The sequence below is a fragment of the Aliirhizobium sp. YIM B11859 genome, from assembly GCF_057163345.1.
This window is the reverse complement of the sequence record NZ_JBXHAY010000012.1, coordinates 1-56951: the sequence shown is the minus strand read 5'-3', so window position 1 is coordinate 56951 and position 56951 is coordinate 1. Positions and strand designations below refer to the sequence as shown.

Genomic DNA, 56951 nt, shown 5'->3' with positions numbered 1-56951 from the left:
CCGATCTCGTCAGAATAAATATGGCCGTAATTGAACGTCAGGTTACCGGTTGCTCGAACGAGCTGCATTGTGATGAAACCGTGCTGCTCAAGCACTTTAGCCCGAGACTGATCGTTCCCGCCTTTTTTCTTCTCGCCGTTCTCTTCAGGTGTAGCCCGGTTGCGATCGCGCTCAAGCGCTGCGAACTCACGTTGGAATTCCTCGTAGGTTGCCGTGTCCATCTTAGATGGTCGATGCGGTTTTTCGGGCGCTTCATAACCGGGCAGGTTGTTCAAATAAAGCTGCAACGCGCCGCAATACTTCTCGACAAGCTCGTTATAGAGACGGCGATAGTCCTCTGTACCGTTTCGGAGATCGACAATCTTGCCGTTTTGGTCTCGAAAAATACCGAACCAAACGAGATTTTCGATGTTGGTCAGGATGTAGAAATCGCTGAGAAGCTTGCTGTTGAATAGCAACAGCCCCTTGTTGGCCAAGAATGATAGCGGCGGCGTTATGGCTTCCAGAAACGAAATTGCACGGCCTTGCCACATATCGGAGTTGCCGCCACCCGACCCGCTGTCGAGAAGACTCACCATCAATTCTGCTTTCATCGCGGCACTGCCTGAAGAAAGAGGATTGTATGTGTTGGTGCGGCGGGCATCCAGGCCACTGGCAAAATCCTTGCCACCCATGATGTAATTGATCAGAAGGAGATCTTCTTCACGGCCAAGCACGCGGCACACACGAAAGACGCTCGCAAATGTCTTCGGGTCCGACTTGCCATCAACGAGGATCGCACCGGATTCCAGTACGAGGGAATTGAAGATGTTCCCCATGATCTCTTCAGTTTTACCGGACCCGGTAGTTCCCACCACAAGCCTATGGGTTCTGAGATCGTTGGGCGCTGTCCACAGCTCCTCGTCCGTCTCAAGGTCCATTCCGAGATAGTATAGGCCCTCACCTTTTTTCCCGCCGGTCGAGGCATCCTTGTAGACCCTGCCAGTGAGCTTATGCAGATATGCCGGAACGCGGAAAGACGTTTGCCACTTCCGCGAGCCATACTGGAATTTCATGAGGTAGGTCGCTAACGCCGCGATAAACGCGAACTCGCCCGCCAACGGCAGGTAAAGGCCCACGGATGCAGTGAGCGCTGCGATCGACATGAAGTACCACAGCACGCCCGATGGCGTATCGAGCCCGTCACTTATTCGGCGCGGTAACGTTCTGACATCATCACGCCGGTTCTTCGGCGTGATTTCGATGTTTCTCGATACGCCTCTGAAACTTGCGTTCTGAGCCATCAAACGTCCCCTCAGCCTGCCTTACCGCCGTTGCCACCGCGATTGATGCGCTTGGCCACGAAGTTGCCCGCTCCTTGGCCGGCACCAGAGGTCGCTGACTTGAGGCGGCTCTGCGTTGATGCGCCAACCCCCTCGATGCCCTTCTGCATTGATCCGGCCGCACGTGTGCCAGGGCTCATTACGTTCTCAAGCTGAGACGCAATGGCGTTCTGGCCCAAGATGCTGACACGGACACCAATGAACTCCATCACCGCGTCTCCCAGGCCTGTAATAATCGCGCAGCAGTTCGTTACCAAAGCGATCAGGGTGAGGACGTACATCATGATGAGGCCGAAGCCGAGGAACAAGTTTGAAACGTCAAAGTCTGGAGCGATGATCATGTAGATGCCGCTGAACATGACGTTGACGAAGTCCAAGCCTACCCGCATCACAAGGAAGCAGGCCAGGAGCCCGATGATCATCAATACTGGACGGAAAAAGACTCCGATCATCAGGAGCAGACCCTGCTTGTTCGTCCCGATGATATCGCCCGATTTGTGCGGCGAGAACGTCAACAAGATCCACAACGGAGCCGCAACAACAGCTTCCAGCGCCATGATTACCCAACCAATTGCGCCTGAAAGGAAATAAACGAATGGGAGGAACGGCAGGACGATCGCCAGGATGATACCCAAAGCCAAAAGACCATAGCCAAGATACCCGATCACTTCAGCAACATATGATGCCGCGTATGATCCAGCAGCCGCCAGAATGTTACCATACGCAATGGACGCAATCGCGCCGGCCGTGCCGATGACGTCCATGGCGCTAGATGCCGCGATAGTCAAACCACCGGCCAGAATTGCCGTCTGGCCAAGATCTTGAATCTCAATGAGAGGGTCGTTCCATTGGTTTTCATTGGTTTCGTCCCCACCAGTTCGAGCCTTGGAGAACATGTAAGCATATAACCACTGCATCGTGAGAACCGACGAAGCTTCTTGATTGTTAGCAGCTACTTTCTCAAGGGTTGTCTGATTCCCCGGGTTTGGCTCACCAGCTTCCAAGAATGCACCCTCAAACGTCTTGAGGTAATCGAAGTCCGCGTCGACGCGAGCAAAAAGACGCTCTTCGGTATTGCTGTAGCCACTAATCGCACCCCAGATCGATGTAGCCGAGGCTTTAGGGTCCATCTCGACAGAATTGACGAAACTGAGCTGGTTTCGTGCGTTGTTCAACTTGGTCACATAGGCCGCAAGCGCGCGCTGCCACGTCGCTGCAAACATCCACCCATTATCGGTTGTCGCCGAAAGGAAGCTACTTTTGAGGCCCGACAGCCCCTGAGCTTCTGAGCTTGCGAAAATATTGTTGTTCACGCCAGTGATGAAGGCTGTGGTCTGTTGAGCAACCGCCGTGCCGATTTGCTGCTTGATACCGCTGGTGTTGCGCTGGCCATCAAAAATGCTCTGAGCGATCGGAATAGCTACGGCATCGAGCGCCTGGACGGCAGCAATTGCATTTTGCTGCACGGTCTGAGATGTCATTTCGGTAAGCTGTTCGCCGAAAGTCATGTCCGAATTGTAGACTGTCATGTCTACATTCGTTTCCTGTGGCATTGGCGAGCCGACGAGCTTCACGCTGCCGCAAAGCTCACTGCGTGAATTATATGCCCCGCCGTCCGAGAAGAACCAAACGGCCGCACTTCTATATGTTTGGCCCTGATTAAAGACCGGGCGATCCACAAAAGTTCCACCCATGTCGCTCGACGTGACAGGAGCATCCCCGGTGCCAAGCGTCTTCGAAATGTTGTTCATGTGCAGTCGGCAAAGGTGGCCGGCGATGCGGGTTGCGAGAACGCCGGACATCTTCTTCGCGGTCATGAAAGAGTCGCCGGAATCGGCATTCGACGCTGTATAAGTCGCCGATGTCGTCATTTGATTAGCGACTTCCTTCCAGACATAATCGCCTAGTCCAGAGCCCCATAACAGCAACTGCAGAACAAGGATCTGGATTACGGAAAATCCTCCCGAAACTGGCAGGAGGAGCGCAGCGCCACCAGCGGCACGTAATGTCGTCACAGCTAGGTTCGTCTCTCGGCCTCCTGCTTCGCCGTCGCGGGCAGTGTCGAGAAAGAGCTGGTACATGAGGTACGCGGCGACCACCGTGGCGAAGAACAACACTGCGACGTTGAAGGTGCCGATCACCGTTGTGAGAATTGCACTTCCTGTGGTGGTGGCTCCATCTCCTCCCATAAGAGAGGTTACGGTGCTACCAAACAGCCGCTCCAATATGGAAACTGCATAGTCGTCATCACCTGGAACAAAAATGTTCGATGCTGTTGGATCGCCTGCTGCCATAGCGGTCTGTCCTTACGATGGGCGCGTCACATCGAAAGCGATGCACCGGCTCGTTTTTCTTCTGATGCTTCAAGACGGTATTTGCGAGTGAGCGAGATGATTTCCTTGAGGCCCGCTACAAAGCGCTCGGTCAGCTCGGAGTGAGGAGCATGATCAAATCCGCCATTAATGGCGACGACTCCCCCACCGGAGAGGAAATCCGGATCGTTCGACTTCCTCATATGATCCGCCATCGCAGCCTCAAAGCTACGGGCGATCATCTCCTTTGGACTTTTCAAATACGCCGCATGCTGCGTAGGGATTTGCTCATTCTGGTCAACAAGCCAGTTCAGATATTGGCGGATACCAGTATCATCGAGCAAAATTGCTTCTGCGTCCTCGACTTTCAAATGAGGACGATGGCTCAGGTCGATGCCATGCCCTATCTCATGAACGAGCACTCCCGAGACGCTCGGGCTGAACTTGATCGTCCGCATGTCGAGCACTTCGCCCGCAACCTTCGGCCGGAAACCGCGCATGTAGCCAACTGCACCCGTGTTCTGCACGCCGACACGTTTCCCGAGATGGAAAATGGTACGGTCACCGAACAAATCACGAGGAGCTATTCCTAACATCTCTGCCGATTTTTCGATCGCCAAAGAGACACGCATAAACATGCGACTCTTCCAGCTACCCGGCATCGAAGGATCAGCAACAAACTTTGTATTGTAGCTCTCAGGTTCGGAGATTGGAGCGCCAAGCGCCTTTCCGTCCCAAACTTCAAAGTTAGCCTCGATCTCGCGCATGAATGCCCGATACACGTATGCTTCGTCCCATCCATGGTCGCGGTCAGCGTACAGATCATGAACCCCTTGAAGGTACTCAGTCAGTCGCAGTGCTCTAATGTCGGATTCGAGGCGGTGATCAAGATCCGGCACGCCCCGGCCCGTTTCAGCGGCTAAAAGCACGGCATCATGGAAAGGTCTGAATGTTTCGCCCGCGAGCTTGCCGCGTAGAATTGCAGCGGCAATCGTGGTGGTGGCATCATGATAACCTACTTGCTCGGCAAGGCGGTGCCAAACTTCCACCCCTCGACCGTCAAACGGGATGACGCTCGGTGTTACCCCCATGATGTCCTGAGCAGCCGCAACACGAGCAACGATTCGCTCTCGCTTATCGCTATCAAGCATATTGACGAGGTCCTGGGCTACCTTCGCAGTGGTAGGGTACAGGGACTGGACCAAGTCGGCACCTATCGGGTTACTGAAGCCAAGGAGCTCCTCCCCCTGCCTAAGCTTGGTGGCATCGACCTTTGCCACAATCATCTGGTCTCGTTCGAAAAAGGGCTCAAGGGCAGAAACGATTGTCGAGGTGCGCGAGAAATCACGATAGTTTTTGAACTCAATGCCAGGATGCGCCTCGTTGGCGACCCACCCCTCCAATGCTGAGTTGATGATAGCTCGCGCTTCAGCAGGTTTTTCGAACGTCAGCTTGAGGAAATAGGCACCACCCCGGTCCTGAGAGCGCTCGAGCTTTGCACCTAGATCTTTGAGATCAAACCACTGCATCAGGTATCCCCACCGCCATCGTCGGCAAATATTTCATCGCCAAAGTCTTCGGCGCTGCCGTTCTGATCACCTTCATCATGCAGACCCTGCAAATGATCCTCTGTCGACGCGATCGCGAGGCGGGTACGCCCCCCTCCTTCAACGTTGACAATTTCGGTCATCGAGCTGGCAAACTGCTCGCTGTCCAGCTCGCTCTTGAAAGTGATCTCTTCTCCGTCGTCGTGCAGCTCGCCCCCAAATTTGTAGGACGCACTCTGCAATGCCGAATCGAAAGTTAGTTTTGCGCAGGCACGTATTTTCATGACTGTGCTGGTGCTGCCTGTGCCGTAGGACAATAGGAAGCCGGAATTGTCTCGCAACTTTTCGGCATAGGCCCACATAACGAGCTTCGGTTCGTTGCCGCTCGTGTCGCTGACGAGGAATATGATGTAATCCTGCGTCTGAAATGTCGGGCACAGCTCAAGTTGATTTACCTGATCCTCCGTCAGCACCTTCGACTGACGAATGGCAGAAATGGCATCACCTGGCTCGATCAGCGGCCTGGCTTTGAGCATTTTCTTGTGAGCTTCCACAAGCGGCCGGGCTTCATCCTTATTGCGAACAAGCTCCAACGATCAATCTCCCGTTCGAGGGGAAAGATCGAGATCGTCTTCGACTTCATGGGTGTTGGTCGGCTTGGCTACAGTCAGGACATCACCAGTCGTCCGCTCTGATATCGCAAGCAGCCGATCAAAGGCTGACGCCATTCTTGGGGCATCATCCGCAACGGCATCTTCAAGGAAAACGTGCTGCGCGTCGGCATCCGCCGTGTCAAATTCGGGTGCGGGATCGCCTGCGAACAGGCTCTTAGACAGCTTGCTCATGCCTGATTACCTTTCGTCCGAATCCAGTGCGAGAATAGCCGCCATGGTCGCTGCCATGCGAGAATTGCTCTCGGATCGGAACGTTCTCATTTTGATGCTCATCGCACGAAGCTTGTTCAGCTCCTGCATCAAGCCGCGTTCGTTCTTGGTGGCAAGTTCGGTATGCCACGCGTTATATCCGCTGCCGCCACCATATGTGTCCATCAGGTTGTCGAGGGACGCATTGAATGACGAGCCATCAGCATCTGCGCCGCCGCCGCCTTCGTTCATCGCACGAATGGCCGCCATGGACACCATGGCGGGAGACCGCACAGCCTCAGCTCGCATAGAATCGATCATGAGGATCGACCCCCTTGCTGTGGTCGCCTCTTGGGGTGTTGGCTTTGCGAGGGGAAGGCCGACCAGGTTGTTGAGAAAGGCATCCTTTGCATCGGCCGATGCCGAGGCATTTAGAATGGTCGCTACTTCAACGTCAGCGGCGGGCTCGCTGCCCGCTCCGCTGCAAAGGCCTGCGGCGGCTTCTGAGCTGGTGCAATAGCTTTGCCGGTGCTTGGCAAGCGTGTCCTGGATCGCCTCCTGCGGAGTTTTCGTTGACCCAGGCGCGGCATACACCCTCTCCGGTGTCATGTACTCCCTGGCAGTGTTCTTATATACAGACATCGCGCTCGATGCCTCATCGATTAAAACCGCCGTTTCGCACGCATTTACCGATTGGCCGTCCGGACCAAAATCAGCGTGAGCCTGAGTGATCTGCTTATTGACGTCTGTTTGCGTCATCGTGCTGGCCAAAGCTTCGTCGGATTTCTGAATCGACTGCGAAACTTTCTGCCCATCAACATTCTGCTGACTGGTATCGACCTTTACCGCGCTCATCATGCGCTGATAGGCCAGCGTCATTTGCTGCAAGATAAGGTTCTTGTTCGTATCGAACGCGGTGTTCAATTCCGTCGTCGTCGTGTCGTGGACAGTGGTCCAAGCGGCATCGGGGGCGATCGGGCAATACCCGCCCGCATGCGCTTCCTCAATCGAAATGAACGGAAACACGGCAAGAGCAAAAGCTGCTGACGCGGAAAGTCGTGTTAGCTGTCGCATAGCTCCCCCTTCTTATCTCGATGCCTGCTGCGCACCAGGCATCATCACCGGAGGTCGAGATTTGCCGTTGGCACCGATGAGCTTTTCTGCCCGCGAAAGAGCATATGTGGCTGTCACCATCTCCGTCCGCTGCTGCTGACGGATCTCGTAAGCGAGCGAAGCCAGGTTCGCCGCCTCGATTCTGACCGCATCGAGCAGGATACCGCGTTCATGGCTTCCCGCCATCGACGCGGCCCACTTCTCACCCCCATCATCACCTATGTAGCCGTTGATGACGCCGTCCAATGCAGCTTTGGCGCCATCAGGGGCGTTTTCTTTCGCGATCTGATCCATCGCCCACAGTGCAACGGATTTACGCGAATCTCTGTTGAGCTTTTCTTGAAGGAAAATACTTCCTGAAGGAGACTGACCTTGTGTTTTCACGATCGTGTCGGGAGGGCCCATCACCGCGTTCATATACTCGGCCGCTGCCGAGGTATCTCCGTTGAACAGAGCCTGCGCACTGAGATTCGTGCCACTCAAAATGTCGTCGTAATAACCTTTTGGATCAGCGATCACACCCGGCTTCGCTTTGACATTCCCTGTGTAGGCCGGCCCGCCCGAAAAGGTTTTTTTAAAGGCTGTATGAAAAGTCTCCATCGTGGACTGGACACCGCAGGAGTCGTACCCGAGAGACTGATAACGGTCGGATTCTTCCATGATTTGCATAGCTTGATCGCTAGAAACGTAAGCTGATGCCGTGGCTTCGTTGGATTTGACCACGGTGGTAGCGATCTGGTCATTACTGGAGGCGGTTTGCGCTACACCGGTCTTCAGCGCGCTAATCAGCATCTCAGTCTGATATTCGTGAAGTGCGATCAACTGAGCGGTGCCCGCCGCCATATAGGCTGTAACCGTAGAGCCTAGAAGTGCGGTTCGGGCATTCACAACAGGAACACCGGTCACCAGACATGACTGAGCCAGCGCAGAGCCTGCCATCAAAGCCGTGGCAAAACTCGTAAACCCGAATAGCTTGGCGATGTTGTTCATAATCTCACTCCGTCGCTGAGGTACCGGACATGCCGTCCAGAATGACGTTCTGCAGGGTAGTGCGCGCTGCGTTTCGCATGACACCCGACCGGATAGCCTCAGCTCTTTGAAGCGCCTTTTCCGTCGTCGATGCCCCTTTTTCAGGGACGGTAGGAAGGGGAGCTACAGTGTCAACGAAATCCATCCCGGTCATTGCCTCTTCCGCGCCATAACCGCGATGAGCCAACCACACGGACGCATCAGTGTTGCCGGCATCATAGCCGTTTAGCTTGGTCTGGCAGTAGGAGCCCAGAGCTTCCTTCTCCTGGTCGGAGCAGTACACCTCTTTACGCAAGGCAATCATCGAACTGAGGGTGTCCTCAGTGTTTCCGTTTCCTTCAGCGAGCCAAGCGCTATCGCGGGTGCCGACGCTTTTGCCATGTTGGACCCGCTGTTCTCGGGCTTTGGCAATATCCGACATACCCACGGAAATCATGCAGGCATTGTAGCCTTGGCCGGTCTCGTAATTGTACCGAGACTTAGCCTCGGCCATTTTCATGTTGATGCGGCTCTGCAAGACGGAACTGATCTTTGCCTCACCTGACTTCTGCGACGTGTTGGCGACCTGCTGAGCGCTGGTGTTCGTTTGTGCTGCGTCAATTTTGACCGAGGATAGCAACTGCTGAAAGAAGGCCTGCCAAGTTATGATCCCGGTCTGGTCGCCGGCCGCAAAAACGGGCAGCGCGAACGCCACACCTCCTGCTACCAATGCTGAGGAAATCAAGTTCCGCATAACGGCCCCTCCATCAATCCTTCAACCAGCTCGCGCCCCCGGTGGCGGTGCCAGAGCTAGGCGAGATCTCGATAGATGCTTCGCCCCCTACGTCAGGGATCGATGTAACGACCGAGCTTGCGCCTTCGGATACCGTGGTGTTGACGTTCGTTCCGACGTTGCTGACCGCATCGTTCAACCCGTCAAAATTGAAGTCTGTGCCAAGTGAACTCGTTTGATATGATCCGTACCCCTCAATGCCAGGAGCAGAAATATCGAAAGAACTTCCAAGAATACCGGCAAGATCACCGGAAAGCCCTTTGTTGAAACCTGATGTTGCATCATTGATCTTGCCAATAACGCCATTGATTTGTTCATTTAGCACATCGCAGGCTTTTTGCTTGGCCATGTTGATAGCTTGCTGGGCGATGCCCTGGATACCGCCCGATAGGAAGCCTGCAAGATCGGGGATCATTACGGACAGGTCGAAGCTTTTCAGCAAGTCGGGGCTAATGCACGAATTCGCACCTGTGAAGAATTCAGATGGATTTACCTTCGCGGCGTCGATCACTGCCAAACGCCGCTGAAGAGCGGCCTTCGACGCCTGTTCAACACCACATGTGGCCGCGAAGCTTTCAGTTGCACCGCCGAATGCCGCAGCAACGAGCAAACTACCACCGAGCACAACACCACGGAATCCCGCCATCACCCTCTCCTATCATCCGCTTTATCCTTTCGAGACCTTATAGCCTCAGAAAGCTTCGCTACTTCAACATCCATAAATACAGCTAGGAACGCGTTCACGCGACGCGTTGTCCGCAGCTTATCATCACCTCGACGCGACAACAATTCAATCAACGGCGCGTGTAGCACCGTGTTCGTCGCATCATTCATGCCGCTCATCCAAGCAATTCCGTCTCAAAACGATCATCTGAACGATGACACAGAGGAGATACCAGCAAATGAGCCGAAATCATAGATCGTTTTTAAAGAACCAAAGCGTTCAGCTACCGATCTAGCAATCGTCTCAAGCGTTGAACGTTCAGTGACATGCGTTGTTGGCCTTATCGCTATTCGAACAACGTTGTCATCAACTTTGATTTGGAACTGATTAGCGGCGGTCATCCAGAAATATTCGCTCGCTGGTAGGTCCCCGGAAGCCTTGAGATCATCAATGGCGGTCAACGCGATCTTGGACAATTCTGCCTGGCGGTTCGCAATCGCATCCCGTTTTTTTCGCTCGGCCGCAGCGGTTACAGCGGCTTCTTCAGCAAGCTGAGCATTCTCGCGCGCAACGACAAGACTCCTGAGATTGCTGGTAACGTCGAGTTTTTTACGGTTTATCAGGGACCAAAACCATTTGCCGGGATGGTTCTTTTCTCGCCCCTCGAGCGTAGCGACAAGCGCGGCAAGTGTCCTAATACCGTGATGCTTCAGGCCATACTTCCAGGCCCGAGCGTAGCAAAAATCAGGCCCGTCGTAGAGGATATCCCGCGTTACAGGTTCGAGGACCTTCATAATTTCGTCGTTCTGTGCCTCGCGATAATCGCATCCAAGCATATCCTCTATCGCCTTCTGGAGTTTGGGAGATAGAGCGATGGTTTCCTTTATCGCTTCACGAGAAAATAGATCGTCTGCCTCCCCTATTCTTACTGTTTCCTTTTTCAAAGGAACAATAGAAATAAGAGTGTTCGAATGGCTCCTGTTTTCTGGCAGGGCTTCCGATTTTTTGGAGAGGGATACGGTTTTCTCTGTGACCTGATGGGTGCCAGTCGCTGGCGCCAGGAAGGGCTGAAGCGTCTCAATGAATGGGGATAGGTCGATCTGATCACCATCGATGGCTATCAGGCCTTTTTCCACCAAGCCGCGACGAGCTGCGGTGCATGACGATGCCGAAAGACTGATAAACTCTTCCGCCTCTCTGGCTGAAAAGCGCACCCGGTAATTTCCGCGTAGGACTGCTGACGGCCGCATGGCCATGATGTCGATGAGAGCTGCCAAATAGGTTCGCTCGCATGCAGCCGCGCGGAGCCGTGAAGCAAAAGCGTTCACTGCGCTGCGTATCCGATGAATAAGGTCTAGGAATGTGAAGTAGGCGTCTTTGTCGTCGGTGCTGACCCTATTTGAAGCTGTATAGCAGGCTTCCAAATAGGTTGATGGGTTCAATCGGCTCGTATTGGCTGCGTTATTCGAGCCGGATGCGCCTACTATACGCCGAAGTCGGTCTTCAAGATTGGTCATCAACCCGTCCAACTGAACCGGTTGCTGAATCTGGATGGTAGATTGTGCTTTTGACATGTCCTCTGGTCTCTCTAAGAGAGGGCCGTTTGACTGCAATTCGGCAGAAAGCACTTGTCTCCCGTTCGCAGAAATGGTATTTAAACCATCAACTGCGTTGACCGAGAGATCGGTGAACCAGAACCGCTCAGGAGCTGCGAAACCCTGTTTAGTTCGGCAAGTTTGCTTTCAGACTTGCAATCTTAGGAAAAGGCCTTGTCGACAGACGGGCCTTTTCGCGTTTCAAGCCCTTGTTCATATTCAATTTGCTTCGGTTGCTATTTCCCCTAGTTGCGCGGACAATGGTCCACGAGAATCGCACACGATTCCGATTCTCGCGTAACCGTACATCCAAACCGGTGTATCCGTCAAATAAGCTGACATTTACGTTAAAGTCATAGCTCAAGACGACGACTTCCCTTCTTCAGAGCGAGATCGACCGCGTATTCATGAGCTTTCGCGTGGTGGAGAGACAGGGCACCTTGGACACCCGCGATCGGACCGCGAACCATGATATTGCTGCCCGTCTCCTTTGCGACGGTATGAAATAAGCGGGCCACGTCCTCGGAATGGAAGCTCGTAATGGCAAGAACGCCCTTCGTCAGCTTGGCCTTGTCAATCTTGTTCGTGCCCCGATCAAGAAGCTCCATATCCCCGCCAGCCTTCATCACTAGGTCCGATTTTTTGTGAAACAAGAGAGCCTGGGGCATGGTTGAAGGCCCAAACACGAGGTGGAGATCGTCGCCGGCAATGCCTTTTGCGTGGGTCGCCAAACCGAGTGATGAGAACCCTGACTTAACCTCGACCCACTTCTTATGTGTGTCCTGGAAGCACTCTCGTTCAGCGGTTAGTGTCTTAGAGATATCGGCACCGGCCTCGATGAATACGTCGGAGCCGACATAGATTTCGCTGACCGCTTTCGATGCCATGGCTTTTCGAAGGTCATTGACAATCGCGGGTAGGTTTTTCTCGGCGTATTCGTAGACGCCTGGGGTATCGAGGCCATCCGAAAAGATCGTGGCGAGATCGTTGACCAGATATTCCTTTGTTCTGGAATCAATCTGCCCGTAGTTTGAGTAGCTATAACCCAGGTCATTGCCGCTTGAGACGCGACGATATACGTCGATAAACGCCTGGATCAGCTCTGGATGTCGCTTATCCAGAGGTACCGAAAGTGCTGCGACGTTGCTCTCCAGTTTGCCGATCAGCTTGGAAACATTTTCGTTCTTGAGAATGACGCCATGGCGAACTTCCCCTGAAGAGGTTGTGTAGATCGCCTTTTCACCCAGACGCTGCTTTCCTTGGCTGATTTTGACAGCCTGGAACATGTTCCCGTCTAGGGCATAGCGCTCACGCTTGACCTGGCCAGCCGGCGCATCGTCAAAGGCATGCCTGATGAAATCACGGAAAGCCTCGTTCCGAGTCGAGAGGTAGGCAGTCGGGTTTTCCAGATACCGCGGTATTTTCAAGCCAGCTAGATTTTCAGCGTGGCGCTCCCCATAGGTGTAGGGGGTCTGATATTCGCTATACTGATCTGGCTGACTGTCCAAGAACTCGCCATGGCTGACGATAGCGCGCGCTTTGAAAGCCATTCTGGGTGTTTCGTGCCCTGGGAAAGCCTCCAGGCGCTCCTCGGGCGTCATGTCGGCCAATACGCCGAAGGCACCGGTCAAGCCGACAGTATCGACGTGCGTTTGGCCAGGCGAAGCTACATCCAGCTTCCATGCGCTGAGGTTGAGTGGATCGGCCGGCCTGAACTGAACACGCGTAATGAGGCCTGGTACGAAACGTATCTCTCTGTCGAGATCTCGCGCCATCTCCAAGGCTATTCTGCTTTCTTTCATGCCAGGGAATAGGGCGGTGTCGAATTGAACCAGATTTCCGGGTTCAAGCATCTCGATATTCGCCTGAACGAAATCAGCGTAAGATATTGCCCTGATGATACGCTTCTCGTTTACCGTGGCTTTTGCCAGATCGATATCCGAACGTCGCCGCCAGATCCCTGATGCAACCTCGGCCGTTATCTCGTCCAGGCCGAGCGATCGATCTTCCGACCGACGGTTCAATGTGCGGTCCCAAGCTTCTGAAGACCAATCCGGCTCACCAGACGGCTTGAACAGATCTCCGATCATTTCGGCAGGCGAAACATATCGGCCCATCTGTTCATCGACTAGGTTCCGTTCGCCCCGTTCAAGGTGGTCCTCGATCGTTGCAAACGAAAGTGGCTCTACGCTCTCCTGGTACCGAAGCTTTACGAGGTTCAGTGGGCGTTTGCCCATACTATCCGCAGCGTCGTTGCCGGCGATTAACGTCGAGACAGGTTCTATCGTTGCGCGCCAGTCATGCTGGTTCAGCTTGAGTGGATTGAGGCCACGAGCGTCCAGAGCGTCAATATGCATTCGAAACAGCGTGTCGATCTCTGACAGAACTGTCTCTTGCGTTTTAATGGGCAAGCACACCAAGCGCCCCATCAACCGTCGTGCATAACTGTCGATCTCAGTGCCGCCACCTTCATTCGGGATCGGTAGGTCAAGCTGGACCGCGATGTGGGGATTTTCGTTGAGGTACTGCCGCACGGCCCCCTCGCCGACCGGGTTCATCAGGTCAGCAGCCTCGTCGATGTTGGTTCGGTTTTCACGGGTGGCATTCGACGTGGCCGTAAGCGACCGATTTTTGCGATTGAAGAGCTGGCACAGCCTGTCGTCGGCGGCAAAACCGGACATCGGAACGACGTACTGACCGTCATGCACCTGCCCATATCGCTGTATTCGGCCGTCGATCTGGCGTTCGGCGGTGATTTCCGATTGAAGCTGCAGCTTGATCATCCGGCGAGGACGAAGGTCCACCCCGACAGCAGGGGACGCGTGCATCGAAACGCCAGATGCGGCAGAGCGGTTCATGACGACTATATCGACATCGCCGTTGTTGAAATCACGAATGATGTCGCGTTTATCCACGATCTTGCGGGAAACGACCGAAAAGCTGCCATCCGGGCGCGGCTCCGCCTCAAGAGAACGCTTCGTGATCTCTCCGACTGACAAATCATGCTTGGATGCAAATGCCTTGATTTTGTCGATAGGATCGAGTGTCAGCAGATCAAGACCGGCCCCTTCCACATCGTCAGTAAATCGTTGCAACCAATTTTCATATTCTTCTAAGCGCAGATGGATCTCATTGCCTGTAGGATCGGTCACCTTCACATCGAGCAACTTCGACGCATTCTCAATGAGAACATCGCCAATATTGGGCAATCTCGATATGACACGAGCTGCAACGCCGTCCTCCGTTTGGGTCTCCCCAATGCGGTTTGCCAGCCTGGACAAAACTTCCTTGCCGGTGTTCTCGACGACAACCACTGGCTTCGTACCGGCGGCGATCGCATCGAGAATGAGATCCTGATCATAAACGGATTTGACCGCGACCATTAGATATTGAGAAAATGTGTGGAACTGCGCGACAGGCGACGTGGTCTGGACGTTTACCTTAGCAGCGGCACCGCCACCGCCTCCCGAATAGCGGGAGCCCATCAGGGCAGCCGCCCGGTCGATCTCCGGTGCCATGTCAACCAGTTCTCGCAGAAACCCTGCCGCCCGATCGACCGATTTTACGATATCTGCATGGCGAGTTGGGTCCAACTCTTCAAGTGACACGAAGGACCGGATCGCACCCGAACTATCGACTTCACGCGAAATCATTGTGCCCATGCGGGCCATTTCACCCGATAGGACCTCTTGTAGCGCGAGAGGATTGCCTTCGATCAGTGCAGTTAAGGAGGCAGCATCCATCCCCGTATCTGGCAAGATCGGTGAGTAAATGCGGATGTTTTTCCCTGATTTGAGTGGAGTGGCCGAGCTGTATGTAATCGTCCCGCCGAGCTGCTTGATGCCCTCAACCAAGCGCTCGATCTGGGCGCCAGTATTCGATGCCTCGCCGGCCGCCTTATGGACTTCGTCTAATATCAGCTCCGGTTGCTTGCCGAGCTGCGCCTGGGCACGCGCCCAGGTCAGGATAGCGTCAACCTTCCAAATTCCATTAACAGTTTGGACCTGGCTGTATGTCGCCAATACCATGTTGTGATCGGTCGAGATCCCGTCTTTTTTGGCTGATTTCGTGTCGCCAACGCCGTAGAGTATTTTCTTTTGCTCGTCGCGAATTGCGGCGTCCTGGCTTTGGTTGAAGATAAAAGGCCTCACGAGACCTTGCTTCTTCATCTCGTCCGCCGAGGCGGCATACACGTCGCAAAGGTCGCGGGCGACAAAATCGGTGAACAGGTTCGGTTGCTCTGACCAGAATATGACGGGTCGATCTTCGGCAAACGCCGCCATCGCCATCATCCCAAGCTCGCGACCTTTGCCCACCCCCATGAGATCAGCAAATAGGAAGCCTCGGCCCTCTAATTTTCGGGCGAAGGCTAGAGCTGCACCATCAACCTGCTCAGGGCTGAAGCGCTTGCCAAGTTCGGCGACAGGTATGTTCAGCTTCGCCGCCACAAACTCATCGACATCGCCATGCTTAGCCTGCACATCGATCAAGGCGCGATATGTCAGGCCCTGCAAGCTCTTCTGGATCTTGGTTTGCGCCTCGCCGCAATTCGAGAACGGCTCATACGATCTGACGAACACGTCATCTTCGGTATCATCAACGAGAGTGACTGCTGTGGATGGGATGCCGGAAGATGTCGGTGCCTGCACTTTTGCCTGGTTGGACGCGGGGACCGGGTCCGCTACATCCTCCGGCATGACAGGAGGGGTTGCCTCAACGCCGGCCGCGCCAACCTGTGTCGAGCGGGGTTGCAAAGATGGCGATCGAGGCGATCTTGGCCGAGATACGATATCGGCGGAAGGCTTAGCCGTATCATCGGAAGCTTGACCGGGAGGGGCGGAGGACGCAGCGGGCGTCGACGGCGCTGCACGAGATGGAATGACGGATGGTTGTGGCGTTGGAGCCGGCTGACTGCCCGAATATCCCGGCTCTAGGCCAGGCAGGCCAGTCAACTCCATCATCCGATTGCGAGTCTCGGCCGCCCACGCTACAATTTCGTCCTGATCGAGAAGCAAGGGAAGGGACTCTACTTCGATCTCTCGCAGCTGATCTGTCGAAAGCGGCACTTCGCGCATTGGTCCCAAGGCGTAAAGCAGAACCGGAAATTCTGCCCCCATCTTTCGATACAGCCGACCATCAACACAAGCGGCACCGGCTATATGATACGTCTGACGGAGATAGTTATCCCAAAAGCGCCTTGCGCCGTCTAACGAACCGTTTGTGATCATATCGCCTGGCAAAACGAGGAAAGCACGACCTTCCGGCTTCAAGTGCTGAAGTCCCTCATAGGCGATTTGATGGTCCAGCCGGCGCAAGGTCATCCGTGAACCGAGCCTGTCATGTACGAGCTGGTTGGTTTCCAAGTTTTCGAAAGGGGGGTTGGCTACGAACATGTCGAAGTCGATAGGAAGGTTCTTCGCCTCCTTGATGAAATCACCTTCGATCACAGAGACGCCGTCCAACAATCGCTGAGCGCGGCGGGCGCGAGCCGGATCAAGCTCAACGCCAGTGATGTCTAGATTCCTGCTCAGGAAGGACGACACCAACGTGCCATTTCCTACTGTCGGCTCAAGCAGGCTTTCTCCGTCTTGTGGCAGCAGTACATCAAATGCCGAACGAGAGATTGGAAACGGCGTCGAAAATTGCTGAAGCTTCAGCCTTGTGCCGTTGCGCTCTTGGTGCGCAGCGAGATTGTCATCGAGGCCGATGTTGAACTCGTGAATATCGCCCGCTCGCCGCCCAACGGGCGTGACTAATATCGCAAGTTGCCCTTCGATCTCTTCGTTGAGGTCTAGTCGCCGAAATCCGGGTGTGTCGGCCAGATGTGGGGCACTCGCTAATATGGCGGCATACAGCCCTTTCATCACCCGGTTATCGAGCTTTTCCCCGTTGGCAATCATCATTGCGATCCCTCGCGCTGATCCCGCGAAGGCCTCGGCCGTGATGCCTCGCATGAACGAGTCGGGGCGAGCCTCCCCTTTCCTTCGCCCGTCTTTTGCGGGCTCCCATTCAGCGTGCCAGGTGCCATTCTGAATAATGGATCGGCCGAGGATGCCGTCATAGACATCCTGCATGTATCTATTGGACGCAATACGGCGCGCAGCTACGTTTTCTGCGGTTATACCGAGATCTGCGAAAGCCTTATCTTGCAGCCGCTTCAAAGCCAGGGGCGAGGAGATATCGTGATAAAACTGCTGCGTCTGGAGGCGGTATTCCGGCACCCCCAACGCCGCCCACTGGCGTCTCCCGAGGTGTAGGCCTGGCGGAAGAAAAACCGCGTGACCACGGCCAAGTGTGCCTTCACGAATAACCTGAAGATTGTTGCGTTGAAGAACCTGAGAAAGTCGTCGAATGCGTGGATCTGAGCGGTCTTCGAAGTACAGAAAACCTACGCTTTTCCCGATACCGGAGAGCCGAGACGACAAAATCGCCGCCCCGAACCCTTCAACTCCGAAATCAGGCATGAAAACCTTGGATTGGTCGCTCATGCTCATAGCACCCCTTAAAATTCAGGGGCTGCGTCAGAATAGATATGATCGTTATCATCATCGGCCGAGTAGTCCTGGCTCGGCGGTGATTGTTCCGCTGACATCTGACTGGCGGGCTCGATGTGGCCTAGCCTGGGTGTGTCATCCGGCGAAGGTGTTTGCGTTGCCAGAAATGTGTCGTACCCAACGGCAGCGAGGTCATACCTAACGAAATGATCGCTCTCTTTCTTATTGAGCTTACCATCGGGGAACATTGACTTCACAACCGGTGAGACAATTTCACCGGTCTCATTTGAGATATACCGGACGCCAAGCATTCCATTGACGAACCCGCGATCAGCAAGATCTTGTTCCGGGGTGCGAACGGTTGCAAATTTGCCGTCCTGATCGAGCTTTCGGCCCAAAACAGCATCAACCATGAACCGCGACGGCTGTAGCGTAGCGCCGGGGATGAAAGTCGCGGGCGTCGATCCGTCTTCGACACTGCTGTAGAGGCTCTGCAATGCTTCGTATTTGTCACCGATCTGGTTCGGCAGCTCAAGATGAAGTTTCTCGAAAGGTATTCCTGCCTTAGCGGCGACTGCTACGGCAGCAACCGCCTCGTTCAGCCTGGTGATTTTTCCAGAAAGGGCGGTCTCAACATCCTTCGTTGTTGTGTAATTGCCGGCACCGTCCTTCGCCATTTTTGGCCGAAAGGCATAGGTGCCCGTCTCGTCACCGAGCTTGATTGTCACGGCGATGTTGGTACGCAGCTCGGAACCGGTATCCAGCAACTGTCCGCTCAACATCTTGTCGAGTGCCGCTCGGTCAACCTGTTCCGAGGTCAGCGCCGACTTGGGGAAATATGCTTGGATGAAGGCAGTTTTGAAATCCTTACCGTCATGTTTGGCGAGTGTTGTCCGAACCTCAAATATCGCCGGCATGGCGATCTCTTTTTCGGGATCAGTGACGACAGCATTCGGCCATCGGCCGTACAGCTCGCCGTTTTCAAGGTCGGGCCTGACGTTTGAGATCGAGATCACGCCGTCGATCGGCACAGCCTTGTTGCCACGAGCCGCGCCAATCTCGCGCATTGTAGTCCGTTTTGCGATTTGCTGTTCGGCCTGCTGCACGCGCAAAGCGAGATCATCGTTGGGGTTCAGGTATAGCTTCGCAAAACGCTCAGCGTCAGCAAGCCGAATAACGACTTCCGAACCGTCTTTTAGGTTCGTGCCCTGGACTGCATACGCTCTCCCCTGCCCGTCTCTCAGATAATCCTCGACCTTAACGTGGACATTGCCAAGATTAGCAGCGCCAGAGCTTTGTCTGGTTCTGAAATCGCGTACAGAGAGCGTCATGACATCGATCCTAGATAATTGTGGTTCGCAAACAAATCGTATATTCGCGCAACACTATGCGCGACCACTAGGATAATCACGTAGAGGCGTATTGTGTCAATGTATGGAGGCGTGCAAAACGTTTACGCTATATGAATGTGAGCGTTCAAGGTGACGGACTATCGTCATTAAAAGGCTCTATATCATATGTGTCATCGTTGGCAGCGGATAGAATATCGCCTATGACTAGGCTTGGTGCTGATTTTATCGTGGACGGTGCCGCGAGGATCGTCGGGACAACGGTTTTATCAGAACTTGGTTCCACACGAGAACGCTCGCTAGATTGTGTCTCAACGTTGCTAGACTTTCTCTCAACGTTTCCACTTTCGTCCACCTTGGCAACTGGTTTTGGGGCGTGCGACGTGCCGGGATCTTTTCCTCCAAGCTCGACTTCGATTGGCGGCTCATAACCGACGACGGTTACTCCGTATTGCTGAGCAATTTTCCAAGCCTGGGCCTTGTATTCGTCGGTCCCGATTAGTTCGATCCGTCCACCCCAATCTCGCTCAGCTTTTACCATCAACGCCACAATCGCTTTTTCCGAAGGCTGGCCCTCCAAGATTGCTTCGTCGCCCCGATCTCGCAGGTATGAGGCGGTGTCTACTTGGACCAGGACGCCCCGTTTCGAGATTGAAACATCGTCGAAACCGGTTTCCTGCCACTTCGCCGCCAGGCCTTCGCACTCTGCGCGCGTGAGGGGAGCGAGTTTGATTGGTTTAGAAGGGCTTTTTGCCCTGCCCCAATCATCGTCTGGATGCTGGAAAAACCGTGCGAGAGTGGAATCCGCCAGTGCCTGTCCCAAGGCTTTCGCTGCGGCACCTACACCGAACTGTCGGACGCTGCCTTTTTTTGGCTCAACGTCGATGCGGTCCTCTTCATGAAAATGGAGGATTACGCGACCATCCTTGCCCTCGTCGATTGAGGCAAGCTTGTCCGCGAAGGGAGCGGGATCGACCTTCGGAAAGTGCTTACGGATGAGATCTAATTTGGTCTTTAGGTCCTGTGGAGAGGCCTGTCGTGCGCCTGGGTGTTCTTTTGAATTGATGTCCATTGACCATACCCTACCAAGGTTTCGTATCCAGTGCCGCTAAACGCTTGGCCACAAGATCGTGAACACTGCGCATCCCGGCAACGCTATCTAGGTATCGCTTGGTACCTGCGAGGGCGTACAAGTCGAACTCGTGATTTCTTTCATCGCTAGCCTCGTCGGAGACGATCGAGACGAGGGTGACGCCAAAGAATGCGTCGGGGTCCGCTTTGACGGTGCAGTTGATGAAGCCTTTACCCGTTGGAGAAAGAAGATCGCAAAGGTCCTCTGCCGCGAGCGCGAAAAGCGGGAGTGTAAACTCTGGTGAAAGCCAGATCGGCGAAACACCTCTGTCAGTATGGAGTGAGATCTCTGAACGGACGAAATCTTGTTCAGCAACGTCACCGCCTATGAACTTCAGAATTTGGCGGGTGATCTCATCCTGTGCTTTTTTGACGCTCGTCTCTGCCGATTTTCGACCAAAAAACTGGCGAAGCATCAGCTCTGCGGCGACCATCATGTCCGGTCTCTTGTCCGTCGCCGTTACCATTCGCGGACGCGCCATTCAAAGCCAAGCACAAAACGGCACCAGAGGTAATTTCCGTACTCTAGGGGGCCGAGCTGCCGGCGACCTGCCAAAATAAGGTATGCAATATACAGCAGAGCAAGAATGAAAACGAGATAGCCCATCCCGCTGCCGGCCGAGACCGCTCCGAGCCATAAAGGGAAGAAAATCAGAAATGAGGGATGGAGCCCGAAGAAGTTAGGTGAAAGTTTTGACCAGCGATAATCGATCATGGCTCATCCTCTCCAACGGCGACCAGGTGCGCCGACATCAATGTGCGTAAAGGTCGGGTAAATTCCGATCCCGCCAGCGCCAAGCATGTTTCCCGCGTTGGCGACAATAGCGGGTGCGAAGCCAGGGACACCAAGATCGCTCGCCCGCGCGTTCAAATGCTCAGATGCGACTGCGGCACCTTCAAGCTTGGCGTTATGTTCAGGTGTTCGATAGCCACTGGTGAGGATGAGCGGCACCGGTGCCCCGGCCATGCCGGAAAGAGACGTCTGCACGCGGGACAAGACATCGAACAGGCCAACCGAGACGGTGACGCCGACGTTCTTATCATTCACATCGCGCCAGAAATACGAAAGGTTGAGGCATTGAGCCGGGACGATAGCGAGGCCGAGGCGATAGTCCCGATAGAGAGCGATGATTTCTTCACCAGAGGGACGCCTCAGCCATAGACGATCGAAACCGACAGGATTATTACGCAAATAGGCGCGTACATCGTTGGGATTGCCATAATCCGACATGACCGCTTCTGTAGCGCGCCGGACTTCTCTCGTCTCTGCCGGGGACGCGCCGAAAGCGTCATCGACCGCCGCATAAGCCGATACCGCCAAGCCAGAGAGGAAAGAACGCCTCGATAGCATCAGTGCAGATCCTCGATCTTGACGCGGTGGTACCCAAAATTGCGGAGCACCCACAGCGCGGTTTCGTCGCTGATGATTCCCTCACGCCACCTCATCTCAACGGTTTTTTTAATCGAGCGCCCTTTGTCCCCAAGCTCGCCGCTGTCGAGCATCTTGCGCATGACCCGGTCGTATTTGCTCGGTCCAGCGTCTTCAAGAGCGCGCCGGATGTCATTGTCGATGACGATCCATTCGCGAAGGCAAACGTATTTGCCGGGATTCTCCTTCCGGGGCACCAAGCGTTGCGCGACGATCATGTTTGTCGTGGCCAGCACTGAATAGAAGGCCTGGCTCTGATATTCTGATGGGAATTTTTCGAAAAGGCGTTTGAATGTAAGGTCCGTGCTGTTCGCATGGGTGGTTGTGTAGATGGGATGACCATTGTTTGCGGCCTCGACCGCCGACGATATCGTCTCCGCGTCACGTAGCTCGCCTATAAGAATCAAGCATGGCTTCCGGCGCAATGAGTTGCGTACTCCGGCCGCGAATGACGGCAAATGCAGACCAACTTCACTTTGGGAAATGATGCAGCATTTCGACGGTACCTGATCGAATGTAAACTCGATCGGAGCCTCATAAGTTAGGATGTTCCCCTTCATAGAGGTATTTCCAGCCAAAACGTCCATGATCGAGGCCGCAATGGTGCTGGTCTTTCCAGAGCCGGTCTCGCCAGCAAATATGACGGAGCCCATCCCGCTGTCGAGATGAGGGATGATCTCCGCTTCTAGGCCGACAGTTTCGAACGTGGGTGGGTTCGAAGGGATGTATCGGAGGGCGGCCTGATAACCCACATCACCGTCGTAATAATTGGCTGTGAGATTTAAGCGGAATCGATGTTTGATCGGATAGCCATCAGCGTCCAACTTATCGGTATCATCGATCGAAAACGCGGAATCGAAGTCGTTGCCCGATTGTAGCCTGGCAACGACCGAATCTTGGTTCGTGATCCAGCGCATGACGTTTTCCATCGTGCTTTTTTTGACTGGATTGGTGATCCCGACCATCTGGCCATGGTGGGAAACCATCACCGGCTTGCCTGTCTGAATGAAGATGTCGCTGACGCTTTTGCGCACTGCTGTCGTCAGCAAGAGACGGAGGTCTTCTTTCTGATCTAGGCGAATGTTTGAGTTATCGACACCCCCGAGCCAGGTGCCGTACCGATCGTCAAGCTTGGACATTCGATCATTGCCCCCGAGGAGCCGTGTTCTTCAGGCGTTCTTTCTCAAGAGAAGCAGCTACAGCTTTTGTGCTCTTGAACTTGGGCTGGACAGTGAGATTGACGGTGATCCGCTCACCTACAGCCTTCCGGCCGTTCAAATAGATCGCTCCGCCCTTGTGGGTGATCTTAACGTTCGTCAGGCTAACCGCACCCTCATCTGCTAGGCGGCGATATGTTTTCATACCGTTGAAGTCGCGGACAAGACGGTCCATGCCGGCTGTGAACTGAGCGCGAGCTTCTTTCACGCCTCGTTCCCATCCATTACGGGCTGCTTCAGCCCACACGGTTTTGTCAGCACCGTCTTTTACCTTGATGCCTGTCGGAGGCGTTGGCCCACCGCCATCCAGCATCATGTAATCCTGCCAGACCGGAATTTTCACGGTTACATATGCTGGTTGCACGATTTGATAGGCGCCTGTGGTCAAATACAGGTAGTTTGCGGATCGCCGCTCGATAATATCGGTGACTGTGGTGATGACGGGGGGAACAACAGCTCCGTCAACTTCCATCAATGAGCGGAAATCGAACTTCTGATCCATCGAGTAGCGATATTTCAGCAGAGAGTTATTGATCCTCTGCGCCTCAGCGGCAAAACCAGCCTTGATACCGACTTGATACGCTGCGTTTCGGATCTGTGTCTGCCGAACGTTAGTGCCCCTCGCCTCCCCGGAATAGAATGACGAGTTTGGGTTCATGATGTCGGCTCGGGTGTAGGTGCCGCCATCATAGGAACCGCTATAGGCCGGCGGAGCTGCTGTAATAGGTCCTGCGGTATTCCCGACGCCACCGCTGGTGGTCGAAGGCGACTGGTCGATGAATCTTCCTTGCTGACGGGAAAAGGTCGCGGCAGGTGCGCCGTCGTTCAAGCCAAATGTCTTCTGATCCTGGGCCGCGTTCGCTTCCGGGCCTTGCTGGTATTGTTGACCGTAAGGGCTTTGCTGTTGCTGGCCACCATATGCACATGGATACACATATGGTGGTGATCCGCAGAGCTGCACATTTCCGTAAGCCTGACCGCCGACAGCTCCGCCTGGGTTATAGTAGCCTACACCGCCGTTGTACCCTCCGCTCGCCAAAGCTTGTGCTTGTGCTGCTGCGAGCGCATTTGCCTGTGCCTGCTGCTGAGCAGTTGTCGCCTGATTGCCCCCGAAGGTCATGACGGTGGTTTCGCTGGCGTCTTGTGCATGCGATGAAACAATGGACAACGCCAAGAACGTTGAGGCCAATATAAGAGAACGGCGATCCCCGAAATTCATTTAACCATCACCCCTTGAAGGCCATTAAAGCTTGGATGTTAAGCCCGTTGAATGTGTCGTCTGACGATTCGGGTTCTGCAACGACTTGCTCAGGTTCCATCTTTGAACGCTTGTTGTCTTCAGGTGGATCATCATTAGCCGCGTTATCACCCGCGCTATACGCATCTGGACGCATATTAGTACGTACATCAACGGTAAGCGCTTCGTCCTTGTCGTTCTCTATTAGACGAGAACGCTTATTATTAAAAGTCTCTGTAGGTGTTGAGCGTCCAAGAAATGGGTCGTCTAACGTTGACGGGTCTACCCGCTCAGACATCTCGATAGGACGAGGCGGAATAAAGGACGACTTATCGCTCTGGATGCCAAGTTCCTGCATCAGGCCGAGCAACATTAGCCTTTTCATCTGGTCTCGTCGCTTGCCCTCGGGCACCTGTTTATAGAGATAATCGACAAGGATGGCGTCTAAGCCTGATGAGGCGAAGACAAAACCATCTTTGCGGATCGACCTGTCGGACGCAGGTTTTTTGCGAACGGCTTGTTTCGGCATCGGCTGACCTTAACCGCGCGCCGCCTTGGCGACATGCAAGCTCTTCAAAACTTTCAGCATACCGTTGGCATTGGCGAACTGCGGCTGGTCTGGAATCAAAACGACGGAAGGGTTGAAGAGGGTGCCGATTTTTTCCTTGAGAAGCATCGATCCGCCGCCGACAAAAATCACGTATGCCAGATCTGAGGCATCCTCCAGATGGCGCAGCAGGGGCTCACGTATCTTCTGGTAAAGCCGGTTGAGGACTTCGTCAGCCTCGGCGCTCACATCGTGCAGCTCACCAAAAATCGGTACCTTCTTGCTGAAGAGCGCCTTTTCCGGGTCAGCGACACGCCGCAGTTCGAACTTCTGCTTGATGAGTTCTCCAAGCTGGTCCGATGCGTCGAGGGTGCCCTCCTTGAGGCTGGTGGAAGCGGATTTTTTGATCATCGGCTGATCGCTCCCCTTTCCTGTCCACGACCCAAAAACGATGTCAGTGGTTTTACCGCCGATGTCGATAACTGCGTATGAGGACGAGTGCTCGAACCGGGCGGCAAAGGTCGCACTCGCTCGAACCGTCGTCTGGTCATATTCGATCATGCAATCGAAGAATGTCGCGACCCCTTCGGAGAAAACCGACTGTTCCGTGATCTCATAGGTGGGTGCTTTGGGTTTCAGGGTTCTTGGGTCAATCGCCATCACACTCTTTGTGATGTTCTCTTTCTTCCGCGCGATCAGCTCTTCATTGTGCATCCCCGACGCCGGCAGATGGAAGTCAGAATATGGAAGTGCAGTTGCGAGCGTAAAGCTAACGTTGCGGCCTGCGGCAATTGTGTGGAGCGCATGATTGACCAACACACGATTGCGGTCGGACGTAGGATAGTCCTGGGTGCGATTTTCGTTGTCGCTTCCAGAGCGACCTCTGCTTACGACCAGCATAGGCGAGGCTGATGAGGTGTCAGCCGGATTGGCATTGGCGATGTCGAACGCGAAGTAGGCGTCTGGTGGCGCTGCCCCCGTTGCATCCATCTCCTCCCATCCTCGGATCGTTCGGGAGGGGAAAGAAAAATTCTGTATCGGGCCAGATGTGCCGTCCGCAAAATATGCGACTTTGATTTCGCTATGGCCGTCGTCGATCGCGACCAAGATTTCGCGTTGCTGATCTTCGACCGGCGACGCTGCCTTTTTCTCTGCCGATGCCATATTGTAACTCCTACGATGATGGGGCGACAAGGACCCGGTCGGGTGCCTGGCTAGTCTTGCTGGTGCTCTCCACGCCGCGCTTTGACATTTCGTGCGCGACGAAGGCGTCGGTTGATTGCTGTCCTTCCGTGGTGGCGCATCCTGCGAGCGCTGCCATGGCCATCAGCGCCCCGATCATCATCTGGCTTCTCATCAATATCTCTCCGAACTTCCTTTGATTTTGGGCTGCAATCTCGATTCCGCTAATGGTTTCAAGTGGATGTAATCCGCTTGCAGCAAATTCAATCGCCATATCCCTTTGAAAAAGATGGATATTTGCTTTGTGACGATGGAGGACAAGTCGAGATATGTCAATCTAATTGACGAAGAAATCAGTTTGATTACCATGCAAACCGATGTTGGACGCTTATTGGGGCGCATTAAAATGCGAAAAAGGATTAAAATACATGCGGTTAGAGCTTGAGATTACATCGCATTACAGTGGCTGTAAGCGGATGCAAACCCCTTACAGCAGGAGCAATATAGTAGGGGGGAAATCAGGTTTGAGAAATTTGAGGTGGCTGTGATGTCGGTCAGTAAGTCGACTGAGGAGCTGTATGGCTCTCACGCCAGGCGTTTTATGAGGTGGCATGAAGAGCGCGGTAGCGATGTCAGTGATCCACAGCGATGGGTGGATGCCCTTCAAGAACTGACGGCCGGCCTTTCGAAAAAGACGTGGCGGCTATATCGAAACGCGGTCAGTTGGCACCTTCGGGAGACCTATGGAGGTGTCTTCGCTGGCACGTTCCTGACTGCCACCGACATCGTTGAAAAGCCACCCACGAAGACGAAGAGGTTGCTTAGGCATATCGAGCCCTCCGTGTTGAAGACGATCGTCACCACTCTCGTCGAGCGGACGGATGAAAGAGCCCACCGTCTGGCAGATCTGATGATTGCAATGGTGGCAACCGGTCTTCGACAGAAGGAATTCGCGGCGGCAGAACTTGTGAACCGAAATGGATGGGTGCTTGTTGTCGAGAACGCAAAATTTCGCTCACCTACTGATGGCGTACCTGGTCGTGGTAACGGGCGCGTTCGAGAGCTGCACATCGACAGCAACGCCTCCCCTGCCCTGCTTGAGACCATCAAGCGGACAATTGCCTGGTGCCATGGCAGGGAGTGGAGAAAGACACTCGGCCCGCACGTAAACCGAATTTTTCGTAGTGTGATAGATGACCTGGTCAAGCGCCGATCCATCGGGTCGAAATGGAAGAGATTGCGTATCTACGACTGCCGCCACCAGTTTTCCGCTAATGCCAAGGAGCACCTTGATTTGATGGCTGGCGAGGTGGCTGCCGCAATGGGACATCGATCGGTGGTGACGGCAGTATCCCATTACGGCAAGCGAGGGTTCGCCAGTTCAGGGGCGGTTATGGTTCGCCCTTCGGCCACCTCTTTGGCTGCGGTAAGTGAGGCATCGAAAACGAAGGTAAGATCTCTGGTGCAGCGTAGTGAGTTGGCTCGGGCTGGCCGAAAACCGAACGATGAAGTTGGACACGATCTGGCTGCGGAGCCCGGTCGCGGACCAGGTGAGATTTCCTCGTCGCCACCAGGATCACCCTCTCGGGACGAGTGAGCATCACGCGGGCTGGATGTCGGTTTTGCTGTAATGGGTACCGTCGAACAGAAGAGGTCTTCGATAGGCTTTCGCGCAGGCGTATGCCATGCAGTCCCCGAAATTCAACGAAGCCGGATGTCGGCCTTTGCCAAAGCTGTCATAGGCGTCGATCGCGATCGATCCCGTTTTGGGAGTCAATGAGACAATTTGGATAGCCTGGGCCTCGATGAAATTTTCGACAATCACCTTCGCTTCACTAACGGGCATGTCAAAAAATCGAGCAACGCTGAGTGTTGTTTCCCATACGGCAATGGGAGATGTTAGGCGGTTTTTTGCTATGTGCATCCGGGCTGCGAGATTGTCGCCGTGATCGTCGTCTGTCAGCATGGCGACGAGCGCCGAAGCGTCAATGAACATCATTTTCCCCCGTATAAGCTATCGCGAAATTGCTTGTCCGCTGGAAGCCCACGCTCGCCCGCTTTGGCTCTCAGCTCTTCACGAAAGTTGCGAGCGATGTCCACGGCAGTAGGCGCATCTTCATGCCTCTCGATCGCCTGGAGTAAAGCTTGTTTTACCGCCTCCGACTTTGTCTGTGCTTTCGATAGTGTCATGAAACGCTTAGCCAAGTCATCGACGCTGTCATCTTTAATGAAGAGCGGCATGTGCGAAAGGTCCTCGTTCAAAGGATATCCATTTTAGGATATACGGATATCCTACGCGGGATATCCGCTCGATCGCAAGGGATATTTACATGCTACGGATGATTTGCTGATAGTCAACGACTACCAGACTTTTGGGAGAACGTAGGCGACTGCAACGACAATAATCGTCAGCCAGAATATGTTCGTTATCCCCGCCGCTATCCGCTGGGAAGTAACATTTGGTGTGTTGCTCGCCGATTCCGTTCGGGGCTGTCCATTTGTCGTTGCAAAATTCTGGTCAGCCTCGATCTCGGCATCTCGCCGTTCCTGAGCGCCTACAATTCCACAGATCATTTGGCGTGTGATCTCGTATCGGCTGATGCCGTCTGTAGCGAGTTGTCCTAGTCGTTCGTCAAGCTCAGCCTCTGCTTTTGCCCTGATTGCCTCATCCGGGGAAAAGAGGTGCTTGTAGAAGGTCTCATCAAGCGACGAGGTGTCGTTCGTCGTCAACGCCTACATCCTTTGTATATCGCAGGAACCCGGCTCCTTCGATCTCGCCGTCGCCGTTCAGTCTGCCCGTCAAGACAAGCTTTTCGGGTAGGTTCGGATATAGAGCAAGCTCGTTCATAAGTCGCCTGAAGGAGCGACCTTTGATCCGAGCTTTGACGGATCGAGAGTTCCCGCCCCCATATGGGATTGTCAGGACGACATCTGGCTGAGCTTGAGTACGGCCTCGATCGTCCTGAGCTGGCACGACTGCGTGCCTCGGCAAATCAGCGACCCGGATGCTGATCTGCACGACCAGTGTTTGTGACGGTAATTCATATCCGATGGAGTTTGGCATATCAGCACTCCGTCCCTGCCCCTAAACCTGCTTCTCTTTCATCCAGATTTCGATGATCTGACCGTAGGTGTATCGGTTCTCTTCGCAGAAATCCCGAAGCTTCTCCGCCACACTGATCGGCAAACGCACTGAAATCTGCGTCGTAGGTTCACGCCTCCTGCGCGCAGAGACCGCTCTTGGTTCTGGCTCGCGGCCGGCAAACCCGTTACGTTCTGCTGCACGGTCAGCTGCTGCAATCTCAGTTTGGCTCGGGGCTTCATTTTCGTCGGGAAGCGGAATTGACTTAAGACCGTCTAAGGAAAACCTTTTCGAAGGCGTCGTCATGCTGCGTTCTCCTTAGTCTGGACAGCGTCTGTAGGTGTCATAGCGGCAAACACCTCCCCTGCTAGTTCCTCTGCGTTCTCGATGGCTTTCTCCAATCCGGAGACTTTGGCTGCATCGAGTTCATGGAGTGCAACTCGGTCCATGAATATCGTGCGGTATGCTTCTCTCGCCCTAAGCTGCGTGCTTAGCACCTGGACGCCGCTTTCCTTTGCAAAAGCCTCAAATTCCTTATGGATTTTGGACTTGAATGCGTCCGATTTGGTTTCAACCATCACGCATACATATGGGACGGTTCGGCCAATGCCTTCCATCTCGTCCTGGATAAGCTTGATAGCTTCTATGGCCCCGTCGATGTCCTCGGGGCTAGGGCGAACTGGTATCAGGACCAGATCCGCGCGCAAGATGACGCGGGAGAGAACCAAGGCGGCACGACCGGGTGTATCAAGGATTACGATCTGATTACGAGACCGTAGGTCTTTGAGGACTTCGAAGAAATCGTCGTTCGATATGTCGGCCACAACCTCGATGTCACATTTCGTGTTGACGGGAAGTTCGCCTTTCTTCCCCTCCTTCCACTTTTTCTGTGTTTTCTGTGGGTCGGTGTCCATGATGGCGACTGACGCCCCGTTGCGACTGTATGTGGTCGCCAGGACGTTTCCCAAAGTCGATTTTCCAGCGCCGCCCTTCGGGCTCATGATCGCGATTGTTGGCATTGGCCTTCTAGTCCTCGTCGTTAAGTTCAAGCCGGAAAGGCGGAGTGTAGGTACCAACAGGTACCTTGCTGCGTCTGCCGCAATTAATACGAATTGGGATAAACCAGTACCATTTAATGGCACCTAACGCAATGCAAAACGCACTAAATGCATGCAACCGCTATCGGTACCGGGCGAATGCATCTGCGGTGTAGCGAAAGCAGTTAACGCGAGGTGGGTGCATGTGATGCAATGCGCGGCGTACCGCCAGCAGTTAAATGCAGTTGGTACCATATGGTACGGACGCTAGAGGTGGTACGATAGTGAAAATACTGCGAATGCAACCTAAATGGTTCAGGAGTCGGTTACAATGACCCTAAGCAGGAATGCTAATCACTGAAAAAACTAGGAAATAGTTAGGTTGCGCTGCAATAAGGCGGCACGTCGGACTTGTCGGGATGATGCAGTAATGTAACAAAGTTATACGAAAGGCAGCGGTGAGTTGGCGGCGACTTGAGAACCGTCAAAAAGAGGGGCATTAAAAATGAGATCAAAATGTGGGGGCATATAATGGTCAAAGTGCGGTCAAATCACGCGCACATCTAGTGTCGAATAGCGTTGAATACGATGTATTGTATGTTTATCGGGCAGGTAAACGAGTAATTCGCAGGTTGACACCCATAGATGAGCGTTTTAGAAATCCGTGATCGTTTTTTGTGTGGGCATAATAGCGTTGACAGGCGTCTAGCCGCGCTCAAGGTACCTATTGAATCGTAAAGAGTGCAAAAATAATTACGTTGTCGTTGGGTAAATATACCCATCAACGCTGATAGTGATGATACGGCAGGAGAATTTGGTGACAGAGGCCCATGACGTTCTACGGTATGTACCGCTTGTCTACATGGTAGCGCCGTCCACCGGGAAGCGTGTTTGTGTCGCCCTGCACAATGGCCTTTCGGCTGCTGACGCCCACGATCTCGCAGCCCGCTCCATGGAAACCAAATTCACGGATTCAGCTCTCGATGTTCTGCACGAGCTACGGCTGGTGAAGCTCATTGAGCACGCGAAGGACTGGCGATTTATGACCGACGATGAACGGATGGAGTTCTGCCTCACAGTGCCGAATGTGTACGAAGAGCAGGCTGATGGCGAACAAATCTAAAAGGAGCCGGGCCGTGCTGTTTAGAGCAACCGCTATCGCTGTCGCGACCGTCATTTCAATGTCTACAGCCCACGCTCAGCAGCCTGCCTCACAGCAGGCCGCTCCGCAGCAAGCCAATCCGCAGCAACAGCCGGCGCAAGCTAGCCAGCAGCCTCAGCAGCAGGGGCAGGCCGACGATAGGAAGGGTGGACCGCGCTGGCAGTATCAGTCGGAGCAGTCTGAAGCTCGAACCTATACGCAGCCAGGCTATGCGCCCTCCATTCCGTTGGAGGTCGAGCAGCTCCGGAATCGTGTTGCAGCGCTCGAAGACAGAGCAGAACGGCTTGAGAAAACATTGAAAACGGCTGTCGAGGTCATCAACGCTCAGACCGAATCCATCCAGAAGCTTAGCGGCAATTAATAGGGAAGGGCCTGTCTACTATGCCCGATCTTATTGACCTCTTTAACAAGCTCGCGGTAGTTCTTCCTTCGGCGACAACGCTTGTTTATACATTCATGGGTTTGGCTGGCCTGACGATCGGTATTCTCGCCCTGGCGGATGCCTATCAGCATGCTATCGGCGAGGTGTCGCCACGTCTTCCGTCGAAAGGAAGCATACCTTTCCGCCTGCTTCTTGCCGGTGCGATGGTGGTTTCGCCACTATTGCTATGGCGAGCAGCAAATACCTTCGTCCTTGGCGGGGAGAGAACGCTTGATATGTTCTCATATGTTGGGGGAGGGGAGAACACTCCTTACTGCGACCTATTCCACCAGAGCTTGGCGTACTTTTTCATGTTTATCGGCTCGATCGCTATCGCGACCGCCGCAATTCAAGCAAACGGGATCGCGACAGGCAGGAATAACAAGACAGCATTCGGTCCAGTGGTATTCTTTATAGGCGGGGTGCTGTGTTTCTTCATCGATGATGTTGGCTCGATCATTGGAAACACTGTCGGGATGGATATAACGTTAGACAATATCTGCGCGAACCTGTCGCCCGCTGCGAGCGGAACACCCTAATTAGGGCGCTCGTTTCTGAAGAAACGGTAGTTCTGATCTGAGCCATTCTTTGAATGGCGATTTTGCTTCGTAGACGCGCATATTCGCAAACTGCCACGAGCGGTATCGAAATCCAGCGGACTGTACCCACAGCAGTGATCCGAGCAGCAAGCCGCCAAAGAATGTAAAAGCGCTCCCGTTCCAGGCTGATAGGAGAGCCGCGGCAGTAGCTAGAGACAAACCAACGTAGAACATCTGGTTGGATTGCATCATAAACTTGTTGGATCTCGCCATAGCGTCAGCGGGATCTATGGAGAGCGGTATCGAGTGATCGCAGGATACGCACACCAGCACGGCGTTGCCCTGGCCCTCAACAGTCCTGAACTCCATTCGACTTTGACATTTTTCACATATGTGACCCTCTGCGTCGATCGAGGACTTGAGCCTAGCTAGAAACGAAGCCTGGTCGGCAACATTTCTTATCTGCTGTTTGAATGGGTGCAGCCGGATCGGTACAAGCCGTGGCTTCAGGTGTCGCAGCGGGCTTTTCGGCTGATCTGGCTCGGTGCTTTTGTTCTTCTTGGCCATGCTTAATCCGTGATTTGGGCGCTAAACAGGACGAGTTGCGCGAGGTCTATATCGCGTTTGCCAGTATAGATTAGGTCCGCGCTGAAGCTGTCCCTGCCGTCTGTATCGGCCCATTTTGACCACCTGGTAAGATCTGGCCGAACATATATTGCGGAGGTGCTTGAGGGGTCATCCTGCCACACTGTAGAAATCTCGTCTTCGTCTACGACATATTCGAAGCCATCGACAGTTAGCGTTTTTGGAAGATCGGCGTTGTCGATATAAGCGAGTAGTAGTGCCCCACGTAAACGTGGTGAGATATCGGCGTTATCGAGGTCGCTCCTCGTAAATGGTACGCTTATCGGCACTTGAACAACTCCATTTAATATTGTCGAGAACATACATAGACGTTAAACGTTGTGCGGCAACGTCTAGGTGAATGCTCGCAGTCGAACTATGATCGTTGATCAACGTTGCGACGCCGCAATGATCCCTTCAATAGCTAAAGCAAAACGGTGGAAATCGCAATGAAGCTGATGATCGTCGAGTCTCCGAACAAGGTGAAGAAAATCAGCTCAATTCTCGGCGGCGGTTGGACGATTGCCGCTAGCGTTGGCCACATAAGAGACCTGCCGCAAGATCGAGCCGGCGTATCGGCACCAAATTACAAGCCGCTTTACGAGGTGACTGAACGGGGTAGGGGGGTTGTAGCCAAACTTCGCGACCTTGCCGCCAAAGCAGATGAGATATTCCTTGCGACTGACCCCGATCGTGAAGGCGAAGCCATAGCATGGCATCTTGCTGAAGTGCTGCACCTCAAAAACGCTCGCCGCGTGACCTTCGACAGCATTACCGGGCCGGCGATCAACGCGGCATTGTCGAATCCGCGAATGATAGACATCGATCTGGTTCGAGCCCAGGAGGCGAGAAGGGTGCTCGATCGTCTCGTAGGCTTTACGGTCTCGCCAGTGCTTGGACACTTGTTGAAGGAGAAAGCTAGTGCCGGGAGGGTCCAAAGCCCTGCTGTTCGACTTGTGGTCGAACGTGAGCGCGAAATCTCTGGCTTCAAGCCCACCCATCACTATCTCGCGCGGCTAAACTTCGACGGATCTCGTTGGGCAGCAGGCTGGTACGTCAAGCGTTACCTGGCGGAAGGCTCCAAATATATCCTCGACCAAGATCTCGCAGAGCAGGCCGCGTCCGTCCGGGACCTGCGGGTTGTCAAAAGCGAGAGAAAGGACGTTGAGAAGGAGCCGCCGCCACCTTTCACCACATCCACATTGCTCCAGGCCGCGAGTGCAAGACTTCGTTTCAAGCCCGCACAAACAGCGAAGGTGTCGCAGTCTCTATTTGAGCAGGGTCTGATCACATATCATCGGACAGATAGCCAAAATCTCAGCCAAGAGGCAATTGCCGAGATTCGCGAGTATGCGAATGCAAAGGAATTGCCTCTGCCATTGGCGTCGCGGAATTTTGGTAGCAAACAGGATGCTCAGGAAGCCCATGAGGCGATCAGGCCGACACATATTGACGTCGAGAAAGCCGGTGAAACAGCCCACGAGCAATCCCTTTATGACCTGATAAGAAAGCGCGCACTCGCTAGTCAGCTGGCAAATGCGGTCTATTCGACCGTAATGGCTGGCCTTGAGGGTAATGCCGGGGGCAAGGTTTTCCATTATATGGCTCGATCCAACACGCTAAAAATAAAGGGTTGGCGATCAGTCACCGATCGTGATGCGGCCGATGAGACCGAGGATGAGGGAGAGTCGGCCGGAAACGTTCCGTATTTAGAGGTCGGGACCAAAATCATTGCCGAAAAGGGCGAGGTACTTGCGAAGGTCACCGAGCCGCCGACGCGATACTCCCAAGCTGGTCTAATCAAGAAGTTGGAGCAGTTGGGCATCGGCAGGCCATCGACCTATGCCAGCATCATCACCACGATCATGGTTAGGAAATACGTCGAGGAAAAAAAGAACCAGGTCCACCCTGTCGAGCTGGCATTTCGAGCGATGGACGCGCTTACCGGGAAATTTGGTTTTTTAGAATACGAGTTCACCCGCGCCGTAGAGGTCAAGCTCGATCATGTAGCTGCCGGCAAGGCGTCGTATATTGATGTGGTGGCTGAAGCAGACCGGCAGATCCAGCGTGAGTTGGTAGATACCGGTGTCGATTTCTCTGCCATGACGGCGCCGACGACGCCGCAGCTACAATTTGCGCAGAAACTAGCAAGCCAGTTGGGTGAAGAGATACCGGACGCTGCACTCAGCGATCGCTCTAAGCTTGGCGAGTGGCTGGATCGTGCCAAGGCAAAAGCGGACAAGGCATTTCAGGAGCGAATGAAATCCGAGCCGGCGAGCGATGCGCAGGTGGCGCTGATCCAGCGAGCTATCGATGAGGGTAAACACGAACAGCCGGAGGGCTGGCCGACGATCGATAAGTTGTCGGCTAGCCAGATAATTGACGGGCTTATGGGAAGCAAGAAATCAAGGCCGAAACGTAAAGTCAGCCGTCGCTGATCACGAGCGCTTCCTATTCATCCTGCCTTGCTCGCCCAGGTTATTCTTGAACGCAAGCGCAGAGCGCTGTTCGGAATATGATTTGGCGACGAGGGGATAGTCGTCAGCAAGTGCCCATTTGGCTTTGTACTCGGTTGTCGTCATATCATGTACCTGGCCAAGATGGCGCTTCAAGCTCTTGAACTTGTTCCCGCACTCCAGGCAAATGATGTAGTCATCTGTGACGGACTTCTTGATCGAAACGGCCGGCTTGAGGTCTCCTTTGCCATCCTCTGATGACGATCCGCCAAGGTCTTCCTTCAGAGCATCACGGATATTCCGATAGGCGTCAGGGATGTCCTTGTGATCGAGCCTCGTAGTGGGATTCGACAGGTACGCGGTCAGGATTTCCACAGTTCGGTCCATGATTTGGTCTTCGATCTGTGTATTTTTTTGCTTGTTTTCAGAGTTTGGCATTTGGCGTCCTGTTGGTCACACACGCTGCTCATCGGGGATGGGTAACGATTAGGTGTATCGCATCCCGATGAGCAATTGAGGTTTTCAACGTCTACTATCGTTGAATCGCATTCTCAACGCAATTGAAGAATTTCTCTCTATATCAGCGTTATACGCGACAACGTAAATTGCGCTGGGGGCTAGTAAGAGGGGCAAGATCCTAAACGCGAATATGCGTGTGTTCGTGCGTACTTCAACTAGACATGAGTATATTTCACAACTTTCGAATAGACGCCTCAAGGGCGTCTGTGCATGTCACTCCAATTGACGATAACACCAAAACGATTAGTATGGCTTTCGATACAGTGAACCGAACGAGAGCGTTATGCCGACTGATGGTGCGAGGGAAATCGTCGTCACAAACGATGATTTTGTTGAGTTTTGGGAGGCTCGGCGAGCGTTGTTGAGCGCGCTCGGTGGCTACGGCAATCTGCGCTACCAATTCAGTAGCGTGAAATACCAGCGAGCGATGCGCAAAGCTCGCAGAGGCGAGTTGCACCGAGCCGAGCTTATGGAATGCCTGGGTCATATAGCCGCTCGAAAGGACATACCCGCAGTCGAACACGGCGACGCCAGAGCTGTTGCACTCACCGTCATAACAAACAACGATCCAGTCGAGGAAGACGATGGCCCGTATTATGCGCAGCTCTAATCCCGATGGGCGTCTGCTTGACGCTCAACGTGAACATGCAGCCAAAACGTTCCTATCACAGCATCCCGATGTTGCTATGAGATTGCCTTCAAGTCGGGGAGACGACCTTTACACGTCGATCGCGAACCACATTAGCCTTACGGCTGATCCGGGCCGGCGACAGTTGCTGACAGTTGGCTTGCGGCAGGAATTTGAGAAAGCACAGACCAATCTGATCGAAGTGAAGAACGCACGCCCGCAGGCTGCAGGGCGCTTCATTCACGATGCTCGACCAGATCCTGAGAAGCTTTTGGCAGAGCTTTACGAAAACACACATCGGGACGCATCGAACCGTCCACTTGGTAACGTGACGGGCCATGCTCAGGAGCGGCTTGCCGCGAGCTATGCTGCGTTGAAGCTGGTAGAAGTTGCTCGCGATCAGGGACTGTTGCCTGAAAATCCGACGCTAGTCGCAACGAAGGCGATGGTTCAGGACAAGCGGACAAGTCAGGAGTTTCCTGCTGCGCATCGGATGCCAGGTGATCTGGCCATCAAGAATGACGACGGGACGCTGACGAGGCTTACGGACGCCTTCCAGGTCGATCTGAACAAAGTGGCGATCGACAGGGAAATCTTCGGGACTACAGACCGAGTAAATCGTCTGGCGAATGTGGCAGACAGTTGGGCGGAAAATGCCGGGATGAAGGACGCGTTGGCAAAGGCAGCCACCGAAGTCGCACGAGGTGCGAGCCCTCAACGCGCGATGAAGGATATCATCGAGCCCGGATATTCTCAGGCAGTCCAAGCAGCCTACTCTAAGGTGGAGATGAATTTCACCGTTGCCGAGCAGCAGATGGTTAGCGGCGCTATTCTCGATAGTCGCACGATGCAGCCGATTCGGGGCATCGTTGATGACCTAAAGCTGTCCTCCACGGACGCTGAGGCGAGGGCGCATGCGAAGGAGCTGATCCGGCTCACCCTGCATACATATTCTAAGGAAAGCACCCTCTCCGAAGATCACCAGCTACGGGTTGATAATCTTGTAGAAGGTATCAAGGAGAATGAGCAGTCGCTTGGTGTCGTTTCCGAAAATGCCGCCGGCAAAAAGGTGCCGATTTCTGAGCAGGGTTATTATCGCCAACGGGGAATGCAGGCTTACGAAGACCTTATGGGGCCAATCGAAAAGCTTGCGAATGAGGCACTCGCAGCTTCGGTCAAGGCCGAACAAACCTATAATAATCCGAATGCCACTGACGGCCAGATCAGGGCCAGCTTCGCCGCTGTCGATGGCTATAAACAGGCCATAGGGCGATCTCTTGAGGCAATGGAAGGGAAGATGACCGATCATCTTTCCGCACAATTCCGCGATGAAGGGATTAGTGTCCCAAATGCTGATGTAGCGGACTTGTCTAAGGGCGTTATGGATAACGTTAAGATGCCACCAAAGCTTCAGGAGTTCTCGAGATATTCGAAGCATATCGACTATCTAGGGCGCGATTACGCGCATGAACGCCGAGACGACGGACCAAGACACATTGAAGAGCAACCCAAAAACGATGAAGTCAACGTTGAGAACGACTATAATCCTAGACCGTGATGGTTGATTAACGTAAAGGGTGAGGTTATTCGTGGTTAATCCTGAATTGAATGAATCGGTCGAGACGAGGGTGAAGATGGGTAAGGGTGGCGTAATCGCACTTGGGCTGGTGGCGGGGGTATCTCTTATCGCCGTGACCGGTATGGCGACATACTTGATCGTTAAAGAAAGCCAGCCGTCCTATCCTCCGCAGATGCCCTATCCGGGTCAGATGGCGGGACAGTTCCAGCAGTATCCTGGCCAGTACCAGCAGCCACCATATCCGCAACCGCCGCAGCAGTTCCAGCAGCCGCCGCAATACCCGCAGCCGCCGCAGTTTGCAGCGCCGCAAGCTCAGCCGTTTCAGCAGGCTCAAGCGCAGCCGGCACCGAGCGCACCGATTCCCGCTAATCCTGACCTCAAGACCAGTTCAAAAGATATTTTGAATATTGTGTCGAAGCTTGAGGGGTTCACGGACAAGTCTGGCATGACTGAGGCGAATGCCAATCTTGCGCCGATCCAGATATTTTTCGATCCTCGTTGCCCGTATTGCCACAAGCTCTACGACAACATTGCAGGCAAAGCGCCTATTCACTGGATTCCGATCTCGGCACTTTCTCCAGCAAATGGGGGCATTGCTCCCGGCGCGACGATCATTCAGGCGGAGAAGGATCGCCCTGGCAGTGGCGGGAAAGAGGCGATGCGCGCAGCGTTCGACAAGAAGTTGTCAGCGATCACGCCGACCGATGCGCACAAGTCGTCTTTGGAGCAGAACCTTGGTTCCTTTGTCTTGATGGCGAAGACCCTGCCGCCGACCGTGCAGGCAGGTGTCCCATTTGCTTTGATCCCTAAAGCTGACGGTACCTTCGAAACGCATGTTGGCTACACCGAGGGTGACGAGGCAACCATCATTAACGCCTACGGGAAGTAAGCTGATGGCGTTCACGATCCCTAGATTCGGGTTTCCTTCCGACGATCGGATGGAAGCCCCAAGCCATCAGGATAATCGGATAGCTGTGCTTCACCGCGCAGTTGCTTTCGTTTTGAGCGCTCTGGTCGTGTCGGTCGTGGTCAACCTATTCGTGGTGCCGAAGGTCTTTAGATCGGCTGAGGTGATCCCGTATGTGGCGGATGGTGGCGTTTTCGGTTGCCAGGTACGCATCGTAGAAGAACCGAAGCCGCAGGGTCCGTCTTCATGAAAACCAAAGATCAGATTATCTTTGAGAACAGCGCCGCAGCTTCTGTTTCCAAAAGCCTTCGGCTGGCGCTCGTGGCGCTGGCGATCACGTTGTTCATGTCACTCATGCTCAACGTTTTCTCCTTATACGCTCTTCGGAATTGGTTTCCGATCAAGCAGTTTGTTTGGACTCAGGATGCGAGGGCGGTTTGTGAGGCTATTTCGCTCGATCAACCGAATGTTTCCGATGCGCGCGTCAGAAACATGGCCGCAGATGCCGCGATTGAGCTGAACTCCTACGACTATTTGAACTGGCGGCGTCAAATTCAAAACGCCATGAATGGCTACCTGACCACCAATGCTCAGCGAGCCTATTCCAATGCGCTTAGCGGTTCCAATACCATCAAGCGTGTTGAACAGGGCTACTATACCGTCTCGGCTCTATTGGGGAACAAGCCCCCACGCATTTCTGAAACCGGGATGATCGACGGCCGATATTATTGGAAAGTCGAAGTTCCTTTGGTGATTTACTACCGGACGCCGGAAGTCTCAAAGCCTGAGAGCCGCGTCCTGGTCATGACGGTCGTTCGTGTCGATCCGTCGTTCATTAATCCCAATGGTATTGCGATCGACGGGATCACATCAACGCAAGAAGTGAGATGACGGGGCCGAAATGGGGATGAAGTTTGCAATGTTTTCTGGTGCGGCAGCGCTGGCGCTATTGGCGACCAGCGCGAGCGCGCAGGAGAAGGGGCAGGGACCGTGGCGGCAGGATTGTGGTGACAAGACAAAGCCTTGCGCGGTCTTTAAAACTGCAGAACCTGTCACGCAGCCGGAATACCCGTTCGGTGGTCCGAAAAGTCTCCCTGACCCGGATCTTGAGAAGCTTCGCGAAGGTGTGGTCAAAGAAAATCTCGGCACCATGTTGGGGCCGGGTGATATTGGCGCGGTCAATAATCAGAAGCTCGATGCCCAAGGGGCAACTGCTTATCCTGGCTATGCAGGTTCGGCCCTTCCATCGGCACGGCGTCGCGACATCGTCTACGTTCAAGGCCCGCAGCAGGGGCCGGAAGAGTTATGGTTGGCCCAAAACATTCCGTCACCCATTTCTTTTCAGGATCAGTACGGCAACCCATGGCCGATCGCATCTATCGCGTTCGACCCACGTATTTACTCAGTGAATGGTCAGGGCTGTGGCGCGAACAACGCGCCAGCGCCTCTTTCTGATGATCGTCCGACCTTCATCACTGTGACCCCCTGTAAATTCTGGACGTGGGGGTCTTTCTCAGTCCAATTGCAGGACATCAACACTCCAGTCGTGTTTGTTGCCGGCAGCGGCAATGACGAGAGCAAAAAGTTTATCGACGTACCGGTTCTCGTTCATGTGCAAGGTCTCTCTCCGACAGGCAAAAAGCCGAAGCCTGTTGCAAGGGCTAAGCGTCCGAGCAAGCCGAGCGAAAGTGGACCAGATTCTGCTTATCAGGCATTCTTGAACGGAACTCCTCCAAGCGGTGCCACGAGAATGAGCACCAGCGATGGAAGCGCCACCGCCTGGCTGTATCAAGGCAGTCTCTATTTGGTCGCACCATACAAGGTGATCACACCGGATTATGAGGCGATTGCGAGCGGCAATAACAAGAACATTTTCCGGTTTGGTGCGGCCACTTCCCGCGTTCTCGCTTCGGCAGCGGATGGCTCCGAACGCGTGATTTCCATCGGCTACTAAGGGGCGATAACATGGCAGCTTCCAAAGTTTATATCGCAGCCGGTGCGGCAGTCGTCATCGCTGGTGCGGGCGCAGTGCTCTTCCTTACCGGGGGGCCGTCAATCGATCAGGGTGGCAACACGCCCACGAACCTTTCGCAGAACGCTCCCCGGTTGAATACCGACATGCTCAGCCCGGTTGGCCAAGAAGAAGCTTCCCGGCGCGCAACGGCAAATGATCAGAAAGCCGAAGAGGCGAAACAGCAGCCTGATCAAAGCTACGTGGCTCCCCCGGTCATCGCTGAGGAGGTCAACATGGGGGCTGATGGGCCGTTGTCCCAAAAACCGCCAGCAGGCCTCGAATTGCCTGAAGTCAGGCCGATCAATCCTGCTGAGATCAAGGTGCCTCAAAAGGTCGTGGTTACCCGTCAAGCCAACCCTCAGCAGGAGGTCCAGGCAGTTGCCGAGCGCGAGCGCATCAAAGCTGAGAACGATCGCCGCAATCAGCTCGCAGCGAAGGTTCAGGAGCAGGTGAACCAGCTTCTCGCGAATAACGCGCAGCCCAACATCAACATCCAAGGCTATAAAGAGCCGCCGAAAAAAGAAGCGAACGGTTCAGGCTCTGGCTCCGCAGGCAAAGGACGCGGGGCTGCGTCTGGCCCTGTTATATTGGCGGCAAAGCCAGGAGACGTATTCTACGCCACTCTGAAAGTGGGCTTCAATTCGGAAGACCCACGAGGCCTGCCCGTCTATGCGACAATCCATGATCAGCGCGCAAATGGCTCCTATGGGCCGCTCCATGGCGGGGTGTTGGCAGGTAATGTGACGTACAGCAATGATCAAGCTGCGGTCACCTTCAAGCAAATGACTCTTCGGGATGGTCGAACAGCAGCCGTGCAGGCCATGGCGGCTACACTGGATGAAGTTCGGCCTGGCGTTGCTGCGAACGTCGATCGCCACACGCTCTCAAGATGGAGCGGCCTCGTTGTCGGTTCGCTGATACAGGGTCTTGGACAAGCCGGTCAGGATCTTGTTCGCAACGACACCCAAACGACAATCTCGGATGGTTTCGCGACAACATCCGGGCGTGAGGGGATCGATTGGCAGAAGGTCGGCCTCGCAACCTTGCAGCCACTCGGCAGTAATTTGTCCCAGGTGATGGCGCGGAACTTCCAGCGAAAGCCAACCATGTCGAGCCCTGCCGGCACCGACGTTGGGATCGTGTTCTTGCAGCAGGTTACCGTTGAAGCTTCGAAATAAACCGACAGGTGACGATTGGCCGTAAACTCCACTGAAGGTGACCTCTCGAATGTCATCACCAACCTGGACTCAATGTTCCAGAATTACGGCACTGTGGCCCTGATCGCCGCGGCGATCGGGGGAGTTGTATTGTCGGGCTACGCCGGGATGAAGCTACACGCGACGTTGATGGAAGACCATTCGGCGATGATGCAGTCCAGAGGTAGCGTCGGCGGATGTCTGTTAGGCATTGTGATCGGTGGCCTTATTACGATTTCGTCTGTGATCGTCACTTGGTTTGGTCTTCTATACGGGTGATTAGGATGGCTGATCTGTCGAGGCGCAAGAAAATCTATCTCGGTTCTCGGGATCGAGAAGAGAAGGCGGATGACACTCATCTCGTGCGCAAGCTGGTCCGAGCCGTGTTCGAAAAGGGTGTAGAGCGGCAGTCGGTAGGCAAGGCCCTGCCAGACAGCTTCATCGATCTGTTTGGGGCCGACGCCACGATTTCGACAGCCGTTCGCGCAGGTGATGCCGACGCGTTTCGTTATGCAAGCGAGGGTGGAGCGATCTCGAATAGGGAACGACTTCTCCTTGACGTGCTGTCCGGTCGAACCGAAGCAAAAATTACATCGACAGAAGGCATCAAGGAAAGCCTTCTGTCCAACATCTTCTGCATCTCCGCTGTCGACAACCCCGTCGACCTCGCGAACAAACAGAAAGCGGAGGGAGGCGACAATGTCTAAATTCTCTGACGATTACTGCCATCTGTCCGGATTTGATCCTGATATCGACCAGCCAGTGTTTTACGCTCATGACGGTAGCGAATGCACAATTCTTGAAGTGCAGGGGATGCGAGACATCCTTTCGACCGATGAGGCCACAACAGCGCTCCGAGATTTCTTTGGCAACGAAATTGGTCCCCTGCTGAAAAAAAATGGGCACTTCATTTCAGTCTCACATGAGACTTCGGGAAACACCCTCCAGCAGGTTGAAAGATTGTTTCGCCCTATCAGGGATGCCGCCAAAATCAAGGAATTGTCTGTCGAAGTGCTCGTGAACGAGGCCTTTGAGCTGACCCTCAAAAGAGCGCGATATTCGAAAACACTCGTGGCATGTTGGACTAAACCTGATGCTGTATTGAAGGGTGACCTGAAAGAGGCCCGGAGCGATAACAAAAAGGCGCGGTCTGATCTCCCTCCAGCGGTTAAAGCGATGCAGCCTTTTTCGAGGCTCGAACCCATCTCGGCCGAGCATGGAGCGTTTGTCGGTCGTGTTGCATCGGCCTTGGATGCTTCCGGTGTTCAGGTAATTGAATTGGGGCCGGATGAGGATGGCCATCGGCCCGACCTAGCGGAAGTCCGCAAAGGTCTCCTCTTTCATGAAACACCTGATAACTGGAAGCCATTCGGCCCTGGTGATCGCAAGTATCCAGGCGTGAAGTCTGCCTACGACAGTGACCTTTCTGAATTTTTTGCGCCACCATTGTCGATGCAGATCATGTCTGCCGGCATGATCGCGAAAAACAACATGCGGTCGCTGCAACTCGGCGGGCGTGCATACGCCCTTGCTGCCATGCAGCTATTCCCTCGGACGATGTATCCATTCAACGACCTGATGGCGTCGATCAAAAATGGCGCAGATCCGGCAATGCCTATGCGCGTGTCGTTCCACATCGAGGGGGGGCCTTTTAATGTAGGCTTGAAGCAGGTTCTGGCTTCATTCGCGTCGTTGACGGGACCGAAGTCCAAAAACCTGTTTTTAAATCTTAAAGAGATGTCGCGTGTCGCTCAGCAGGATCGCGAAACATTCGTTAAATGCTGGATTGTCGCCTGCACCTGGCGGGAGCCGAATGAGAGCGAGGAAACGCTTGAGCGCCGCCGCTCCTACCTTATCCGCTCCATGATGGGGTGGGGCGATGCCCAGGTGAGTGACACGACCAAAAACCCGATGATGTCATTGGCTGAGACTGTCCCTGGGATGGTAAAGCGGGTGGATTCGATCAAGCCGACATTCGTTCCGATGGGCGACATGTCGATGATCATGCCTTTCCACTCGTCGGCGCCAGTTTTTGAGCGTGGGGAGACCATCTTCACCACGACAGAAGGTAAGATTGCCCCTCATAATGCGTTCTCCTCGGATCAGAACTATTGGCTGACGTTGATCTTTGCGACGCCGGGTGCTGGTAAGTCGGTTCTGATGAACCGCCTTAATTACGAGTTTACGGCCCATTCGAAGGGTCGAACAATGCCGTTTGTGTGCGTCATCGATATCGGCGTTTCATCGTCGGGCTTCATCCGCTTGATCCAAGAGGCTCTGCCCGAAGACCGTCGCCACGAAGCATACTACCGCCGCCTCTTCAACGATCGCGACAACGCTGTCAATTTCCTCGATATTGGCCTTGGCCGGCGCTCTCCGCTGTCCCGAGAGAAGAAGTTTATCGAGCGTTTTCTTGTCACATTGATTGGCGACGAGACCCGCCAGCAGCACTATGAGCAGATTGTTCAGAAGGTTGTGACCCGCATCTTTCAGCTCAAGAGCGATCTTGAGATATCATCGTCTCCAAACACATGGGAGGCCGGACAAGATCCGCGTATCGACGAGGCTTGCGAGAAGCATGGCATCCCTCTTTCTTCCCGCGAGAAGTGGTGGAGCATTGTCGATAAGCTCGTAGAAAAAAAGGACTTTGTTTCGGCAATACGTGCTCAACGGCATGCTATGCCGCTCCTTCAGGACGTGGCTCGCGTCCTCAGCGAGCAGAATATCATTTCTGAATTTGACGAATCTGCCGTGAAGTTCATGAAGCAAGCGATCAACTCAGCTATTGAGCGATACCCGATTTTCAGTTTTCCGACGAAGCTTGATTTCGGCGAAGCGCGGGTGATTTCTGTCGATTTGAATGACGTGAAGCAGGACGGCCAGGATGCAGCGTCCTACCGCAACAACTCGCTCATGTACATGATTGCCCGCCACCTGTTCGTTCAAAAAATTGGCGGTGACGCTGAGGAAATATCCAGCATGGATTTCCCTCGGCCGATGCGGGCGCTCTATCAGACATATTGGGAACGCCGATACGAGGATATTGCCGAAACACCGAAGCGCCTGTGCTTCGACGAATACCATATGACAGGTGGCGCGGGCGGTATTGCGGAGCAGGTCCTGGCCGACGTTCGCGTCGGCCGTAAGTGGGGCATGGAGATCATCCTTGCTTCTCAGTTGCTGCGTGACTTCGAAATCATGCAAAACATGGCCAGCACGATCTTCATCCTTAAAGCAGAAACGAATGAACTGCGTGAGCAGATCCAGAATACGTTCGGCTTTTCTGACGCCGTGAAAGAGCAGCTTTACAAGCACGTCCACGGCACAGGGAAGAAAAATGCGGACGGCGTTAACTTCCTCGCCAACTATAAGCTGAAACAGGCTGAGCGATGGATTGTTCTCAATAACTTCCTCGGGCCGACGCTTTTATGGGCGCTAACGACGAGAGCGCAGGACAGAAACGTCCGAGAGGAATGTTACAAACGGTTCACGGTCAATGAGGCGTTGAGCATGCTCGCTCTACGTTATCCAGAAGGAACAGTTGGGCAGGATTGGGACGTTATGGCCAACGCAAATAACGTTGATGAGACTTCCATTGCCCGTCGTCTTGTCGATAGACTTATCGTTGAATCCGTTAATGATAGGCGTAAACGTGAGTCAGCTGAAATTGCATAACGTATAGGTCGGAAAAATCACGTTGAAAATATGATTAAATGGCTCTATGGATCGTAACGGTATCAGTGAGCGCATTTGTTAACGTCACATTCAACGTGAATCGATCGATGAGAGGGATTATGATGATCATCCGAAAGGGTTACGAGGCGGGCGAACGCGCCCATGCACTACTTTTTAAGGGCGCGATGACGTTCTTGGCGCTGCCGGCAATGATGTCGTCAGTGGTAACCTCTGTCGCGAATGCCCAGGACGTTGATCCGTCCGCACCGCTGGACGTTTTGAAGACCGCACGCGACACGGCGCAGAACTCGAACATGAACGTCGAGGACGTTACGACAACCGGTACCAACGTTCTCAATATCATTCTCATCATCTTCGGTGTTCTCGGTGTCGCCCTTGCTGGCATCTCTACCTACAAGCTTTATTCGAACATCCAGCAGGGCGAGCAGGCTCGCGGCAGCAACATGTCCTATATTGTCGGTCTGATTGTTGGATCGATGCTGACCATCCTCGCCATCATCGTCGGTCTCGTCACTACATACGCAACGGGATCGGGCGGCTAATTCAAGATCCTCCCAAGCTTGAATTTATAGACCCGGCGCAGGCGACTGCGGCGGGTTCTTTGTTTTTGGGGAGCCAGGTGCTACATATTGGAAGAATTCGAACTTGGAGACCTCGTCTCGCGATGCCTTCTGAAGAAAAAACACCGCACCCGAAACTCGCCGCTTACATCGAGAATGTGGTTTCCCGCGCTTTCTCAAAAGGCGTTTTGGATAACAATTATGGATCAGCAGCTCGTTTTGCCGAGCTTCTTGGTCCCGAGGTAAGCCGTCAGTTGGTCTGGTCTTGGATCTGGCAGTATGACGGTGTTCCGAGGAATCGAATCAATCAGCTCAAGTCGTTGAATGCCAGTGTCGGCATCGAGATGTCTGACGATGAACTCGAACAGTTGATGCAGCCTCGTAAGGAAGACCTGAAGCCGGCGCAGCTCCTTTTCGAAGAAGTCGAGCGCTCCGTCATCGAGAGCAAGCAGCAGAGCCACGTCGTTCGCAAACGGATCGCGGATTACATGGGGGTCACAACGCGCACTCTTTTCCGTTATAAAGCGGAGGGTGATATTCCGAAAACCAAGCAACCTAAGCTGAAAGAAGCTCTCACGTCGCTCAATATCAATGTGAGAGCTGAGGTGATGACGGCTGTCTTTGGGGAAGGCGCATAGTCTAAAGATCCAGCCAAGCTGCCAAGCCTTGGCTCACAATTTTAGACGCGAATGGTGCGCCGGCAGTGGGGCATGTATCCCCATCGCAACCTGCCCCTTTAGGCGGGCGACAGAAGACGATTTGGACGTGTTTCCCAACGCGTTTTAGGATCTCCGTCGCAATGCCCCGTCGTTGGTAGGCTCGCATGCCATCGGGACCATCCATGATCATGCCCGTGACGAGATACCGGTCGTCTAAGCCGTCACTGCGGTCGCCTTCGATAAGCTTAAAGGAAATACTGCCAATCCTCTCTCGATCGGCACCGGTCGTCCAGGCGACCATCTCGGCTGAAAACGTCCACTCAAGATAGACGATCCTACCATCGGCGAGAATCAGCGGCCCATTCATCTGAGCGGCCTCAGTATTCGCCGCCAGTTGGCGCGTGGTTCCCCTCTATCGCTCCATCGGACAATTCCTTTTTGGTGATCTCGTCCTGCTTCTGTTGAGCTTTCTGGGCGAAATCCTTTGCAAGCGATCTGACGGTGGCTTCGATCTGAGGACGGGCAGCGGCGGTCTTCTGTCTGGCGCTGCGTTCGGTTTGGATCATGACAAACTTACGTCGCATGTCGTCTGTGATGTACTTGCTTGCTTCAACACGAACCCCTTCAACGGCCGACACCAGGTAGGGTCGTGTTAGCGGCATGCCGCTCTTCAGTTCTGTTTGTACGTGGTCGAACATTCCCGCCACTTCCGGTGTTGGTGTGTTCATTCCGGTTACGCGAAGGAAGCTCCAAAGCGGATAGTCATAGAAGCGCATCCAGCGAAAAAGGGATGGCGGGAGCGTGCCGCCCGCACGCGTCTCGTTGAGCAAGATCGAGACGAGGCCAAATTGATAGCCATTTGACCTGAGCAGCCTCTGGATCTCGACCGTGACGCTACGTTCCTGCTTTTTTTGGATCTGGTTGTATTTTGCAAGTTCGAGCTGAGATAGGTCGCTATGCTTCTTGATCTTGCCTTTGTGGTCTTTGATATTCACCAGGCGTTCAGGCGACACGTCTCCAAACTCCGTCAGAATCCGGTGAAGCTCCTTGCGGGCACGTTGGGTTGTCTTGAAGGCCTCGCCACGGCTAACCTGCCGGCCAGCGAGATCAACCTCCTCATTGAGCCATTCAGGCAATGTGAGGACTTTCAGGTCTTTCTTTTTAGGGTAAGCAGCCTTGGCGGATTCCAGCCGAAGTCGTTTATCGTCCTCGTCCATGTAGCCAAGAACGAGGAGAGACCCCAGGCTCTTCTTGCCCTTGTTGATCTCGCGCCATATGTCTTTCAGGTATTCCTCAATCTCGGCATTGGTGGCCTCGAAATCATCTGTTTCCATGGTGTCGAGAGCGTAGAGGCGGGCGACAGACGCATAAACTATTGAAACAACATGCCATGGGAGGGCGTCGATCGCGCCATGAATGGCATCCTTATTGCGGAACGGAAAGTTCTTCCGCGCAAACGGGTTTAGGGGTCCGAAGTCTCGGACCAATCTTGCCGTTACGAGGTCTTCGTTGATCTTCCAGCCCGTAAGAGCGCCGGGATCCGTGAGTGTATCGCCTTGATGGATGCCCTCGATCGCATCGACTTCCAGCAGCAGCTCCAATGCCGTCATCGGCATTCGAGCCGGTCCTCTCGATACTGAGTAGTCTTCTGCCACTTTGAAATCGAGGAAGAACTGGTTGGCCGGGAACGACGCGGCCTGTAGCTTCATCACGTCGGTATAGCCAAGAGGCTTCTTATGCTGAACCTTGGCTCGGATGTGCTTCTCGCTGACCTTGTGGTGGGCGATCAGGCCGAGCATGAATATCATGACGGCAAAAACAACGTTGAACGTCACACTGCTCTGAAAGATTGAGCCAAAGGCGAATTTGCTGCCGAAGGGCATTCGCCAAAAATACTGACCCCAGCCTGTGAATAACCACCCGCCACCGGTTTCAACAATTCGTACCCAGGCATAGGCCTTGCCAATCATAGGAGATGCCACCCACCAAAGAAGGCTGAGCATCCCAACGATCACACCGACTAGAATGGTGATAATCAGGAATTCGCTGTGTTGAGGAGCGTTTCCGTTGTTCTGAGACATGGTCTATTCCTGTTCGCAAGTCGATTACGAACTTATAGGAACGTTGTCGCAATCTCAATCGATAGTGAACATCGATGTTTTTAGCATAAAGGAAAACAATGTACGCATACCGATGGAATTGAAGCGGCGAATATAGCCAGACTCCAGAAGGATGGTCAGTTGATTTGTGACTGAGTTCGCCGAAACGAATTCGAGGTCGCGGCGTATATCGTCTCTAGTGCTGGTCGAAATGAATGAAGCATATGTTCCAGGCTGCAAAAATGACAAATCGGAACGATGAAAATCATCTTCAACGCCTGAACTATGGATAAACAGCTCGCAGTTGGCTATCATGTGTAACAGAACGCGGGTCTCTGAGCGCCCTAAACGCTTATCAGCAGCGATCTCAGCTAGAGCTGATCGGTTTACATTGAAATCGTGGTGGGGCACTTGGTCATTCATATGCGTTTTTTGACTGAAAAATCCGGAGTTTCTGATGGTTGAGGATCATATAGCGCGCAGAAAATTACGTCTACACAAGCTCAGGTTCCTCAGCTTTGGAGCAATTGTTCTATCGGCTCTTAATATAGGGTTTACTTTTGGGCCAAGTCCCGCCGCCGCTCAGGAAGAAGGTGGATGGGTGGCGCTTAAAGAGACCAAAACTGAAGTCCAGCCAGGCGATAGCGACCTCGTTCGCATTTGGAAGGACGTAATGGACGCTGAGGCAGAGAAAATCCGTTCAGCCGGCGGGAAGCTCTTCGTCAAAGGTCAAGAAACAACGCTGCCCGCTGGCGGATACCGCCCTTCGAACTTCCTCTCTACCGAGTTTCAGACAGATCAGGCGACCTACATCGTCTCAATCATGCTCCAGCGGCCCCCAGGTTGTGACAACGGAGAAAATGGTGCTGACGTAACGGCCATCCATTCTGTGTGCCCTGCGCGACTGACTGTGTTGCCAAAAAATGGGTCGGAAGCTTCGACGACCGAGATGCCAGGCGCGTGTGGCATCTGGCCGAGCATGCAGGTTGAGCCGCAGGCGAACACAGGAAGCTTCGCTCGTATCGAGGGCGACACCATCCAGCTCGAGGCGATTCAGGCTGACACGACTGTGCCTGGTTGCGAAGTTTCGTTCCCATTGAAATAGAGGGCGACCAATGCGTCAGTTCATACAGACAGCTATTCTCGCGGCGGTTGCCTTGCTTTTCTTTGTCGCGCCGTCCCAGGCAGTGTCATATCTAGCGCCGAACACACAATACAGCCAAGCGCAGATCCAAAGCATGTTCGAGAACAGCGGGAACTCGTATCTGGCCCAAAATGCATCGACCTTCGCGGCGATGTCCTACAACGTCGAGAGTGGCGGCGGGAACTCTGCGATCTATAACGGTTCTTGTTGCACCGGTCTCATGCAGATGAACCAAGGCAACCTCGCGACATTCTGCAACTGCACCTCTGCGGAGTATGCCGCAATGAGCGGTCAGCAGCAGATCAATGTTTACGCGAAATATTACGACTCGATAGCAGGAGCGAGTTCGGTTCAGACCCTCCTCGATATGCAAGCCAATGGCGAGAGCATCGGCGGCTACAAGGTCGATTCAGCGATGGTAGCGGCTTGTATCCAGCTTGGTGTGGGGAATTGCCAAAAATCTATCAATAACGGTTGCGTCGGCGTGTCGTCGTCAGCGGGCGGCGACGGGAGCGTCAATATATGCACGATGGCTGCAAAAGCATCGGGGACGACGGGTGGAGGCGGGAGCACAGGCGGGGGGCAGATGGCCTGCCTCGTTCCGCTCATGAAGGATAGCGGCATGCAGCTCATGTCGCCCTACGGAGCCGATCGGTCGAGCCGACCAGGAGCGTCGAAGGGTATGCACCAGGGCCTCGACATCGTAAACGGTTTCACCGGGGGCAATGTCGAGAACAATCCCATTTATGCTGGCCATGCTGGAAAGACCACCTTCCGTCTCAATGGCGCAGGCGGGAATTGGGTTTCTGTGCGGGCTGAAAACGACCAGTACAATACTGTCTACTATCACTTGGCCCATAAAGACCTGGACACCTTCCGCCAGAAAAACCCGACCGTTAAAGCCGGAGATACCATCGGCTACATGGGGAATACCGGCACCAGCGGCGAAGGACATGGAACGGGGGGAACGCACCTTCACCTGGGCATGACTGTTCGAGGGTCGGTCCTTCAATCAGCTGGCGCGGGCGGACGCGTTATGGCGACGGGTGCATGCCCAACATGCGGCACCAAATCGAGACCACCTTTGTCGGCGAGCGAGATCTCCAGCGCCGCTAACGATAGCTGGTATTTCGTCAACCCTGAACCCTTCTTGGATAAGCAGATTCCGGTGCCGGCAGCGCTACAGTCAGGGTATCCTGGCTATTTTTCCGAACGGGCAGATCCATCGAAAACGCTTCCGACAACCTGCTCTCTCGATCCGGCAATCGCAACCAGCCAGCCAATGAGCACTGGTTCGGGTACATCCGTTTCCAATGCTGAGTCTGGCCTTGGCTCGTATAGGAACGAGGGCGAAGATTTCGCATCAAGCCAGGTCTCTGGAGACACGAGGTCGATCTATCTTGATTTTGCTCGTGTTGCCCTCGATGAGGCGCAGGCGGCTTCTTTGGGGATGTCGGCTCAAAATCAGCTTGCATCCGCTGTGGCTCACATGATCATCAACGAGCAGAGGACAAAGCGATGAGATCCGGCATCAAAATTGCTGCCGCTATCGCTGTTGTTAGCCCGTCGCTCCTCATGGCAAATGCCGCTTTGGCTTCGCGTGATGTTCCCTGGGCTGACGGCTACTATACTCCTCGCAACCAGGTCGCGAGCTGCGCAGACCCTAATTTCGAGGTTTACGATTGGGTTTTGCGGTTCCAGAAAAAAGGCCGCGCCGAGATGGGGACGAGCGAGGGCGTCTGCACGGTCTCTCAGTTCAAGAGCAAGGGCGGTGGCCTTTTTGAATCTCGGCTAGACTGCGATTCACAAGGAGAGCAATCCACGTCGAGCATGAGTTTTCGAACTGATAGCTCGATGAAGATCATCGAGATCGACGGCCAGCCTTACGCGTTCTGTGCGCCCTTGAAATAGGGACGCCTATGAAAGAGATGAGATCGCTGAAGCGCTGGCCGCTTGCTATAGCCTGTTTGGCACTAGGCGCTGCGTTGACGGTAATCCATGCGCCCCTGTCGATCGCGGCCGCGATCTTCCTGATCTTTCCTGCCATCCTCCGGGTGATGGATATCGCCGCTGGCCGGTCGAGCGGCGTCGTAGGGAAAGCCTGGCGCGGCTTTGGGGTCGGTTGGCTATTTGGGTACGGATATTTCTTTCTTGGGCTCTTATGGCTTGGAGAGGCCTATTCCATCGCTCCTGGGGATGGTTGGAAGTATCCAGTCTTAGCTTTCGGATTTCCGGTTTACCTAGCCCTTTTCTATGGGGTCGGTTTCGCGATCGCTGGAGCACTATGGACAAACACCGTCTGGCGGATCTTCGCCCTTGGTCTGGCATTTTTTGTTGCTGAGTGGTTGCGAGGCACGGTGCTGACCGGCTTCACGCTGATGGCGGTAGGTGAGGTCGTGCTTTTCAGCAAGATGGTCACGCCCATCCTTGGCGCCATTGGTGTTGTTGGGGCGAATGGTCTTATCCCTGTGGTTGGCTGCCTGCCGCTTGTTTTGGTGTCCCTATGGGCGGGACGGACATCTTCATGGACCGTGGCCGCAATTTTTCTGATTATTTTGGGAGGTGGCTTTCTATACGTTCTGGCCGGCCGATCCACGACAGAAGGCAGACCCATGGCTGATGTCAGGATACTGCAGACGGCCTTTACACCTCCGCAAAAGTGGAACCCCGATCTCGCCGTGAGGGCGGCGAACCTGGCCTCGATGGTCGAGCTGACAAATCAACCGCGGGAAGACGGTTCACGGCCGACGCATGTCATCTGGCCCGAGACGGCATTTGCCCTCTTTCCCGAGATGGAACCTAAAGTGGTGAATGATGTGGTGTCCCAATTGGTGGGGTCCCCAACTTTCGTTGCTGGTGGGATGCGTTCGGAACAAACCGCAGTAGGCGTGCGGGTGTTCAATACGGTCTTCACCGGTCGATCGGGAAAGTGGTTCTCGATCTACGACAAGCAGCACCTGATCCCATCTGAGGAGTTCATTCCTTGGCGCGGCCTGTTCGACGCGCTCGGTATCGCCGACTGGATCATCCCCGCTGCTGATTACTCTCTTGAGTGGGGCACCAGGTCAAAAGCCGTCAGCATTCCTAATGCCGCGCCGGCGCTGCTGGCTATCTGTTTCGAAGTGCTGTTTTCCGGCGACATCGTTTCTGCCTATAACGAGGCACCGATTAAACCCGAATGGATGGTCGTCGTTTCAGATAATTCCTGGTTCGTCCTCACGCAGGGGTCCGAGATCCTTTTGGCTCAGTCCCGCCTCAGAGCAGCAGAAATGGGCATGCCTCTCGTCCAATCAGCAAACCATGGGATTTCTGCGATCATCGATTCAGATGGAAGCGTGCTGCAGCAGATTGGTCTTGGTAAAGCAGGCGTGATCGACGCGAAGATATCAGGTGGGGCATCTGGAACATTCTATTCTGAAAACCCCCGGCTGGTTTGGTGGCTCATTCTGGTAGGTCTGGCATCTTTTGGCGCGGTGGGGCTTCTCTCGGGGCGAAGAGATTTCACGCTTGGACCTGTTATCAGTACCTAATGGAAAGGATCTCCTATGAGAAAGCTCGCAGTCTTCGCATGTGCAATGTGGGGCGCCTTTACTATAGTGCCCGCTTGGGCGCAGACGTCTGCCCCCACAGAGGCGGAGGCTCTTTCCGCCTATCAGAAAGCATATTCTCGCAACCCTATGCAGTATGAGCGCGGTTCCGAGAAATACATCACGATAGCTCTCGGCGAATGTGAAAAAGATGCTGCTGGTCCCGGCGTCTCTTGTATGTTGGCGATAAAATATAATCCGGGCGCTCGTCCGATTGATCGTGTCATCAACTTTTCAAAGTCTGCTTCAGGCGAGTGGGTTGCTCTGAGCTTCTGATATCCAACCTGCAAGGGGGCGTTGTCCATGAACTGGTTGCGAGATTGCTTTCGGGGATGCGGCAAGCTCCCTCACCTCGGCGAGCATCCAGGGACACGAGTGATGGGCCTTTTCACCGCAATAGGCGCGCTCGCTGGTGCCACAAATCAAGGTTCGCTCATGGCGTCGCTGGTTGGCGCGGTGGTGATGTGGATAGGTATGGGGCCAATGTACTTTTTTGGTGCTTGGCGGCGGTGTAAACTGAGCGACAGGCTCAATGATCAAAGGAAGTCGGTATGACCGAGAATGGACAGGCCTGCGTGTTGATCCTCACCGACGCCGAACGTGATCTGGTGGTATCAGCGCTCGGTGCTGAAGGTTCGGAGCAGTCTGTGGTGCTGGCAAGGCAAATTGCAGGGAGGAGTTTGCCTCTGGAGCTGATGACAAAAACCGTCACCGCGTCCTTCCACGCTCTCAGGAGCTATCAGCACCACAATGCGTCACAGGATCTTGCTGAAGACATCGCCAATGTTTGCGAGCGCGCTTTGGGGGAAATTGAAGAGCGTTTACCGAAAGGGTCGACGCTCAGCATGCATAACGGAGTGGTGACGCTTAGTTAGTCGCTCCAGATCGTGCCGCTTCAGCAATCGCCTTCAGGCGATGCGACATTGCCAGAGCGTCGAACTTCTCGCCTGCACCCTCTGCATTAAGGCGCTTTTTGGCCTCGTCCGGAAGCTTCATCCAAATGGCTGAGAAGTCGACATCTACCTCTTGCCAGAGGTCGGCGGCGGCATCGAGCGCTTCAACCGCGCTTTTTTTGTCGGTAATTTCGGTCATGCTCGTCCTCGCTTAGATATTTGGGCCGTCGTTTTCAGGCTCAGCCTGCGGCGATGTTCTGCTGGCGGAGAAAGCGGCATCGTCCTTGTCTTGCCGTTCGGTGAGAATCGTTTCGGCCACCAATTTAATCTTATTTGCCCAATGGTGTGGGTCCATATCATTATTTGGGTCGGCTTTATCAATAAGGTCCATGACATGCTGATCGAAATGAGGATATGCGGCTTGCAACAGGCGATCTATTTCCTTCAGCTTGTCGGCGATAAGGTCTAACTTCGCTGACGCTTCGTATTCGTCGTACTTCACAGCCATTGAAGTCCCTCTTTTGAACGTTCATGACGCAGCTGGTGCGGTTCGTTTGTTGAAAAATCATATTATCGTTTGCCCAATAAATCAAAGTCAACGTTTAACAGACGGGTGGTTGGGCAGATAGACGGTGCCTATAAAACTCTTTTACGTTACGGGAGGTCACATCTCACTTGCGGACGACTGACGAAAGAAACTATCTGATTGCACATTGATTCGTGGAGCTGACTGCCCGGTTGTGGCTATCTCGTAGGGGTTTTTCCCTTCTCGCATATTAAGGGATAAGAACTATAATGGGCCTCATGACGAGTGGTGTAAAATCAGAGACAGAAAAGCAAATCCTTGCGGCCGCAAGCCAACTTCTCGAAACAAAAGGCGAGAAGGGGCTTACAGCTAGAGCCGTTTGCCAAGTTGTGAATGTAAAACAACCCACGCTATACCATTACTTCGGCAGCAAAGACGGCCTTTTGCATGCTCTGGTAGTTGATGGGATTTCTGACTTCATCGCGTTTAAAAAAACATCCGGCGACGTTGCTGACCCGATCGAGGGGCTTATGTTGGGCTGGAATGCCTTTCTCGATTATAGTGCAATGCATCCTCAACTGATGAAGATGATCCATCGCACAGTAAGTCAGTGCCCGGATGCAACGACCTCGGCCATGGCGACGGCACGCGACAAATTACTGCGACTTGAGCAGGATGGCTGTCTTCAGATCGACGTTGATGTAGCGATCGATATGCTGCTTTTGGTGGCGCATGGCACCTTGGCTCTCTGGACGCAGGGGAAGTCCCTCGCTTCCGTCAGAGAGAGCGCTACGCGGTCGTTCGAGGCAGTGCTTAGCGTCATCGTTCGGGATTACAGGCCGTCGTTCCAGGTTGATGGCCCTTCGGACGTTCTGGAAGTGGCTTGAGGGGACGCTGCCCCTCAGTCCGCGTCCTCCCGAGTTTCCTCCTCCATCGAGAGGTAGGCATTTTGCGAAAGAGCTTCGCACTCATCGATCGACAGTCCGAGATCGAGGCGGGCATGGTGAAGAAGATCGTTGATCAGATCCTTCACGTCGGTGACGGGCTCATCCTTGCCGCGCATCGCACGGTAAGCATCAAGGGCTTTTTCGGCCCATGCTGCGCGATTTTTGTTTGTTGGTATAGGCATGTCGGCTCTCCGAGTGGTGCGAGATGGTACCACGAGGTACCGGGTGGTATGATATAGCGCTGCGCGGTGCGTTATGGCTTCCAGCGCTCGGCCATTATGGTCGAGTAGTTTTTCCCGCCTGAGCCCTTGGCTATCGCCGCGTCCAGCGCTTTCCAATCAATGGGCGACCTCGGCCGCTTGTTTGGGTCCATTCGAGCACACAGCGCGCCGTAGGCGAGCAGGAGCGCATCGAAGATGGGGTTTTCTGCCTCAGCAAGCGGAGCGTGGCACAGAGCGCCGCAGCTTGGGCACTCACCAGCGGGCATGATTTCACCTGGCATTACCCGTTCGGAGATGTCGCGGATCTCGCACAGCTCGTCCTCAACGAAGCCGCTGGAGCAATTTTGGCATATATATTTCATCGGGTGATCTCCGTCAGGCGGAAGTCCGCATAGTTTCGGTCGAACGTGATTGCGAGGTTGCGCCAACTGAGTTGCTGGTTGGCCTCTCCATGGATTCTCTCCTGCGCATCCATCGCGATGGTGCGGAGTCCGTCCATATCGCTATCTTCCCAATTGCCTTCTGTATCGAGGAGCAGGGATGTGGCGGCGTCTGTCGCCGCCAGAAGGGCAGTCAGCGCCTCTGCAATCCGCTTCGCAGCTTCCTTGATCGCGAGTTCTTCTCGGGCGGCCGCATTATCGGAGATATGTTC

Annotated in this window: 58 protein-coding genes (1 of these 58 running past the window's edge); 23 read left to right on the top strand and 35 right to left on the bottom strand. The window is 54.1% G+C overall.

Translation table 11 applies throughout. The annotated features are described in order from the left end of the window. The 21 genes from AC2GXZ_RS28940 to AC2GXZ_RS28840 form a co-directional block, all read right to left on the bottom strand. Positions 1-1283: the 5' portion of a TraM recognition domain-containing protein gene (locus AC2GXZ_RS28940; protein ID WP_483762722.1), read on the bottom strand. The gene continues 1198 nt to the left of window position 1, outside the view; 1283 of the gene's 2481 nt are visible here — the first part of the coding sequence; it begins with the start codon at positions 1281-1283; its stop codon lies off the left edge, out of view. An 11-nt stretch (positions 1284-1294) separates the two neighbouring features. Beyond that, positions 1295-3616, bottom strand: a complete 2322-nt coding sequence (locus AC2GXZ_RS28935) for a DotA/TraY family protein (protein WP_483762721.1) — start codon at positions 3614-3616, stop codon at positions 1295-1297. A gap of 26 nt (positions 3617-3642) precedes the next feature. Further along, complete coding sequence (locus AC2GXZ_RS28930) at positions 3643-5163, bottom strand: hypothetical protein (RefSeq protein WP_483762720.1); 1521 nt, start codon at positions 5161-5163, stop codon at positions 3643-3645. Next, complete coding sequence (locus AC2GXZ_RS28925) at positions 5163-5774, bottom strand: hypothetical protein (RefSeq protein WP_483762719.1); 612 nt, start codon at positions 5772-5774, stop codon at positions 5163-5165. The genes AC2GXZ_RS28930 and AC2GXZ_RS28925 overlap by 1 nt, the downstream gene beginning before the upstream one ends. A gap of 3 nt (positions 5775-5777) precedes the next feature. Then, the gene (locus tag AC2GXZ_RS28920) at positions 5778-6026 is read right to left on the bottom strand and encodes a hypothetical protein (RefSeq protein WP_483762718.1); all 249 of its coding nucleotides are present in this window, start codon (positions 6024-6026) and stop codon (positions 5778-5780) included. 6 nt (positions 6027-6032) lie between these two features. Beyond that, positions 6033-7118, bottom strand: a complete 1086-nt coding sequence (locus AC2GXZ_RS28915) for a hypothetical protein (RefSeq protein ID WP_483762717.1) — start codon at positions 7116-7118, stop codon at positions 6033-6035. 12 nt (positions 7119-7130) lie between these two features. Beyond that, a complete protein-coding gene (locus AC2GXZ_RS28910) occupies positions 7131-8147 on the bottom strand; it encodes a hypothetical protein (RefSeq protein ID WP_483762716.1) in 1017 nt (338 codons plus the stop codon). A 4-nt stretch (positions 8148-8151) separates the two neighbouring features. Continuing rightward, positions 8152-8919 carry a hypothetical protein gene (locus tag AC2GXZ_RS28905; protein ID WP_483762715.1) on the bottom strand — a complete coding sequence of 256 codons (768 nt, stop codon included), beginning with the start codon at positions 8917-8919 and terminating at the stop codon, positions 8152-8154. Positions 8920-8932: 13 nt separating this feature from the next. Next, complete coding sequence (locus AC2GXZ_RS28900; protein WP_483762714.1) at positions 8933-9604, bottom strand: hypothetical protein; 672 nt, start codon at positions 9602-9604, stop codon at positions 8933-8935. Positions 9605-9825: 221 nt separating this feature from the next. Continuing rightward, positions 9826-11139 carry a hypothetical protein gene (locus tag AC2GXZ_RS28895; protein WP_483762713.1) on the bottom strand — a complete coding sequence of 438 codons (1314 nt, stop codon included), beginning with the start codon at positions 11137-11139 and terminating at the stop codon, positions 9826-9828. 431 nt (positions 11140-11570) lie between these two features. Beyond that, on the bottom strand, positions 11571-17711 hold the full coding sequence (locus AC2GXZ_RS28890; RefSeq protein ID WP_483762712.1) for a strawberry notch C-terminal domain-containing protein: 6141 nt from the start codon (positions 17709-17711) through the stop codon (positions 11571-11573). 8 nt (positions 17712-17719) lie between these two features. Beyond that, a complete protein-coding gene (locus AC2GXZ_RS28885) occupies positions 17720-19042 on the bottom strand; it encodes a hypothetical protein (RefSeq protein WP_483762711.1) in 1323 nt (440 codons plus the stop codon). Between the two features lie 145 nt (positions 19043-19187). Beyond that, positions 19188-20132 (bottom strand): LPD7 domain-containing protein, encoded by a 945-nt coding sequence (locus AC2GXZ_RS28880; RefSeq protein ID WP_483762710.1) that lies wholly within the window; start codon positions 20130-20132, stop codon positions 19188-19190. Positions 20133-20142: 10 nt separating this feature from the next. Next, positions 20143-20628 (bottom strand): hypothetical protein, encoded by a 486-nt coding sequence (locus tag AC2GXZ_RS28875; protein ID WP_483762709.1) that lies wholly within the window; start codon positions 20626-20628, stop codon positions 20143-20145. A gap of 23 nt (positions 20629-20651) precedes the next feature. Next, the gene (locus AC2GXZ_RS28870) at positions 20652-20906 is read right to left on the bottom strand and encodes a hypothetical protein (protein ID WP_483762708.1); all 255 of its coding nucleotides are present in this window, start codon (positions 20904-20906) and stop codon (positions 20652-20654) included. 3 nt (positions 20907-20909) lie between these two features. Next, the gene (locus AC2GXZ_RS28865; RefSeq protein ID WP_483762707.1) at positions 20910-21422 is read right to left on the bottom strand and encodes a YcbK family protein; all 513 of its coding nucleotides are present in this window, start codon (positions 21420-21422) and stop codon (positions 20910-20912) included. A 119-nt stretch (positions 21423-21541) separates the two neighbouring features. Further along, positions 21542-22759: a type IV pilus twitching motility protein PilT gene (locus tag AC2GXZ_RS28860; RefSeq protein ID WP_483762706.1), complete on the bottom strand. Its 1218-nt coding sequence runs from the start codon at positions 22757-22759 to the stop codon at positions 21542-21544. Between the two features lie 4 nt (positions 22760-22763). Beyond that, a complete protein-coding gene (locus AC2GXZ_RS28855; RefSeq protein ID WP_483762705.1) occupies positions 22764-24056 on the bottom strand; it encodes a type IV secretory system conjugative DNA transfer family protein in 1293 nt (430 codons plus the stop codon). A 7-nt stretch (positions 24057-24063) separates the two neighbouring features. Beyond that, positions 24064-24603, bottom strand: a complete 540-nt coding sequence (locus AC2GXZ_RS28850; RefSeq protein WP_483762704.1) for a hypothetical protein — start codon at positions 24601-24603, stop codon at positions 24064-24066. A gap of 9 nt (positions 24604-24612) precedes the next feature. Further along, entirely contained in the window at positions 24613-25785 is a 1173-nt protein-coding gene (locus AC2GXZ_RS28845; protein ID WP_483762703.1) for a hypothetical protein, read from the bottom strand. Positions 25786-25795: 10 nt separating this feature from the next. Further along, on the bottom strand, positions 25796-26077 hold the full coding sequence (locus AC2GXZ_RS28840; RefSeq protein ID WP_483762702.1) for a hypothetical protein: 282 nt from the start codon (positions 26075-26077) through the stop codon (positions 25796-25798). Positions 26078-26350: 273 nt separating this feature from the next. On the opposite strand from AC2GXZ_RS28840, the gene AC2GXZ_RS28835 reads away from it, so the two are divergent. Beyond that, on the top strand, positions 26351-27400 hold the full coding sequence (locus tag AC2GXZ_RS28835) for a hypothetical protein (RefSeq protein WP_483762701.1): 1050 nt from the start codon (positions 26351-26353) through the stop codon (positions 27398-27400). 3 nt (positions 27401-27403) lie between these two features. On the opposite strand, the gene AC2GXZ_RS28830 is transcribed toward AC2GXZ_RS28835, so the two are convergent. The 5 genes from AC2GXZ_RS28830 to AC2GXZ_RS28810 form a co-directional block, all read right to left on the bottom strand. Further along, positions 27404-27799: a type II toxin-antitoxin system VapC family toxin gene (locus AC2GXZ_RS28830; RefSeq protein ID WP_483762700.1), complete on the bottom strand. Its 396-nt coding sequence runs from the start codon at positions 27797-27799 to the stop codon at positions 27404-27406. Then, on the bottom strand, positions 27799-28044 hold the full coding sequence (locus AC2GXZ_RS28825; RefSeq protein ID WP_483762699.1) for a type II toxin-antitoxin system VapB family antitoxin: 246 nt from the start codon (positions 28042-28044) through the stop codon (positions 27799-27801). Before AC2GXZ_RS28825 ends, AC2GXZ_RS28830 begins: the two co-directional genes overlap by 1 nt. A 120-nt stretch (positions 28045-28164) precedes the next feature. Beyond that, positions 28165-28533, bottom strand: coding sequence for a hypothetical protein (locus AC2GXZ_RS28820; RefSeq protein ID WP_483762698.1), 369 nt, complete (start codon positions 28531-28533; stop codon positions 28165-28167). A 355-nt stretch (positions 28534-28888) separates the two neighbouring features. Continuing rightward, positions 28889-29191 carry a hypothetical protein gene (locus tag AC2GXZ_RS28815; protein WP_483762697.1) on the bottom strand — a complete coding sequence of 101 codons (303 nt, stop codon included), beginning with the start codon at positions 29189-29191 and terminating at the stop codon, positions 28889-28891. Further along, positions 29188-29904, bottom strand: a complete 717-nt coding sequence (locus AC2GXZ_RS28810; RefSeq protein WP_483762696.1) for a division plane positioning ATPase MipZ — start codon at positions 29902-29904, stop codon at positions 29188-29190. Before AC2GXZ_RS28810 ends, AC2GXZ_RS28815 begins: the two co-directional genes overlap by 4 nt. A gap of 835 nt (positions 29905-30739) precedes the next feature. Between AC2GXZ_RS28810 and AC2GXZ_RS28805 the strand changes: the two genes are divergently transcribed. From AC2GXZ_RS28805 to AC2GXZ_RS28795, 3 genes are read left to right on the top strand one after another with little or no spacing between them, the layout of a single operon-like run. Continuing rightward, the gene (locus tag AC2GXZ_RS28805; protein ID WP_483762695.1) at positions 30740-31045 is read left to right on the top strand and encodes a hypothetical protein; all 306 of its coding nucleotides are present in this window, start codon (positions 30740-30742) and stop codon (positions 31043-31045) included. Further along, complete coding sequence (locus tag AC2GXZ_RS28800; RefSeq protein WP_483762694.1) at positions 31029-31445, top strand: hypothetical protein; 417 nt, start codon at positions 31029-31031, stop codon at positions 31443-31445. Before AC2GXZ_RS28805 ends, AC2GXZ_RS28800 begins: the two co-directional genes overlap by 17 nt. Before the next feature lie 20 nt (positions 31446-31465). Next, entirely contained in the window at positions 31466-32044 is a 579-nt protein-coding gene (locus AC2GXZ_RS28795; RefSeq protein ID WP_483762693.1) for a hypothetical protein, read from the top strand. Here AC2GXZ_RS28795 and AC2GXZ_RS28790 read toward each other — a convergent pair whose 3' ends face one another. Further along, entirely contained in the window at positions 32045-32611 is a 567-nt protein-coding gene (locus tag AC2GXZ_RS28790) for a hypothetical protein (RefSeq protein ID WP_483762692.1), read from the bottom strand. A 506-nt stretch (positions 32612-33117) separates the two neighbouring features. Between AC2GXZ_RS28790 and topA the strand changes: the two genes are divergently transcribed. Continuing rightward, the gene (gene topA, locus AC2GXZ_RS28785; RefSeq protein WP_483762691.1) at positions 33118-35106 is read left to right on the top strand and encodes a type I DNA topoisomerase; all 1989 of its coding nucleotides are present in this window, start codon (positions 33118-33120) and stop codon (positions 35104-35106) included. Here topA and AC2GXZ_RS28780 read toward each other — a convergent pair whose 3' ends face one another. Beyond that, the gene (locus AC2GXZ_RS28780; protein ID WP_483762690.1) at positions 35107-35562 is read right to left on the bottom strand and encodes a Ros/MucR family transcriptional regulator; all 456 of its coding nucleotides are present in this window, start codon (positions 35560-35562) and stop codon (positions 35107-35109) included. Between the two features lie 364 nt (positions 35563-35926). Here AC2GXZ_RS28780 and AC2GXZ_RS28775 point away from each other — a divergent pair, with 364 nt between their 5' ends. The 11 genes from AC2GXZ_RS28775 to AC2GXZ_RS28725 all read left to right on the top strand — a co-directional run bounded on the left by AC2GXZ_RS28775 (position 35927) and on the right by AC2GXZ_RS28725 (position 46861). Next, positions 35927-36253 (top strand): hypothetical protein, encoded by a 327-nt coding sequence (locus tag AC2GXZ_RS28775; protein WP_483762689.1) that lies wholly within the window; start codon positions 35927-35929, stop codon positions 36251-36253. Further along, positions 36228-37829: a hypothetical protein gene (locus tag AC2GXZ_RS28770; protein WP_483762688.1), complete on the top strand. Its 1602-nt coding sequence runs from the start codon at positions 36228-36230 to the stop codon at positions 37827-37829. The genes AC2GXZ_RS28775 and AC2GXZ_RS28770 overlap by 26 nt, the downstream gene beginning before the upstream one ends. Before the next feature lie 31 nt (positions 37830-37860). Then, entirely contained in the window at positions 37861-38739 is an 879-nt protein-coding gene (locus AC2GXZ_RS28765) for a hypothetical protein (protein WP_483762687.1), read from the top strand. 264 nt (positions 38740-39003) lie between these two features. Next, complete coding sequence (locus AC2GXZ_RS28760) at positions 39004-39648, top strand: DotI/IcmL family type IV secretion protein (protein WP_483762686.1); 645 nt, start codon at positions 39004-39006, stop codon at positions 39646-39648. Between the two features lie 16 nt (positions 39649-39664). Further along, entirely contained in the window at positions 39665-40711 is a 1047-nt protein-coding gene (locus tag AC2GXZ_RS28755) for a DotH/IcmK family type IV secretion protein (protein ID WP_483762685.1), read from the top strand. Between the two features lie 11 nt (positions 40712-40722). Beyond that, on the top strand, positions 40723-41949 hold the full coding sequence (locus AC2GXZ_RS28750; protein ID WP_483762684.1) for a DotG/IcmE/VirB10 family type IV secretion system protein: 1227 nt from the start codon (positions 40723-40725) through the stop codon (positions 41947-41949). Between the two features lie 15 nt (positions 41950-41964). Then, positions 41965-42246, top strand: a complete 282-nt coding sequence (locus AC2GXZ_RS28745) for a hypothetical protein (protein ID WP_483762683.1) — start codon at positions 41965-41967, stop codon at positions 42244-42246. Between the two features lie 5 nt (positions 42247-42251). Then, positions 42252-42674: a hypothetical protein gene (locus AC2GXZ_RS28740; RefSeq protein ID WP_483762682.1), complete on the top strand. Its 423-nt coding sequence runs from the start codon at positions 42252-42254 to the stop codon at positions 42672-42674. After that, on the top strand, positions 42667-45642 hold the full coding sequence (locus tag AC2GXZ_RS28735) for a hypothetical protein (RefSeq protein ID WP_483762681.1): 2976 nt from the start codon (positions 42667-42669) through the stop codon (positions 45640-45642). Before AC2GXZ_RS28740 ends, AC2GXZ_RS28735 begins: the two co-directional genes overlap by 8 nt. 119 nt (positions 45643-45761) lie before the next feature. After that, entirely contained in the window at positions 45762-46205 is a 444-nt protein-coding gene (locus AC2GXZ_RS28730; RefSeq protein ID WP_483762680.1) for a hypothetical protein, read from the top strand. Between the two features lie 122 nt (positions 46206-46327). Then, positions 46328-46861 (top strand): hypothetical protein, encoded by a 534-nt coding sequence (locus tag AC2GXZ_RS28725; protein WP_483762679.1) that lies wholly within the window; start codon positions 46328-46330, stop codon positions 46859-46861. A 398-nt stretch (positions 46862-47259) separates the two neighbouring features. Here AC2GXZ_RS28725 and AC2GXZ_RS28720 read toward each other — a convergent pair whose 3' ends face one another. After that, the gene (locus AC2GXZ_RS28720; RefSeq protein WP_483762678.1) at positions 47260-48963 is read right to left on the bottom strand and encodes a secretion/conjugation apparatus DotM-related subunit; all 1704 of its coding nucleotides are present in this window, start codon (positions 48961-48963) and stop codon (positions 47260-47262) included. A 54-nt stretch (positions 48964-49017) separates the two neighbouring features. Then, positions 49018-49404 (bottom strand): hypothetical protein, encoded by a 387-nt coding sequence (locus tag AC2GXZ_RS28715; RefSeq protein ID WP_483762677.1) that lies wholly within the window; start codon positions 49402-49404, stop codon positions 49018-49020. A 34-nt stretch (positions 49405-49438) separates the two neighbouring features. Here AC2GXZ_RS28715 and AC2GXZ_RS28710 point away from each other — a divergent pair, with 34 nt between their 5' ends. The 6 genes from AC2GXZ_RS28710 to AC2GXZ_RS28685 all read left to right on the top strand — a co-directional run bounded on the left by AC2GXZ_RS28710 (position 49439) and on the right by AC2GXZ_RS28685 (position 54587). Then, positions 49439-50086: a hypothetical protein gene (locus AC2GXZ_RS28710; RefSeq protein WP_483762676.1), complete on the top strand. Its 648-nt coding sequence runs from the start codon at positions 49439-49441 to the stop codon at positions 50084-50086. A gap of 10 nt (positions 50087-50096) precedes the next feature. Further along, positions 50097-51647 (top strand): M23 family metallopeptidase, encoded by a 1551-nt coding sequence (locus tag AC2GXZ_RS28705; protein WP_483762675.1) that lies wholly within the window; start codon positions 50097-50099, stop codon positions 51645-51647. Further along, entirely contained in the window at positions 51644-52036 is a 393-nt protein-coding gene (locus AC2GXZ_RS28700) for a hypothetical protein (protein WP_483762674.1), read from the top strand. Before AC2GXZ_RS28705 ends, AC2GXZ_RS28700 begins: the two co-directional genes overlap by 4 nt. 8 nt (positions 52037-52044) lie before the next feature. Beyond that, complete coding sequence (gene lnt / locus AC2GXZ_RS28695; RefSeq protein ID WP_483762673.1) at positions 52045-53655, top strand: apolipoprotein N-acyltransferase; 1611 nt, start codon at positions 52045-52047, stop codon at positions 53653-53655. Positions 53656-53670: 15 nt separating this feature from the next. Continuing rightward, positions 53671-53988 carry a hypothetical protein gene (locus tag AC2GXZ_RS28690; protein WP_483762672.1) on the top strand — a complete coding sequence of 106 codons (318 nt, stop codon included), beginning with the start codon at positions 53671-53673 and terminating at the stop codon, positions 53986-53988. Positions 53989-54263: 275 nt separating this feature from the next. Beyond that, entirely contained in the window at positions 54264-54587 is a 324-nt protein-coding gene (locus AC2GXZ_RS28685; protein ID WP_483762671.1) for a hypothetical protein, read from the top strand. Here the strand turns inward: AC2GXZ_RS28685 and AC2GXZ_RS28680 are convergent. Both AC2GXZ_RS28680 and AC2GXZ_RS28675 read right to left on the bottom strand, forming a co-directional pair. After that, positions 54580-54804, bottom strand: coding sequence for a hypothetical protein (locus AC2GXZ_RS28680; protein ID WP_483762670.1), 225 nt, complete (start codon positions 54802-54804; stop codon positions 54580-54582). The genes AC2GXZ_RS28685 and AC2GXZ_RS28680 overlap by 8 nt on opposite strands. A 12-nt stretch (positions 54805-54816) precedes the next feature. Next, complete coding sequence (locus AC2GXZ_RS28675; protein WP_483762669.1) at positions 54817-55113, bottom strand: hypothetical protein; 297 nt, start codon at positions 55111-55113, stop codon at positions 54817-54819. A 287-nt stretch (positions 55114-55400) separates the two neighbouring features. Between AC2GXZ_RS28675 and AC2GXZ_RS28670 the strand changes: the two genes are divergently transcribed. Then, on the top strand, positions 55401-56018 hold the full coding sequence (locus AC2GXZ_RS28670; protein ID WP_483762668.1) for a TetR/AcrR family transcriptional regulator: 618 nt from the start codon (positions 55401-55403) through the stop codon (positions 56016-56018). A 14-nt stretch (positions 56019-56032) separates the two neighbouring features. Here AC2GXZ_RS28670 and AC2GXZ_RS28665 read toward each other — a convergent pair whose 3' ends face one another. From AC2GXZ_RS28665 to AC2GXZ_RS28655, 3 genes are all read right to left on the bottom strand, one after another. Then, a complete protein-coding gene (locus AC2GXZ_RS28665; protein ID WP_483762667.1) occupies positions 56033-56260 on the bottom strand; it encodes a hypothetical protein in 228 nt (75 codons plus the stop codon). 71 nt (positions 56261-56331) lie between these two features. Next, complete coding sequence (locus AC2GXZ_RS28660) at positions 56332-56661, bottom strand: hypothetical protein (protein WP_483762666.1); 330 nt, start codon at positions 56659-56661, stop codon at positions 56332-56334. Further along, a partial coding sequence (locus tag AC2GXZ_RS28655; RefSeq protein ID WP_483762665.1) for a hypothetical protein occupies positions 56658-56951 on the bottom strand: 294 nt, incomplete at its 5' end. The genes AC2GXZ_RS28660 and AC2GXZ_RS28655, both read right to left, overlap by 4 nt.

Bases quoted from the DNA above. Each gene is read 5' to 3' on its own strand.
- AC2GXZ_RS28935 (WP_483762721.1), bottom strand. From the start codon at position 3,616: ATGGCAGCAGGCGATCCAACAGCATCGAACATTTTTGTTCCAGGTGAT.
- AC2GXZ_RS28930 (WP_483762720.1), bottom strand. From the start codon at position 5,163: ATGCAGTGGTTTGATCTCAAAGATCTAGGTGCAAAGCTCGAGCGCTCT.
- AC2GXZ_RS28920 (WP_483762718.1), bottom strand. From the start codon at position 6,026: ATGAGCAAGCTGTCTAAGAGCCTGTTCGCAGGCGATCCCGCACCCGAA.
- AC2GXZ_RS28915 (WP_483762717.1), bottom strand. From the start codon at position 7,118: ATGCGACAGCTAACACGACTTTCCGCGTCAGCAGCTTTTGCTCTTGCC.
- AC2GXZ_RS28910 (WP_483762716.1), bottom strand. From the start codon at position 8,147: ATGAACAACATCGCCAAGCTATTCGGGTTTACGAGTTTTGCCACGGCT.
- AC2GXZ_RS28905 (WP_483762715.1), bottom strand. From the start codon at position 8,919: ATGCGGAACTTGATTTCCTCAGCATTGGTAGCAGGAGGTGTGGCGTTC.
- AC2GXZ_RS28900 (WP_483762714.1), bottom strand. From the start codon at position 9,604: ATGGCGGGATTCCGTGGTGTTGTGCTCGGTGGTAGTTTGCTCGTTGCT.
- AC2GXZ_RS28895 (WP_483762713.1), bottom strand. From the start codon at position 11,139: ATGACCAATCTTGAAGACCGACTTCGGCGTATAGTAGGCGCATCCGGC.
- AC2GXZ_RS28890 (WP_483762712.1), bottom strand. From the start codon at position 17,711: ATGAGCATGAGCGACCAATCCAAGGTTTTCATGCCTGATTTCGGAGTT.
- AC2GXZ_RS28885 (WP_483762711.1), bottom strand. From the start codon at position 19,042: ATGACGCTCTCTGTACGCGATTTCAGAACCAGACAAAGCTCTGGCGCT.
- AC2GXZ_RS28880 (WP_483762710.1), bottom strand. From the start codon at position 20,132: ATGGACATCAATTCAAAAGAACACCCAGGCGCACGACAGGCCTCTCCA.
- AC2GXZ_RS28875 (WP_483762709.1), bottom strand. From the start codon at position 20,628: ATGATGGTCGCCGCAGAGCTGATGCTTCGCCAGTTTTTTGGTCGAAAA.
- AC2GXZ_RS28870 (WP_483762708.1), bottom strand. From the start codon at position 20,906: ATGATCGATTATCGCTGGTCAAAACTTTCACCTAACTTCTTCGGGCTC.
- AC2GXZ_RS28865 (WP_483762707.1), bottom strand. From the start codon at position 21,422: ATGTCGGATTATGGCAATCCCAACGATGTACGCGCCTATTTGCGTAAT.
- AC2GXZ_RS28860 (WP_483762706.1), bottom strand. From the start codon at position 22,759: ATGTCCAAGCTTGACGATCGGTACGGCACCTGGCTCGGGGGTGTCGAT.
- AC2GXZ_RS28855 (WP_483762705.1), bottom strand. From the start codon at position 24,056: ATGAATTTCGGGGATCGCCGTTCTCTTATATTGGCCTCAACGTTCTTG.
- AC2GXZ_RS28850 (WP_483762704.1), bottom strand. From the start codon at position 24,603: ATGCCGAAACAAGCCGTTCGCAAAAAACCTGCGTCCGACAGGTCGATC.
- AC2GXZ_RS28845 (WP_483762703.1), bottom strand. From the start codon at position 25,785: ATGGCATCGGCAGAGAAAAAGGCAGCGTCGCCGGTCGAAGATCAGCAA.
- AC2GXZ_RS28840 (WP_483762702.1), bottom strand. From the start codon at position 26,077: ATGGCGATTGAATTTGCTGCAAGCGGATTACATCCACTTGAAACCATT.
- AC2GXZ_RS28835 (WP_483762701.1), top strand. From the start codon at position 26,351: ATGTCGGTCAGTAAGTCGACTGAGGAGCTGTATGGCTCTCACGCCAGG.
- AC2GXZ_RS28830 (WP_483762700.1), bottom strand. From the start codon at position 27,799: ATGTTCATTGACGCTTCGGCGCTCGTCGCCATGCTGACAGACGACGAT.
- AC2GXZ_RS28825 (WP_483762699.1), bottom strand. From the start codon at position 28,044: ATGCCGCTCTTCATTAAAGATGACAGCGTCGATGACTTGGCTAAGCGT.
- AC2GXZ_RS28815 (WP_483762697.1), bottom strand. From the start codon at position 29,191: ATGACGACGCCTTCGAAAAGGTTTTCCTTAGACGGTCTTAAGTCAATT.
- AC2GXZ_RS28810 (WP_483762696.1), bottom strand. From the start codon at position 29,904: ATGCCAACAATCGCGATCATGAGCCCGAAGGGCGGCGCTGGAAAATCG.
- AC2GXZ_RS28800 (WP_483762694.1), top strand. From the start codon at position 31,029: ATGGCGAACAAATCTAAAAGGAGCCGGGCCGTGCTGTTTAGAGCAACC.
- AC2GXZ_RS28795 (WP_483762693.1), top strand. From the start codon at position 31,466: ATGCCCGATCTTATTGACCTCTTTAACAAGCTCGCGGTAGTTCTTCCT.
- AC2GXZ_RS28790 (WP_483762692.1), bottom strand. From the start codon at position 32,611: ATGGCCAAGAAGAACAAAAGCACCGAGCCAGATCAGCCGAAAAGCCCG.
- topA (WP_483762691.1), top strand. From the start codon at position 33,118: ATGAAGCTGATGATCGTCGAGTCTCCGAACAAGGTGAAGAAAATCAGC.
- AC2GXZ_RS28780 (WP_483762690.1), bottom strand. From the start codon at position 35,562: ATGCCAAACTCTGAAAACAAGCAAAAAAATACACAGATCGAAGACCAA.
- AC2GXZ_RS28775 (WP_483762689.1), top strand. From the start codon at position 35,927: ATGCCGACTGATGGTGCGAGGGAAATCGTCGTCACAAACGATGATTTT.
- AC2GXZ_RS28770 (WP_483762688.1), top strand. From the start codon at position 36,228: ATGGCCCGTATTATGCGCAGCTCTAATCCCGATGGGCGTCTGCTTGAC.
- AC2GXZ_RS28760 (WP_483762686.1), top strand. From the start codon at position 39,004: ATGAAAACCAAAGATCAGATTATCTTTGAGAACAGCGCCGCAGCTTCT.
- AC2GXZ_RS28755 (WP_483762685.1), top strand. From the start codon at position 39,665: ATGAAGTTTGCAATGTTTTCTGGTGCGGCAGCGCTGGCGCTATTGGCG.
- AC2GXZ_RS28750 (WP_483762684.1), top strand. From the start codon at position 40,723: ATGGCAGCTTCCAAAGTTTATATCGCAGCCGGTGCGGCAGTCGTCATC.
- AC2GXZ_RS28740 (WP_483762682.1), top strand. From the start codon at position 42,252: ATGGCTGATCTGTCGAGGCGCAAGAAAATCTATCTCGGTTCTCGGGAT.
- AC2GXZ_RS28735 (WP_483762681.1), top strand. From the start codon at position 42,667: ATGTCTAAATTCTCTGACGATTACTGCCATCTGTCCGGATTTGATCCT.
- AC2GXZ_RS28730 (WP_483762680.1), top strand. From the start codon at position 45,762: ATGATGATCATCCGAAAGGGTTACGAGGCGGGCGAACGCGCCCATGCA.
- AC2GXZ_RS28725 (WP_483762679.1), top strand. From the start codon at position 46,328: ATGCCTTCTGAAGAAAAAACACCGCACCCGAAACTCGCCGCTTACATC.
- AC2GXZ_RS28720 (WP_483762678.1), bottom strand. From the start codon at position 48,963: ATGTCTCAGAACAACGGAAACGCTCCTCAACACAGCGAATTCCTGATT.
- AC2GXZ_RS28715 (WP_483762677.1), bottom strand. From the start codon at position 49,404: ATGAATGACCAAGTGCCCCACCACGATTTCAATGTAAACCGATCAGCT.
- AC2GXZ_RS28710 (WP_483762676.1), top strand. From the start codon at position 49,439: ATGGTTGAGGATCATATAGCGCGCAGAAAATTACGTCTACACAAGCTC.
- AC2GXZ_RS28705 (WP_483762675.1), top strand. From the start codon at position 50,097: ATGCGTCAGTTCATACAGACAGCTATTCTCGCGGCGGTTGCCTTGCTT.
- AC2GXZ_RS28700 (WP_483762674.1), top strand. From the start codon at position 51,644: ATGAGATCCGGCATCAAAATTGCTGCCGCTATCGCTGTTGTTAGCCCG.
- lnt (WP_483762673.1), top strand. From the start codon at position 52,045: ATGAAAGAGATGAGATCGCTGAAGCGCTGGCCGCTTGCTATAGCCTGT.
- AC2GXZ_RS28690 (WP_483762672.1), top strand. From the start codon at position 53,671: ATGAGAAAGCTCGCAGTCTTCGCATGTGCAATGTGGGGCGCCTTTACT.
- AC2GXZ_RS28685 (WP_483762671.1), top strand. From the start codon at position 54,264: ATGACCGAGAATGGACAGGCCTGCGTGTTGATCCTCACCGACGCCGAA.
- AC2GXZ_RS28680 (WP_483762670.1), bottom strand. From the start codon at position 54,804: ATGACCGAAATTACCGACAAAAAAAGCGCGGTTGAAGCGCTCGATGCC.
- AC2GXZ_RS28675 (WP_483762669.1), bottom strand. From the start codon at position 55,113: ATGGCTGTGAAGTACGACGAATACGAAGCGTCAGCGAAGTTAGACCTT.
- AC2GXZ_RS28670 (WP_483762668.1), top strand. From the start codon at position 55,401: ATGGGCCTCATGACGAGTGGTGTAAAATCAGAGACAGAAAAGCAAATC.
- AC2GXZ_RS28665 (WP_483762667.1), bottom strand. From the start codon at position 56,260: ATGCCTATACCAACAAACAAAAATCGCGCAGCATGGGCCGAAAAAGCC.
- AC2GXZ_RS28660 (WP_483762666.1), bottom strand. From the start codon at position 56,661: ATGAAATATATATGCCAAAATTGCTCCAGCGGCTTCGTTGAGGACGAG.